This window comes from Pseudomonas panipatensis, assembly GCF_900099785.1.
In the GTDB taxonomy this organism is placed as follows: Bacteria; Pseudomonadota; Gammaproteobacteria; order Pseudomonadales; family Pseudomonadaceae; genus Pseudomonas; species Pseudomonas panipatensis.
On sequence record NZ_FNDS01000009.1, the window covers coordinates 226,024 to 271,524 of the forward strand.

At 59.9% G+C, this 45,501-nt stretch carries 37 protein-coding genes and 2 pseudogenes (1 of these 39 only partly in view); 24 read left to right on the forward strand and 15 right to left on the reverse strand.

Going from position 1 to position 45,501, the window contains the following annotated elements; translation table 11 throughout:
- The 3 genes from BLQ74_RS21010 to BLQ74_RS21020 all read left to right on the forward strand — a co-directional run.
- Positions 1–302, forward strand: the 3' portion of a protein-coding gene (locus BLQ74_RS21010) for an efflux RND transporter permease subunit (protein WP_090265933.1). Its footprint begins 2,830 nt before the window's first position; 302 of the gene's 3,132 nt are visible here — the last part of the coding sequence; the start codon falls outside the window, past its left edge; it ends in the stop codon at positions 300–302.
- Between the two features lie 5 nt (positions 303–307).
- A complete protein-coding gene (locus tag BLQ74_RS21015) occupies positions 308–1,744 on the forward strand; it encodes an efflux transporter outer membrane subunit (RefSeq protein ID WP_090265935.1) in 1,437 nt (478 codons plus the stop codon).
- A 114-nt stretch (positions 1,745–1,858) separates the two neighbouring features.
- Positions 1,859–2,929: a phosphotransferase family protein gene (locus BLQ74_RS21020; RefSeq protein WP_090265938.1), complete on the forward strand. Its 1,071-nt coding sequence runs from the start codon at positions 1,859–1,861 to the stop codon at positions 2,927–2,929.
- A gap of 80 nt (positions 2,930–3,009) precedes the next feature.
- Here the strand turns inward: BLQ74_RS21020 and BLQ74_RS21025 are convergent, their stop codons facing one another.
- Positions 3,010–3,627 (reverse strand): TetR/AcrR family transcriptional regulator, encoded by a 618-nt coding sequence (locus tag BLQ74_RS21025; RefSeq protein WP_170842830.1) that lies wholly within the window; start codon positions 3,625–3,627, stop codon positions 3,010–3,012.
- 451 nt (positions 3,628–4,078) lie between these two features.
- Here BLQ74_RS21025 and BLQ74_RS21030 point away from each other — a divergent pair, with 451 nt between their 5' ends.
- The 6 genes and pseudogenes from BLQ74_RS21030 to BLQ74_RS28210 all read left to right on the forward strand — a co-directional run.
- A complete protein-coding gene (locus tag BLQ74_RS21030) occupies positions 4,079–5,503 on the forward strand; it encodes a DUF1329 domain-containing protein (protein WP_090265941.1) in 1,425 nt (474 codons plus the stop codon).
- A 23-nt stretch (positions 5,504–5,526) separates the two neighbouring features.
- Entirely contained in the window at positions 5,527–7,170 is a 1,644-nt protein-coding gene (locus BLQ74_RS21035) for a DUF1302 domain-containing protein (protein ID WP_342028963.1), read from the forward strand.
- Positions 7,171–7,220: 50 nt separating this feature from the next.
- Positions 7,221–9,587: an efflux RND transporter permease subunit gene (locus tag BLQ74_RS21040; RefSeq protein WP_090265948.1), complete on the forward strand. Its 2,367-nt coding sequence runs from the start codon at positions 7,221–7,223 to the stop codon at positions 9,585–9,587.
- Positions 9,588–9,597: 10 nt separating this feature from the next.
- Positions 9,598–10,557, forward strand: a complete 960-nt coding sequence (locus BLQ74_RS21045) for a WD40/YVTN/BNR-like repeat-containing protein (RefSeq protein ID WP_090265950.1) — start codon at positions 9,598–9,600, stop codon at positions 10,555–10,557.
- A 185-nt stretch (positions 10,558–10,742) separates the two neighbouring features.
- Positions 10,743–11,450, forward strand: a pseudogene (locus tag BLQ74_RS21050) (PAS domain-containing protein); the annotation flags it as partial.
- Positions 11,451–11,558: 108 nt separating this feature from the next.
- Positions 11,559–11,726: pseudogene (locus BLQ74_RS28210) on the forward strand (methyl-accepting chemotaxis protein); the annotation flags it as partial.
- 55 nt (positions 11,727–11,781) lie between these two features.
- Here the strand turns inward: BLQ74_RS28210 and BLQ74_RS21055 are convergent.
- Both BLQ74_RS21055 and BLQ74_RS21060 read right to left on the reverse strand, forming a co-directional pair.
- Entirely contained in the window at positions 11,782–12,375 is a 594-nt protein-coding gene (locus tag BLQ74_RS21055; protein WP_090266034.1) for a TetR/AcrR family transcriptional regulator, read from the reverse strand.
- A 79-nt stretch (positions 12,376–12,454) separates the two neighbouring features.
- Complete coding sequence (locus BLQ74_RS21060; RefSeq protein WP_090265953.1) at positions 12,455–13,639, reverse strand: acetyl-CoA C-acyltransferase family protein; 1,185 nt, start codon at positions 13,637–13,639, stop codon at positions 12,455–12,457.
- 101 nt (positions 13,640–13,740) lie between these two features.
- On the opposite strand from BLQ74_RS21060, the gene BLQ74_RS21065 reads away from it, so the two are divergent.
- The 10 genes from BLQ74_RS21065 (at position 13,741) to BLQ74_RS21110 (ending at position 26,101) form a co-directional block, all read left to right on the forward strand.
- Positions 13,741–14,790: an AraC family transcriptional regulator gene (locus BLQ74_RS21065; protein ID WP_090265956.1), complete on the forward strand. Its 1,050-nt coding sequence runs from the start codon at positions 13,741–13,743 to the stop codon at positions 14,788–14,790.
- A 209-nt stretch (positions 14,791–14,999) separates the two neighbouring features.
- Entirely contained in the window at positions 15,000–15,860 is an 861-nt protein-coding gene (locus BLQ74_RS21070) for a phytanoyl-CoA dioxygenase family protein (protein WP_090265958.1), read from the forward strand.
- Between the two features lie 405 nt (positions 15,861–16,265).
- Complete coding sequence (locus BLQ74_RS21075; RefSeq protein WP_090265960.1) at positions 16,266–17,549, forward strand: acyl-CoA dehydrogenase family protein; 1,284 nt, start codon at positions 16,266–16,268, stop codon at positions 17,547–17,549.
- Between the two features lie 50 nt (positions 17,550–17,599).
- Positions 17,600–18,733 (forward strand): saccharopine dehydrogenase family protein, encoded by a 1,134-nt coding sequence (locus tag BLQ74_RS21080; protein ID WP_090265962.1) that lies wholly within the window; start codon positions 17,600–17,602, stop codon positions 18,731–18,733.
- Between the two features lie 10 nt (positions 18,734–18,743).
- The gene (locus BLQ74_RS21085) at positions 18,744–20,303 is read left to right on the forward strand and encodes an AMP-binding protein (RefSeq protein WP_090265965.1); all 1,560 of its coding nucleotides are present in this window, start codon (positions 18,744–18,746) and stop codon (positions 20,301–20,303) included.
- 17 nt (positions 20,304–20,320) lie between these two features.
- Positions 20,321–21,559 (forward strand): thiolase family protein, encoded by a 1,239-nt coding sequence (locus BLQ74_RS21090; RefSeq protein ID WP_090265967.1) that lies wholly within the window; start codon positions 20,321–20,323, stop codon positions 21,557–21,559.
- Positions 21,560–21,570: 11 nt separating this feature from the next.
- Positions 21,571–22,935 (forward strand): NAD(P)/FAD-dependent oxidoreductase, encoded by a 1,365-nt coding sequence (locus BLQ74_RS21095; RefSeq protein ID WP_090265969.1) that lies wholly within the window; start codon positions 21,571–21,573, stop codon positions 22,933–22,935.
- A 308-nt stretch (positions 22,936–23,243) separates the two neighbouring features.
- Positions 23,244–24,743 (forward strand): flavin monoamine oxidase family protein, encoded by a 1,500-nt coding sequence (locus BLQ74_RS21100; RefSeq protein ID WP_090265970.1) that lies wholly within the window; start codon positions 23,244–23,246, stop codon positions 24,741–24,743.
- Positions 24,744–24,753: 10 nt separating this feature from the next.
- Positions 24,754–25,410, forward strand: a complete 657-nt coding sequence (locus tag BLQ74_RS21105) for a c-type cytochrome (RefSeq protein WP_090265973.1) — start codon at positions 24,754–24,756, stop codon at positions 25,408–25,410.
- A 28-nt stretch (positions 25,411–25,438) separates the two neighbouring features.
- Complete coding sequence (locus BLQ74_RS21110; RefSeq protein ID WP_090265976.1) at positions 25,439–26,101, forward strand: hypothetical protein; 663 nt, start codon at positions 25,439–25,441, stop codon at positions 26,099–26,101.
- Between the two features lie 231 nt (positions 26,102–26,332).
- Here BLQ74_RS21110 and BLQ74_RS21115 read toward each other — a convergent pair whose 3' ends face one another.
- From BLQ74_RS21115 to BLQ74_RS21140, 6 genes are all read right to left on the reverse strand, one after another.
- Positions 26,333–26,998, reverse strand: a complete 666-nt coding sequence (locus BLQ74_RS21115) for a c-type cytochrome (protein WP_090265978.1) — start codon at positions 26,996–26,998, stop codon at positions 26,333–26,335.
- Positions 26,998–28,491: a flavin monoamine oxidase family protein gene (locus tag BLQ74_RS21120; protein ID WP_090265980.1), complete on the reverse strand. Its 1,494-nt coding sequence runs from the start codon at positions 28,489–28,491 to the stop codon at positions 26,998–27,000. The genes BLQ74_RS21115 and BLQ74_RS21120 overlap by 1 nt, the downstream gene beginning before the upstream one ends.
- A 205-nt stretch (positions 28,492–28,696) precedes the next feature.
- Entirely contained in the window at positions 28,697–29,398 is a 702-nt protein-coding gene (locus tag BLQ74_RS21125; protein ID WP_090265983.1) for a TetR/AcrR family transcriptional regulator, read from the reverse strand.
- A 156-nt stretch (positions 29,399–29,554) separates the two neighbouring features.
- Positions 29,555–29,851 (reverse strand): EthD family reductase, encoded by a 297-nt coding sequence (locus BLQ74_RS21130; RefSeq protein ID WP_090265985.1) that lies wholly within the window; start codon positions 29,849–29,851, stop codon positions 29,555–29,557.
- A 69-nt stretch (positions 29,852–29,920) separates the two neighbouring features.
- On the reverse strand, positions 29,921–30,337 hold the full coding sequence (locus BLQ74_RS21135; protein WP_090265987.1) for a RidA family protein: 417 nt from the start codon (positions 30,335–30,337) through the stop codon (positions 29,921–29,923).
- Positions 30,338–30,357: 20 nt separating this feature from the next.
- Positions 30,358–31,191, reverse strand: a complete 834-nt coding sequence (locus tag BLQ74_RS21140) for a phytanoyl-CoA dioxygenase family protein (protein WP_090265989.1) — start codon at positions 31,189–31,191, stop codon at positions 30,358–30,360.
- A gap of 386 nt (positions 31,192–31,577) precedes the next feature.
- Between BLQ74_RS21140 and BLQ74_RS21145 the strand changes: the two genes are divergently transcribed.
- The 5 genes from BLQ74_RS21145 (at position 31,578) to BLQ74_RS27165 (ending at position 37,162) form a co-directional block, all read left to right on the forward strand.
- The gene (locus BLQ74_RS21145; RefSeq protein WP_090266038.1) at positions 31,578–33,200 is read left to right on the forward strand and encodes a methyl-accepting chemotaxis protein; all 1,623 of its coding nucleotides are present in this window, start codon (positions 31,578–31,580) and stop codon (positions 33,198–33,200) included.
- A gap of 23 nt (positions 33,201–33,223) precedes the next feature.
- Positions 33,224–34,393 carry a hypothetical protein gene (locus BLQ74_RS21150; protein ID WP_090265990.1) on the forward strand — a complete coding sequence of 390 codons (1,170 nt, stop codon included), beginning with the start codon at positions 33,224–33,226 and terminating at the stop codon, positions 34,391–34,393.
- An 11-nt stretch (positions 34,394–34,404) separates the two neighbouring features.
- Entirely contained in the window at positions 34,405–34,809 is a 405-nt protein-coding gene (locus tag BLQ74_RS21155) for a type 2 periplasmic-binding domain-containing protein (protein WP_090265992.1), read from the forward strand.
- A gap of 93 nt (positions 34,810–34,902) precedes the next feature.
- Complete coding sequence (tatA, locus tag BLQ74_RS21160; RefSeq protein ID WP_090265995.1) at positions 34,903–35,097, forward strand: twin-arginine translocase TatA/TatE family subunit; 195 nt, start codon at positions 34,903–34,905, stop codon at positions 35,095–35,097.
- A gap of 1,216 nt (positions 35,098–36,313) precedes the next feature.
- The gene (locus BLQ74_RS27165) at positions 36,314–37,162 is read left to right on the forward strand and encodes a hypothetical protein (RefSeq protein ID WP_139199095.1); all 849 of its coding nucleotides are present in this window, start codon (positions 36,314–36,316) and stop codon (positions 37,160–37,162) included.
- A 115-nt stretch (positions 37,163–37,277) separates the two neighbouring features.
- Here the strand turns inward: BLQ74_RS27165 and BLQ74_RS21170 are convergent, their stop codons facing one another.
- From BLQ74_RS21170 to aqpZ, 6 genes are all read right to left on the reverse strand, one after another.
- Positions 37,278–38,180 carry a plasmid partitioning protein RepB C-terminal domain-containing protein gene (locus BLQ74_RS21170; RefSeq protein ID WP_090266001.1) on the reverse strand — a complete coding sequence of 301 codons (903 nt, stop codon included), beginning with the start codon at positions 38,178–38,180 and terminating at the stop codon, positions 37,278–37,280.
- Positions 38,180–39,094 (reverse strand): plasmid partitioning protein RepB C-terminal domain-containing protein, encoded by a 915-nt coding sequence (locus tag BLQ74_RS21175; protein ID WP_090266003.1) that lies wholly within the window; start codon positions 39,092–39,094, stop codon positions 38,180–38,182. Before BLQ74_RS21175 ends, BLQ74_RS21170 begins: the two co-directional genes overlap by 1 nt.
- On the reverse strand, positions 39,091–40,656 hold the full coding sequence (locus BLQ74_RS21180; RefSeq protein ID WP_090266005.1) for a recombinase family protein: 1,566 nt from the start codon (positions 40,654–40,656) through the stop codon (positions 39,091–39,093). The genes BLQ74_RS21175 and BLQ74_RS21180 overlap by 4 nt, the downstream gene beginning before the upstream one ends.
- A gap of 780 nt (positions 40,657–41,436) precedes the next feature.
- Positions 41,437–42,738: a type II toxin-antitoxin system HipA family toxin gene (locus BLQ74_RS21190; protein ID WP_244507231.1), complete on the reverse strand. Its 1,302-nt coding sequence runs from the start codon at positions 42,736–42,738 to the stop codon at positions 41,437–41,439.
- A gap of 628 nt (positions 42,739–43,366) precedes the next feature.
- The gene (locus tag BLQ74_RS21195; RefSeq protein WP_090266008.1) at positions 43,367–43,774 is read right to left on the reverse strand and encodes a DUF2501 domain-containing protein; all 408 of its coding nucleotides are present in this window, start codon (positions 43,772–43,774) and stop codon (positions 43,367–43,369) included.
- Positions 43,775–43,844: 70 nt separating this feature from the next.
- Positions 43,845–44,585, reverse strand: a complete 741-nt coding sequence (aqpZ, locus tag BLQ74_RS21200; RefSeq protein ID WP_090266009.1) for an aquaporin Z — start codon at positions 44,583–44,585, stop codon at positions 43,845–43,847.
- Positions 44,586–45,501 lie beyond the last annotated feature (916 nt).

Genomic DNA, 45,501 nt, shown 5'->3' on the forward strand with positions numbered 1-45,501 from the left:
TCGCCAAGGAACTCTGGGAAAAGGGCTACGGCCTGCGCGAGGCCGCCGTCGAGGCCGCGCGCCTGCGATTCCGCCCAATCGTGATGACTTCTGTGGCCTTCATCCTTGGTGTTGTGCCCCTGGCGATCGCTACCGGCGCCGGCGCGGCCAGCCAGCGCGCAATCGGTACCGGCGTCATAGGCGGGATGCTCAGCGCCACCTTGCTTGGCGTGGTCTTCGTGCCCGTCTGCTTCGTCTGGGTGTTGTCGCTGCTGCGGCGTAAGCCCGCCCCCGTGGAACAACCGGCGCTGCCCCAGGAGTGATCTGCATGCGTACTCAACTCTTCGCCATTCCCACCCTTCTACTGGCCGTAGCGCTGGGCGGCTGCTCCTTGGCCCCGACTTACGAGCGGCCCGAAGCGCCAGTGCCGGCTAACTGGAAGATAGGTGCCGCGCAATGTTGCCGCACGGTGAATGAACTGGATTGGCAGAGCTTCATTGTCGATCCCGACTTGCGCCGGCTGGCGGGTACTGCCCTTGAGAACAATCGCCCGTTGCGCCAGACCCTGCTCGACGTCGAACAGGCCCGCGCGCTGTATCGCATACAGCGCGCCGATCGCGTGCCCGGGTTGGACGGCAGCGCCACGGGTAATCGCCAGCGCCTGCCGGCCGATCTATCCACCAATGGCTCGGCGGTTTCCAGCAACTACCAGGTCGGCCTTGCGCTGCCGGAATATGAGCTGGACCTGTTCGGCCGAGTGAAGAGCCTAAGTGATTCGGCGCTGCAGCAATTCCTCGCTTCTGAGGAGAGCGCGCGTGGAGCGCGGCTGGCGCTGGTGGCCGAAGTCAGCCAGGCCTACCTGAGTTACGACAGTGCCCAACGACGCTTGGCGTTGACGCAGCAGACGCTGGCGAGTCGGGAGGACTCGCTGGCACTGATCGGTAAGCGGCGTACGGCTGGCGCGGCAACCGCGCTGGATTACCAGGAAGCACTGGGGCTGGTTGAGCAGTCGCGCGCCGAACAGGAGAGCAACCTGCGACAGAAGCAGCAAGCGTTCAACGCGCTGGTCCTGCTGCTTGGGACCAAGGATGCGGCGAAGCAGATTCCACAGACGCCACAGGCTAAGCTCATGTTGCTGCAGGACGTTGCCCCGGGCACCAGTTCGGAGCTGATCGAACGTCGGCCAGACATCCTCGCCGCCGAGCATTTGCTACAGGCACGCAATGCCGACATAGGCGCGGCTCGTGCGGCGTTCTTCCCGCGAATCAGTCTGACCGGCACCTTCGGTACTTCCAGCGCCGAGTTGTCCGGTCTGTTCGATGGCGGCTCGCGCTCCTGGAGCTTCGTGCCGAGCCTTTCGCTGCCGCTGTTCGATGCAGGGCGCAACCAGGCCTCCCTGGACCTGGCCGAAGTCCGCAAGGACTCGGCCGTGGCAGCGTACGAGGGCAGCATCCAGACCGCGTTCCGCGAAGTGGCGGATGCTCTTGCCGCTAGCGATACCTTGCGCCGCGAAGAAGTTGCCCGCCGGGCTCTGGCCGATACCAGTGGCGAGGCGCTGAAGTTGGCCAAAGCGCGTTACGAGGGCGGCGTCGACAGTCACCTGCGCTACCTAGACGCGCAGCGCAGCAGCTTCGTCAACGAGGCGGCGTACATCGAGACCAGCACTCAGCGGCAGATCGCTCTGGTCGACCTGTTCCGCGCGCTGGGCGGTGGTTGGCAGAAGGCAGATACCACTTCGTCAGCACTGCAGCAGGCAGCTCGCTGAATTGCAAATTACCGGGGTATTCAGAGCCCCTTCGCCAGATTTTGTGCAGTCTGGCGAGGGAAGCAGGCAGGTAATCGGCTTACCACCACAACCATGAACAGAAGGGGGAAAACCATGTCGCTGACAGATCAAACGATGGGCGTCCGCGAGGGCGAGGAGCTGGAGGTAGTTCTGATCGACCCGTACCTAAAGGCACACATTCCGGGGCTCGCCGGTACTCCGCGCATCAGCCAGTTCCCCGGTGGCGCCTCGAACCTGACCTACCTGTTGGAATACTTCAGTCACGAGCTAGTGTTGCGTCGACCGCCGTTCGGCCACAAGGCCAAGTCGGCACACGACATGGGCCGCGAATATCGGATCCTCAATCGGCTCAATTCCGGCTTCCCCTACTGCCCGAAGGCCTACGTGCACTGCACCGATGAGTCGGTGATCGGCGCCGAGTTCTACGTCATGGAGCGGGTCAAGGGCATCATCCTGCGCGCCGACCTGCCGCCGGAGTTTAAGCTCGACGAGCAACAGACCAATCAGCTGTGCAGGAACTTTGTCGACCGCCTGGTGGAACTGCACAACGTCGATTACGCCGCCTGCGGGCTGGCTGATCTGGGCAAAGCTGACGGTTATGTGAGACGCCAAATTGAAGGTTGGATCGACCGTTACGAGAAGGCCATCACCTCCGACGCGCCGAGCTGGGCGCCGGTCAAGGCCTGGCTGCGCGAGAAGATGCCGGCCGACCACCACAAGCCGGGTATCGTCCACAACGACTACCGCTTCGACAACGTCATCCTCGACCCGAACGACCCGATGCGCATCATCGGCGTGCTGGACTGGGAACTGACCACCATCGGCGACCCGCTGATGGACCTGGGCAACACCCTGGCCTACTGGGTCCAGGACGATGATCCCGATCCCATGCATCTGATCCGCCGCCAGCCCAGCCACCTGCCGGGCATGCTGACCCGCCAGCAGTTCGCCGACTACTACGCCGAGCGCGCCGGCCTGCCGCCGATCGACAACCTCGACTTCTACTACACCTACGGCCTGTTCCGCCTGGCCGGCATCGTGCAGCAGATCTACTACCGCTTCTTCCACGGCCAGACCCAGGACAAGCGCTTCGCCCAGTTCATCCAGATGAACCGGTTGTTGGAGCAGGCGAGCCTGCAGGTCATCGAGCGTTCATCTCTCTGACTGCGTAGGCAGTAGGAGCACGACGGGGACCCGTAGGTCCCTTCGTCGTCTTCAGGCTCGATCAGTGTCGACGAGGTTGGCTAGTTGGTGGCACGCAGCAGGGCAGCTTGGTGTGTGAGCTGGCTCGTAACGAGCATGGCCAGTGCTTCGCAGGCTGTCTCGGTTTCGATTCGTAGACGCGCATCGTCTCGATGGGCGCTCCAGGCGATAACCAGGCCATCGACCAATTGGACTAGCAGGCGGCTGATGACGCCAAGAGAGGCCTCGTCGAGCTGAACGCCAACGGAACGTTCTATGGCTTGTTTCGCCGCTTCGATGGCTTCGGCGTAGATCTTTGCCGCCATCTCGGGGGCGTTGCGATTGGCCCAGTTGAAGAGGTCGTACTGGGCCACGGCGGCATTGGGGTGGGTGATGAACCAGTGAATTAGATGGCGCAGCAGGCCTGTCGATGTCTCCACCACCGTGGTACCGGCCGGCACGTTCTCCAGGGCTTGCTGGGGCAGGGTGAAGAGCGTTTCGAAGACTGCGTAGAACAGGTCTTCCTTGGTATGAAACAGGTAGTGGAGCGAGGCCAGGGGGCAACCCGCAGCCGTAGCGATGCGCCGGGTAGTCGCATTGGCGACCCCATGCTCTGCGATCACTTTGATGGTGGCTTCGACGAAATCCTGTCTGCGCAGTTCCGCGCCCACTCTGGCCATAGCCAAGCTGTCTCCTTGATGTCAGCCCCGCGTTCGACGTGATCCTGCGCGTCAACGCTGGCGGATGCTACCTCATGCTCATTGGCGTCGTCATTCGGCAAAGGAGGGCACCAGGGACTGATCACAGAAGCGCCCTTCGCGCGGTGCGCACGAAGTTGAAACTGTTAGTGATTATTTCGGTAACATGTGTTCCGTAAATTCTCATGTTGGTGCACGCACGTGCTGCCTGTTGGTGCAATTCGGGTGAGGAAGTAGCGACACGCTCAGCTATGTAAATCCGCAAATAGTTGAAAATAAAGGAGATAACAAGTGTTCTGTAAAATGGCATGTGCCTTGCTTTGATCAAATGACTTGGTCAATTGATCAGGTCATTTGATTAGGTGGCGTGCCGCAGTCCGAAGTTCCCCTCGGGTAGAGCTAGCCACCGGTTGAGGCCCATGAGGAACTTCCGATGAAAGAAGTGATTGAGCGTCCATCCGCCGGTGAATCCAGTGGCAATGGAATCAGAAATCTGATCGCGGCCGTGGTGGCATCGGCTGCCATCTGTTCGGTTCACGCTGCGGAAAAGGACGCCGCATTGCTGGGTACCAAACTGACCCCTTTGGGCGGTGAAGTTGCGGCCAACGCTGATGGCAGCATTCCCGCCTGGACGCCGCCCGGTCCGCAGGGGGGCGACTGGAGCTACGGCCAGGTGCGCGGCCAGCATTGGAAGTTCAAGGGCGACAAGCCGCTGTACAGCATCACTGCCAGCAATGTCTCGCAGTACGAGAGCAAGCTTTCCCCTGGGCAGCTGGAGCTGTTCAAGAAGATTCCGGGTTACCGCATGGATGTTTACCCAACCCGCCGCAGCTGCGGCGTCCCGGACTTCGTGGCCCAGAACACGCGCAAGAACGTAGGCACCGCCACGCTGGATGGTTCCGGACTGGTCCTGCAGGAAGCCAGCCTGCCGGGCGTGCCGTTCCCCATGCCGACTACCGGCGCCGAAGTCATGTGGAACATGAAGATGCGCTATCGCGGCGTCGGGTTCTCCATGCCCAAGGATACGGCCGGCATCTCGCCGCGTCGGGGCAGTAACGACTGGCTGCACACTTCCCTCGACATGTTCATGTTCACCCCGTGGGGCGGCAAAGGTAGCTCTCCATTCTCCGCGGCAGATCGTGTGGAAGTGGGTACGTTCTTCTCTTACAACGAGCCGGCGTCGTTTGCCGGGCAGGCTGCGGTATCCATCAGCAAGGCCGGCGAGGAAGCGACCACGTACTACTACTTCCCGGGGCAGCGCCGAGTCCGCCGCATGCCGTCGTACTCCTACGACGCACCTCAGATCGGCCTCGACAATCAGTACACCGTCGATGAGACCAACATCTTCTACGGCCCGCTGGACCGCTTTGACTGGAAGCTGCTGGGCAAGAAGGAAATGCTGGTGCCCTACAACGCATTCGGTGCTTATGACACCTCGGCGAAACTCGAGGACGTAGCCAAGCGCGACTTCATTGCGCCCGAATATCGTCGCTACGAACTGCATCGCGTTTGGGTCGTCGAGGCCACTGTCCGTGAAGGCATGCGCCACCAGGAGCCGAAGCGGCTGTTCTACGTCGATGAAGACAGTTGGAACGGTCTGATGGCGGTCGACTACGACAAGCAGGGGCAGATCTGGAAGGTTCGCGAGGGCTTCACCATTCCGGTCTACGAGACTGGCAGCTGCGATATGGAAGCCTCCGTGCAATTCAACATGATCGATGGCCGTTACGCCTACGACATGACCTCCATCGGCGCCGGCAAGGACGACCACCGCTGGCTGACTGAGAGCGCTGGAAATCCGCGCCTGAAGCCTGACTTCTACACCTCCGACAACCTGCGCGCGATCAGCGAGCGCTAACCAGCAGTCGATCGAGAGCCAACATGAAAAAAATAATCACACAAGCATCAGGGCTGGCCCTTGCGTGCAGCGCTCCGCTGGCAATGGCATTCACCTTCGAAACGGAAAACATCCACGGATCCTTCGACTCCACCATCGCGGCGGGAATGGCCGTTCGTACCCAGTCGCAGGACTGTCACCTGATCACCGCTGGCGCCACCGGGCATCATCCGCCCAGTGGCTGCCAGTCGCCGGTCGCGGCCTTCGGTGACCAGGGAGACCTGAACTACGACAAAGGCGATTTGTTCACCAACTACATCAAGGGCACTCATGAACTGCTGCTGAAGCTTCCTGACGATTACAGCTTCATGGCGCGCGGTAGCTGGATTCGCGATTTCGCCGCTACCGACACCACAGGTGCCCTGAGCTATGGTTCGCCGCCTGACGTTCACAAGAACGGTCTCACCGACAACGCCCACGACGACCTGCGCTTCAAGGCGCGTCTGCTCGACCTATGGGTAAGCAAGAGCTTCGATGTCGGCGACCAGCGCGTCCGCGCTCGTCTGGGTAACCAGGTAATCAACTGGGGCGAGAGCATCTTCACCCTGGGTGGCATCAACAACACCAACGCCTACGACATCTCTGCCCTGATGCGCCCCGGCACTCAGCTTAAGGAAGCCGTACTGCCGGCGCCCATGCTCAGCCTCGCCTCAGGCTTGGGAAGTGGCGTAAACGTTGAAACCTACTACCAGTTCGACTGGAACAAGAGCGAAGTGCCTCCGGTGGGAAGCTACTGGTCTACCACCAACTCGCTGGGCGACGGCATGCAGGCCTATGGCGTGCACAGCAAGAACGCTCGGAACAGTGGCCAATGGGGCCTGGCTGTGCACTGGCAGCCGCGAGACAGCGATCTCAACCTCGGCGCGTACGTGATGCGCTATCACGACAAGCTGCCGGCCTTCAGCATTCAGTTCGATCCGAACACCGGTGCCGCACTTCAGGAATGGCAATACCCGGAAGACCGCATGATGTACGGCATCAGTGCCAACATGCCGGTTGGCGACTGGGCCGTTGGCACCGAGCTGTCCTACCGACCGAAAGACGCTGTCACGCTCAACCCGAACGTCGACTACTGCCAGGGCACTGGCGGCAAATGCTGGAAGGACGAGAAGAAGTTTCAGTGGCACCTGACAGGCTTGTACAGTCAGACGCCACAGAACTCGCCCCGTTGGCTTGAATTCACTGGCGCCAGCACCGGCACCCTGGTGAGCGAACTGGTGGTGGTGCACTACCCGGGCCTGAATGATGAGTACGATGGTGAGCCCACCGCGCCGGCTTCCTATAGCTGGATCAAGGACCCGAATACGCTGCCGACCTCCAAGGGCGACAAGACCTCGTCCGGCATCAGCCTGGACTACAGCCTGACCTACGAAAACACCCTGCTGGCGGGCTGGCAGGTCACCCCCGGAGTCTTCTATTCGCGCGGTCTTGGCGGACGTACGCCGAACCTCTCGCAAACCTGGACCGACGGCGCCAGCACCATGAACCTGTACCTGAACTTCGTGCGCAACCCGGCCAGTTGGCAAGTGTCGTTCAACTACGCGAAGTTCATGGGCGGCGCGACTCCCTATGACCAGATGCTGGGCGACCGCGATTACGTCGGCGTAGTCGTATCGCGCACCCTGTGAGGCCCGTTGTGAACGCATCTGTAGACAAGTCTGTAAAGCGGGAGCGCCGTATGCTCCCGCGCATTGAAAATGCGCTGTTCGGGCATCGCCGGCTGGTGCTGGCATGCCTGGCAGTGTTCACCCTGGTCATGGGGTGGTTTGCCGTGCAATTGCGCATGGACGCCGGGTTCGAGAAGCAGTTGCCGATTGGTCACGAGTACATCGAGACATTCAAGACCTATCGAAACGACCTTCTGGGAGCCAACCGCCTGACCGTGGTGGTGAAGTCGCGCAAGGGACAGATCTGGAGCAAGGCTGGTCTGCAGCGGTTGTACGACGTGACCCAGGCAGTGAACTTCCTGCCGAACGTCTCACGCAGCAGCGTGCGTTCGTTGTGGACGCCGAACGCCTTCGTCAACGAGATCACCGAGGAGGGTTTCCGTGCCGATCCGCTGATACCGGGCACGGTCACCCCCGAGAGGCTGGATGACGCGATCATCGGCAAGATTGCCAACTCGACTACCCAGGGTGGTTTCATCGGCACCCTGGTCTCGCGCGACCAGAGCAGCGCGATGATCACCGCCGATCTCGAAGAGTACGACGCCAAGGGCGCGCGCCTTGACTACGTGGCCTACAACGACGTGCTGGAAAAGCAGCTGCGCGAGAAGTTCGAAGACGGTGATTACGAGATCCAGATCATTGGCTTCGCCAAACAGATCGGCGACATTGCCAAGGGCGCTTCTTCGGTGCTGGAGTTCTGTCTGTTGGCGCTGCTGCTGACCGCTGCAGCGGTCTACTGGTACTGCCATTCCGTGCGCTTCACCCTCCTTGCACTGGGCTGCTCGCTGACTTCGCTGGTCTGGCAATTTGGCAGCCTGCGCCTACTGGGCTATGGCCTGGACCCGCTGGCAGTGCTGGTGCCGTTCCTGGTGTTCGCCATTGGCGTTTCCCACGGTGTACAGCAGATCAACTTCATCGTGCGCGAGATCGCCTGCGGCAAGACTGCCGACGAGGCGGCGCGTTCCAGCTTCAGCGGCTTGCTGATCCCAGGGACGCTGGCGCTGGTGACGGCTCTCGTCTCCTTCGTCACGTTGCTGCTGATCCCCATTCCCATGGTGCGTGAGCTGGCTATCACTGCCTCGCTTGGTGTCGGCTACAAGATCGTCACCAACCTGGTGATGTTGCCGCTGGTGGCATCGATGCTGCGCGTTGAGAGTGCATATGCCACCGCCGAGGAGCTCTCCCGCGAACGCCGTGCGCGTTGGCTGCATGGCCTGGCCCGGCTGGCTGAATGGCGCAATGCCAGGTGGGTGCTCTGCACTGCCGTGGTGGTTTTCGCGACAGCCGTCTGGCAGAGCCATGATCGCGTTGTTGGAACCTTGCAAGCGGGTGCACCGGAACTTCGCGCCGATGCACGCTTCAATCGCGACGCGGTATCTATAGCCTCCAACTACGATATCGGCCTCGACTGGTTCTCGGTGGTATTCGAGGACAAACCGAGCGAGGGGAGTGGTTCGACGGCCTGCGAGGACATCGCCCTTGGGCAGTATCAGGATCGCTTCGTCTGGGCGATGCAGGACGTCCCAGGGGTGCTTTCAGTGGCGTCTTTCTCCAATAGCATGCGCCAGTTCAACGAGGGCTATAACGAGGGCAATCCGAAAATGAATGCGGTGCCCATCGATCCGGCCAACTACTCGTCGATGGCGACCGAGATCGCCCGTGTCGCCGGACTGATGCGCTCCGACTGCAGCATGACCGCAGTGCACCTGTTCCTGGCCGACCACAAGGCCACCACGATCAATCGCGTGGTAGAGGCTGCCAAAGCGTTCCGCGCTCAATTCCCGCTGCCAGGCATCACGATACGTCTGGCATCGGGCAATGCGGGCCTGCTCGCGGCGATCAACGAGGAGGTCGAGAAGAGCGAGACACCGATGCTGCTCTACGTCTATGCCGCCATCGCATTGCTGGTCCTGGCCGTCTATCGCGACCTGCGGGCGGTGCTGGTGTGCTGTCTGCCGCTGACCATCGGTACCTTCATCGGCTATTGGTTCATGAAGGAGCTGCAGATCGGCCTGACCATCGCGACCCTGCCGGTGATGGTGTTGGCGGTGGGGATAGGCGTGGACTACGCGTTCTATATCTACAACCGCCTGCAGATGCACCAGGCCAGTGGCCAGCCAATCGTCAAGGCGGTTGAGCATGCGCTGCTCGAGGTAGGCGTGGCGACCATCTTCACCGCCATTACCCTGGCCGTGGGCGTCGCCACCTGGTCCTTCTCGCAGCTCAAGTTCCAGGCCGATATGGGCAAGCTGCTGGCGTTCATGTTCATCGTCAATATGGTCATGGCCATGACCGTACTGCCGGCATTCGCTGTCTGGCTCGAGCGGGTGTTCCCGCGCAAGCGCCCGGTACGCATGGTTGGCGCGCTGGTGCACTGAGGAGAAGTTGATGCGTTACGAGTTTGCATTCATCGGTGCCCTGTTCGCGGCGTTGCTACCGGTATCCGCTCCCCAGGCCGCAACCTTGCAACCTGTTCCTGCTGTCGTCGCGAGCAATGCGGCTGCCGCCGCCATGCTCAATGCGACCTGGGCACAGAGTCGCTTGGTTGCTGTGGGCGACCATGGTGTGGTGCTGCTGTCCGACGATCATGGACAGCATTTTCGCCAGGCCCGTTCGGTCCCCCTGTCCACTCCGCTCACAGGTGTGTCGTTCGTTGATGCTCGGCAAGGCTGGGCGGTCGGGCATTGGGGCGCGATCCTCAGCACCACCGACGGGGGAGAGTCGTGGCAACTGCAACGGATAGCAACTGACGTGGACCGCCCGCTATTCGCTGTGCACTTCTTCAATGCTCAGCAAGGGGTTGCCGTTGGGCTGTGGTCGCTGGTGCTGACCACCGATGATGGTGGCAAGAGTTGGAGCGAACAGAAGCTTGATCCTCCGCCTGGATCGAAGCGGGCCGACTTGAACCTGATGGGATTGTTCAGTGATGGGCAGGGTACCGTCTATGCCACAGCCGAACACGGGCAGCTACTGCGTTCGGGAGACCGTGGCAAGACTTGGAGTTACATCGACACCGGCTACAGCGGCACGCTTTGGTCGGGCGCCGTGTTGAGCGATGGCAGCCTTCTGGTCGGAGGTCAGCGCGGCACTCTGATGCGTGGGCTCTCCAATGGGCAGGGCTGGCAACGGATACCACTGCAAAGCAAGGGGTCGATCACTGCGATCGCTGTGTCCGACCAGCAGGTGCTGGTGGCGGGACTGGATGGCCTGATGGTGCGCAGCAGCAATGGAGGACAGAACCTACAGGAACAGCGGGTTCCAGAAAGTACGCCGTTTACCGCGGCCCTGCTTGATGGTGCTGGAAAGCCTGTGCTGTTTTCTCAGCGCGGCATAGTGCCTGTCCCCTAGAGGGAGGTCTCGCGGCGCCGAAAAGCCGCGTCCGTGAGTCCTGGGGTGGATTTGCCGACCCAGGCCTGGCTCCTGCATGTGTCCACTCTTTTAAGGGGCTTCATTGCTCGGCCCCTTCTTTTTGAAGTCGATGAGAGCGGAGCGGCGTTTGGCAGACCAGGTATCAGGTGCTCTATCGGGCAAGAATGGTGGAGTGGAGGGGTAAGTTGTTTAGACGGAAGCTAGATGAACTTGCTTGCCAGGTTAGTACCCGTATTCAAGCGCTTCTCAGTGATCAAGCTGCAGAAGATTTCAATAGCCAAATCATCAAGCGTTATCCCGCCTTGAGCCGGAGCCTCGATGCACTGGCAAGACGGCTAGACGCACACAAATGCTCTTCTCGAGACCCGGCGACAAGCGACGCCGAACGACAACGTTTCAGGGAACTCGAGATCTGTCTTCGGGCGACCCAGGCCGAAGTACTGACGTATCGACGCCAATCAGAGCGCAGCGCCATCCGGCTCTCCGAAACGGAGGCTCAGCTGGTCCTCCAGCGGGGCAGGGAGCAGGTGTGGGAACTTACCCAGCAGATCCTCACTGAAGGCTGTTGGGAGCTGACGGTCGTCGACGGCGATCTAGAGAGTCCGGCCAATCAACTGCGTTGGACGAAACAATTCCGCGACCTTATCGGTTACTCGGAACAGGAGCTTCCAGGCACCTGGGATAGCTACTTCGCCATCGTCAACCCAGCGGATCTAGAGCAGGTAGTAAGGGTGGTGACGGATTATGTCCAGGCCGATGACTTCAGTTTTCCCTACGTTGTCGAGTACCGGATGAGCCACAAGTCCAAGGGCGAGACCTGGTTCCGTGAAAGGGGAGTGGGTATGAAAGATGCCGGCGGAAAACTCTGCTGTCTGCTAGGGGCTGTCCGCGATATCACGGACGAAAAACTCGTAGCCACCCTTCACGCCCGGGAGCTTGCTGGCTTCCAATCGACCTACGAGCAGATCGCCCAGGTGGTGGCAGTGATCAAAGGTATTGCCGACCAGACGAATATGCTGGCGCTCAATGCCGCTATCGAGGCGGCGCGGGCAGGGGAGGCCGGCAGAGGTTTTTCCGTGGTGGCCGACGAGGTAAAGAAGCTCGCAGGTAGAACCCGCGATGCCACCCAACGAATCCAGGAAATGCTGTCGTCCCAGGCAGGGTGATCGCCAGCTACCGGGAGTGTTGCAGTCACTTCGCAGCTTAAGTGCCGCGGCTCAGTGGTGCCGTCAAAAGCTGCATGAGTCGCTCTACGCGTTGTTCCTCGTTCATTGCATGACTGGCTAGCCAGAGGGGCAGGTGCTCGAAGAGCTCGAGGATCGGTATTTCGGCTGGCACAGGATGGGCGAAACCCGCTGCGCCGAGCGAGGCATCCAGTCTTTGTCGCAGCTGCTCGCGAAGAAGGTCGATGTACTGCCGTTGCTCGGCGCTCAGGAAGACGATGTCGCGAGTGGCCAACTGGAAGTGCTGTGGATGCGCCGTATACCGAAAAACCAGCCCCTGGATGACGGCTTGCAAGGTCGCTCTGGGGCACTCTCGACGATAGCGTCGATCGAACAGCGACAACAGGGCCAGGTAGTGCTCCTCGATGAACTCCAGCAGAAGCTCCTCCTTGCTGGCGCAATGGCTGTAAAGCGAGCCGGCGGTCAGTTCCAGGTGCCGGGCCAGCTCGCGCAGACTGACCTGGGCGAAGCCGCGCTGGGCAAAGAGTTCGAGAGCCTTGGGGCGATTGCGGGCGAAGCGCGACCCGGCAGAGGATGAGGTGGGGATACTCGAGATGCACTTGGCTGTGTTCATGATGCGAACCTGTGCGTTGAGGCAGACCCGCAGCGCGATCCGCTGCGGGGGCATGCGATTTCGCAGGCGCCGGACCCGGTCAGGCGCGCTCGAAAATGACGGCGATGCCCTGTCCGCCACCGATGCACATGGTGGCCAGTGCATAACGGCCCTTGATACGGTGCAGTTCGTGGATCGCCTTGATCGCGATGATGGCGCCGGAAGCGCCGATCGGGTGACCCAGGGAAATGCCGGAGCCGTTCGGATTGACCTTCTCCGGATCGAAGCCCAGTTCGCGCGAGACGGCGCAGGCCTGCGCCGCGAAGGCTTCGTTGGACTCGATGACGTCAAGGTCATTCACGCTCAGACCGGCACGCTGCAGCGCCAGGCGGGTGGCGGGGATGGGGCCAAGGCCCATGACGGTTGGCTCCACGCCTGCATGGGCGTAGGCGACGATCCGTGCCATGGGTTGCAGGCCATCGCGTTTCACGGCATCGCCGCTGGCCAGCAGCAGAGCGCCGGCGCCGTCGTTCAGCCCCGAGGCGTTGCCGGCGGTGACCGAGCCACCCTCGATGAAGGCGGGCTTCATCTTCGCGAGTTGCTCGAGGTTCGCATCGGCGCGGACGTGCTCATCTATCGCGAACTGCGTAACGCCTTTGCGCGTCTGGATCTGCACCGGGACGATCTGGTCGGCGAAGCGCCCTTCGGCGATGGCACGCGCCGCGCGCTGCTGGCTCAACAGGGCCAGGGCGTCCTGGTCCTCGCGGTTGATGCCATGCAGCTTGGCAACGTTCTCGGCGGTGATGCCCATGTGGATGCCGTGCAGTGGGTCCTGCAGCGCACCAAGCATGTAGTCGAGCATCTTCACATCGCCCATGCGCGCGCCCCAGCGTGCGCTAGGTACCAGATAGCCCGCCTGGCTCATGCACTCGGCGCCGCCTGCAATGGCGATGCGCGAATCGTCCAGCAGCAAGCCCTGGGCGGCACTGACAATGGCCTGCAGGCCCGAGCCGCACAGACGGTTGACGGTGAATGCCGGGGCCTCCTTGGGAATGCCGGCCTGCAGCGCTGCGACGCGGCTAATGTAGGCGTCCTTGGGCGTAGTAGGAATGACGTGGCCGAACACCACGTGTTCTACCCGCTGCGGATCACAGTTGGCGCGCGACAGTGCGGCCTGAGTGACCAGCGTGGCCAGCTGCGCCGGCGGTGTGTCTTTCAGGGTGCCGCCGAAAGTGCCAATAGCGGTGCGAACCGCACTAACGACAAAGACTTCAGGTTTGTGCATGGGTATTGCTCCTCGCTGTATGGCGGGGAGTCTAGGGGGCACATTGGCAACCTCCTATGCCAGAATTGCGCAGCCGTCACTGACGAATTTGGACATTGCCCATGATCAATAACGGGGATGCCGATATGGGCGTGCTACGCCAGAGTGATTCGGTTGCCGCGTACTTCGTGAAGGCTGCGCTGCACCGCCTGGCTGATCGTCCGCAACGGGTGAACGAACTGCTGGATGAGGCGGGCATCGATCCGCAGGGGCTGTTCGACCCTTTGCAGCGTGTGCCCGCCGATGCGGTCACTCGTCTATGGCTGTCGCTTACAGAGGAGCTGGGCGACGAGTTTTTTGCGTTCGATTCGCGCGGCTTGCCGCGTGGCGCCTTTGCCATTATCTGCCGGAGCGTGCTCCACGAGCCCAATCTGGGGCGCGCGCTGACTCAGTGCCTGGCGGGGTTCAACCTGTTCCTTGCGGACATCCGCGCATGCCTGGAAACGCGCGGCAATCGCGCGGTAATAGTGCTGGAAAACCGTATTGACGAGCCGGCCATCCGGGGTGTCGCCGAGGAGGTCTATCTCAGCATGGTGATGGGCGTGGCCTGTTGGCTGGTAGGTAGGCAGATCAATCCGGAGCGGACCCAGTTCGGCCATTCGCGCCCGCCACACGGCGCCGATCCATTGCTCTGGGGGCACTGGATAGAGTTCGATGCCGAGCGCACCGAGGTGGAGTTCGACGCCTCCCGGCTCGCGCTGCCAGTCGTGCGCAATTTCGCCGGACTCAAGCAGTTCCTGCGGCATGCGCCGGAAGGGGTGGTGGTGCGATTCCGCAACCGCTCCGGCCTGTCCGCCAAGGTCTATCGGCGCCTGAAGGCCGGAAGTGAACGGGACTGGCTTTCTCAGAGCGACATGGCGCGCAGCCTGTCCATGAGCGAGTCCGCTTTTCGCCGCCAGCTTGAGCGCGAAGGATTCTCTTACCAGTTGCTTAAGCACGAGGTGCGCAAGGCGCTGGCCTTCGAGTTCCTCGACGATTCAGGTTTGAGCATCACGGAAATCGCCATTCGTTGCGGCTTCCAGGAGCCCAGTGCCTTTCACCGTGCCTTTCGGCAGTGGACCGGCATGAGCCCGGGTCGCTACCGGGCCGCGCGTAGCGGCAACAAGGGTTGACGCGCGCTTTCCGAACTGGCCATCGGTTACGCTATCAACAATTAAAATAACGTGTGTTGTTAAAAAATATCCAGATTGCTAGATTCCTTGCGGGGCTACGAAGTCGCTGCGTGCGCTTGTGGTTGCGAGCCTGCGTCGCGCCTGGTCCTCGCAGCATCGCTGCCAGGTCGGCCCCGTATTCAGACCAGCCCGCGAGCGAGGAGGAAGCAATGGATCACCCGGTGGGAACGACCGTCGTGGAAAGACTTCAGACGGTGCCGTGCGACACGTCGTTGGACGACGTGATCGATATCGTTCAACAGGATGGGGCTGTGGTCCTCGATCGGGTGCTGAGCGAGGTGCAGGTCGCCGCCATCAATGCAGAAATCGACGCGGCCATGACGGCGGATCAAGGGCCTGGCGAGGGTGCCTGCGACATTGGCTGTCGCGATGGCCGTACGGCGAATCTGGTGTCGTTGAGCAAAACCTTCCGGGATGCCTTTCTGGATGGCGACACCATGCACGGATTGGTACTGGGGCTGTTTGACGCTGGCTGCGAAGGCATGTGGCTGAGCCGCAGCGAGGCATTCGACAGCCGTCCGGGTGACGAAGCCTTGCCCCTGGGACGCAGTCTCTACCACTACCCGGTATTCCTACCATGCGGGCCGAGCGGTCCCGAGGTGACGTGCAGCATGTACGTCGCGCTGAGCGATTCGAGTCCAATTTCGGGCGCCGTTCGTGTGATTCCCGGCAGCCATGAATGGGACTTTTGCGAACCCTACGAGCAGGGAATGACGATTCCGGTGCCGATGACGGCCGGCTCGGTCCTGTTCTGCAGCGGCAAGCTCGTCCATGGCGTCGGCGCGAACTACACCCGAAATTTCCGCCAACGTCTCGCCGTGGCGTTATTCAACATCGCCCCCCTGGTACCGCTGGATGCCCACCCGTTCAGGGTGCCGGCCGAGGTTGCCCGGGACATGTCTGTCCGCGTGCGGCAGATGACTGGGTTTCACTCCTTCCGTCACCGGGGGCTGCAGGGCGGCCGCTTGTGGCAACTGGGCGAGCTGCCCGGCGAGCTTGCCAACGATTGATTTGAGGCTCGGCGCCAGTGGGCCAGGCTGGCGCTGATCTTCCGCCTTTGCTGCCCACATTCCGGCTGAATGAGCCAAATGCACCGGCTGTTCCTGATCTGCTGACCGTCGCAACGGAATGCGCTCCGCCCATGCCCTTCGACTAGCGGCCGTTCGTGCTGGCGAATATTTACGTAACGAGTGTTGCGTAAAATTAATGTCCTTGTTAGATTGACCTCAAACAACAACAGGCCGACCAGGAGGACGGGCGTCTGAGGGCCCGCAGCCGGACTGATGCGCAGGGGTATTCACTGCCTGCGCCCTGTCTTGCAACGGATCACCGACGTTCGCGTTCACCGGTCGCCTCTACTGCCTGCCCGGTCGCCAAGCGCCTACCTGTCAGGTGCCTTTCGAGGAGGTGTCGCCATGATTTCCCTGAAGCCCAACCTGACCTTGCCTGCCGTCGGCCTGAGCGGATTCGAGACCCCGCTGGCGGAAGAGGAGGCCGCGATTCAGGCCTCGGTACATCGCTTCGCCAAGGATGTCCTGCGGCCGATCGGGCGCGAGCTGGACCGCATGAGCGCAGAGGAGGTCATCGCCGCGGGATCGCCGTTCTATTCGGTATTTGGTGAGTTCGCCAAGCTCGGGCTCGACCCGGCGCTGCTGGCCGAACTTCCGCCGGAAATGGCGGTGCGCATCGAGTCGCTGATCGGCGAGGAGCTGGGCTGGGGCGACGCCGGCCTGGGCGTTTCTCTGGGCTGTGCTGGCTTTCCGCTGCAGATGGCGGCCGCCGCCGGTAACGCCGAACTGATCGAGCTGTGCCAGGGGCGTATCGGTTGCTGGATTGCCACCCAGCCGGATCGCGGCAGCGACAACCAGCTGCTGGATATCAAGCGCGACTGGCCCGCAGGCACGCCTGCCAACATCGGCAACCTGACCGCCAAGGTCGTCGGCGACGAGATCATCATCAACGGCCAGAGCTCCGCCTGGGTCTCCAATGGCGCGGTGGCGCAGGTCGCCTTCGGCCTGATGTGCGCCGACTATGGCGACGGTTTCTTCGCTGACGATGGCCTGCCCAATGGCATCGCCGTGATCGTGCCCTTGGACGTCAAGGGCGTCTCCAAGGGCAAGCCTCTGGCGAAAATTGGCCAGCGCTCGCTGCCCCAGGGCGAAATCTACTTCGATGACGTGCGTATCCCGCGGCGCTTTGCTATCGCCGAGAAGGACGGCTACTACGGTGCCGTGAGTTCCTCCTGGTCCTACGCAGGCACCCACATGAGCCAGGTGTTCACTGGTGTCGCCCGGGCCGCCTTCGAGCTGGCGCTGCAGTACTGCCATGAGCGTCGCCAGGGTGGCCGGATGCTGATCGATCACCAGATGACCCGCCTGCGCCTGGGCGAAATGCTCCGTCGCGTTGAGACGGCCCGCGCGGTCGCCCGTCGCTCACTGAGCTTCGCTCGCCTCTCGCCGCAGACCCATCCCTACGCCACGGCCTCTGCCAAGGTCACCGTAACCGAAGAGACGCTTGCGGTAGTGCAGGAAGCCTTCCGCCTCTTCGGCGGCAACGGCACCACCCTCGAGTACCCGATCGAGAAGCTGCTGCGCGACACCCAGTCCGCCCTGATCGAAGACGGCGAGAACCGCATCCTGACCATGCGCCTGGGGCTGCTTGCTCAGCAGCTCTACGCCGAAGGCTGGACCCAGAACTGATTCGACCACCCGCCAGATCCATCCAAGAACAAAAGCGAGGAATACCCCAAATGGCCAAATATCCTGTCGTTGTCTATGGTGCGAGCGGTTACACCGGCATGCTCACCATGGACTGGCTGATCGACCAGAAGATTCCGTTCACTGCCGTCGCGCGCAACGCCAAGCGTGCCCAGGAAATGATGGCGCAACGCGTCGTGGGACTGGAATCGGCCACCTATGAGATCGTCGAGTGTCCGCACGAAGTAGAAGCCCTGACGGCGGTATTCAAGGGCGCCAAAGTGGTCTGCAACACCGTCGGCCCGTTCGTCAACTTCGGTCTGACCACCGCCGAGGCCGCCCTGAAGGCCGGCTGCCACTACCTGGACCCGGCTGGTGAGCAAGAGCACATTCGCGCCCTGCGCGATCAGTTCGGCGAGCTGTACCGCCAGGCCGGCCTGCTGCTTTCGCCCTCGCTTGCCTACATGTACACCTTTGCCGAGATTGCCGCCGAGCTGGCCCTGGAAACCCCCGGCATTGATTCCCTGGAAACCGCGACCCTGACCCGTGGTCCTCGTGTGGGCGCCGCCGGCGTGACCGTGGGCTCCACCGCTACCATCTTCGAAGGCTTCCGCCACCCGGGCGGTTACCTGTGGGAGAAGGAGCTGGTGCCGTACGCCCCCAATACCAGCTTCAACGTCGTTTGCCCCAGCCTGCTCGAGTCGGTGTTCTGCCTACCGTGGGGTGGCACCTCGCTGCCGATCTACTTCCAGAACGACGGACGCGTGCGCAGCTGCATGTCCTGCGTCGGCTTCTACGACAACCCGGTGATGAGGACTGTCCACGCCCTGGGGCAGAAGTGGGAAGCCGAGTACAAGCACCTGCCGAAGGAGCAGCAGGACGCGGTAATCCAGAACCTGGTGGACTCCACTACGCCGAGCATGCCGCCGCGCGAGCGCAGCACCCTGCAGCGCACCGTGGACTTCGCCATTGGTCGCGGCCAGCTGTCGGCGGTGCGCGCCACCGTGCACGGCATCACCCCGTACATCGCCACTGGTGCGCTCCACGCGGCGGCCGCGGTCAAGCTGCTGGACAACGACGTTGCCAAGGTGGGCTTCGCCTCGTCCTCCAAGGCCTTCGGCCACCGCTACATGCTCGGCTTCCTTGAGCAGCGTGGCCTGGCTCGCGCAACCATCACCCAGCTGTGAAGTGACCACGATGGCAATCATTGATTTCTTCGACCGTGGCTGGCGGATCAATCCGCACGGCGCGGCCTATATCCAGGATGGCGCGGTCACGACCTTCACCGAAGCGGGTGAAATGTCCTGCCGCATCGCCAACGCGCTCCTGGCCAGGGGTTTCGCCTCTGGCGTAAAGGGCGCGGTCTGGGCGGCCAACGATGTGACTGCCTGGTTGTGCGCACTGGGGCTTTGGCGCGCCAACCAATGCTGGATTCCGGTGGGCGCGCGCAACGCGCCCGAGGAAAACCGCTATGTGCTGGATGCGTTCGACTGCGAGATCCTGTTCTTCCAGCGCGAGTTTGCCGAGGCCATCGCAGCCCTGCGGCCTCAGTTGCCTAAGATCCGCCTGTGGATTTGCGTCGACGGTGAGGTGGAGGGAGCCGAGTCGCTCGAGGCGTTTGTCGCGGGGCAACCGAGCACCGATCCGCAGGTGGTGGTCGATCCCGACGATGTGATCTGGGTCGGCCCCACGGGTGGTACGACCGGGCTGCCCAAGGGCGTCATGAACACGCACCGAAGCGTACAGACCAGCTTCGCGCATTTCATGATCAACACCCCTTATCCGGCAGGTATCAAGCCGGTGAACCTGGCCGCGGCGCCGATGACCCATACCGCCGGCATGCTGTCTTTCCCCTGCACGGCCAGGGGCGGCACCGTGGTGGTGATCACCAAGCCCGATCCGCAGCTGCTGCTCGCCGCCATTCCGCAGTACAAGGTCACGGAGTTCTTCCTGCCGCCGACGGTGATCTACCGGCTGCTCGATATTCCTGACCTGAACAAGAAGGTCGATTTCTCGTCGCTGCGCTATTTCCTGTACGGCGCAGCGCCGATGTCAGTGGAAAAGCTGCGTCAGGCAATCGAGGTCTTCGGGCCGGTGATGATGGAAGGCTACGGGCAGACCGAGGCACCCGGCGCCATTGCGCACCTGACGCCCGGTGAGCACTTCGTGGATGGCGCAATCGCCGGCAGCGAGCGGCTCTCTTCCGTCGGCAGGCCGAACCCGCTGATCCGGGTCGAGATCATGGGCGACGACAACCAGATCCTGCCTCAGGGCGAGACTGGCGAGATCTGCGTGCGTGGCGATCTGATCATGAAGGGTTACTACAAGGATCCGCAGAAGACCGCCGAGACCATCGTCGATGGCTGGCTGCATACCGGCGACATCGGCCACCTCGACGCCGATGGCTACCTTCACATCACCGACCGCAAGAAGGACATGATCATTTCGGGTGGCTTCAACGTGTACCCGAGCGAGGTCGAGCAGGTGCTCTGGGGGCACCCGGCGGTACAGGACTGCGCGGTGATTGGCGTGCCGGACGAGAAGTGGGGCGAGAGCGTGAAGGCGGTGATCGAGCTGAGCAGCGGACAGAGTGTCAGCGCCGAAGAGTTGATCGCACTGTGCAAGGAAAAGCTCGGTTCGGTGAAGTCGCCCAAGACCGTCGATTTCATCGACGCACTGCCACGCAGCCCCGTCGGCAAGGTCCTGAAGAAGGACCTGCGTGCCCGCTACTGGCAAGGCGCCAACCGGCAGATCTGAAGTCGAGGAATCTTCTGATGGAAGCAATCTATATCGCCGGTATCGCCATGACCGAATTCGGTCGCCATCCGGACCGCAGGCTCGAGGACCTAGCCTTGGAGGCGCTCAACGGCGCCTTGGCGGATTCCGGCGCGCAGCGCTCGGACATCGGTGCCGTTTTCTACGCCGGTATCACCAACGGCGCCTTGCAGGGCCAACTGTCCATTCCGGGGCAGGTGATCATGAGCAAGATCGGTATCGATGGGGTGCCTGCCTACAACGTCGAGAACGCCTGCGCATCGGGCAGCACCGCCGTCCATCTGGCGGTGCAGAGCTTGCGGGCTGGCGCCACTGACGTGGCGCTGGCCCTGGGCTGCGAGAAGATGGTGGTGGCCGACAAGGCGAAGTCCTTCGCCCTGTTCGAAGCGGGGTGGGACGTCGCCTGCGCCGAGGAGAACTTCGCCATCCTGTCGAAGATGGGGGATGGGGTCGTGCCGCCGCCTGGCTCGGAGTCCGATCGTCCATACAGCCGCTTTATGTCCATCTACGCCGGCTTTTGCCGTTGGCACATGAAGACCTATGGCACCACCCAGCGGCAGATCGCGGCGGTGTGCGCGAAGAACCACAATCACTCGGTACACAACCCGTACTCCCAGTTCCGCAAGCCCTTTACCATCGAGGAAGTGTTGGCTGCTCCGCCGATCACCTATCCGATCACGTTGCCAATGTGCGCGCCGATGACCGATGGCGCCGCTGCCGCGATTATCTGCACCGAGGCAGGACTGAAGCGAATCGGGGCCGATCCCAAGCGCTGTATCCGGATTTCCGCCAGTGTGATTCGAAGTTTCACCAAGCGAAGCATGGATGAGCCGGAGAAGCACGTCAGCCGTCTGGCGGCACTCCAGGCGTACGAGATTGCAGGTCTCGGCCCGCAGGACATGCATGTCGCTGAGGTTCACGACGCCTCTGCGATGGGGGAGATCATTCAGGCGGAGAACCTTGGCCTGGCCCCCCTGGGAGAAGGTGGGATCTGCGCCGAACGCGGAGACTTCACCGTTGGCGGGCGCATTCCGATCAACCCGTCGGGCGGCCTGGAATCCAAAGGGCACCCGCTCGGCGCCACCGGTATCGGCCAGCTCTATGAGCTGACGACCCAGTTGCGTGGTGAGGCCGGAGCACGTCAGGTCGAGGGCGCGCGCCATGCCATCCAGGAAAACGGTGGTGGTCTCATCGGTGTCGAGGAAGGCGCTGTCGCAATTCACATCCTGAGTCGATAGGAGGCTCCGCCATGCGTGGAAATCATCCAGACGAAAGTTCCGGCCGTACCGCCGGAGACCAGAAATTCCGCACTCTTGGAGGTTGGGTCGAGAAGCCGGACGACCTGCAGCCGGAGCTCGAAGGTCACGTTGCCGCCGATGTGATAGTGGTCGGGGCCGGTTTCGCTGGGCTCTCCACTGCCCTGGAACTCACCGCACTGGGCGCGAAGGTTGTGGTGCTGGAGAAGGATTTCGCCGGTTTTGGTGCCAGTGGTCGCAATGCGGGATACCTCGCCGGCGGTCAGGGGCTCGAGTACGAGTTGTTCCTCAAGCGCGTGGGCCATGAGCAGGCGAAGGAAATCGTTCGTTTCTACGACCAGGGCGTTTCCTATGTCGAGAAAAGGCTCGGCGAGCTCGGGATCGACTGCGACTACAACGCCTCGGGCATCATCCGTGCAGGGGTCCATCCCTCCCAGGAGAAGAAGCTTCGCGAGAGCATGCGCATAGGCGTGGAGCTGGGCTCTCCCGGAGAGTTCCTCGATGATGCCGCCATGCGGGCTCGCGGAATTCCGCCCGCATTCCTGTTTGGTTGCTATGTCCCTGGCGGCGGTACGCTGAATCCGGGCAAGTATGTGATGGGGCTGCGGCGTGCGGCCATTCAGGCAGGGGTGAAACTGTATGAAAACACCCCCCTGCTGTCCTACCAGGAAGGCCCGACCATTCAGTGCAAGACGGCTCGAGGCACGGCGAGTGCTCCATTCCTGGTGCTGGCAACCAACGCCTATACACCTCAACTGGGCTTGCTGCAGAACAAGGTGATGCCGCTGAAGGTTTCCGCGATCGAGACCGAGCCTCTCTCGTCCGCACAGCTGGATTCGCTGGGGTGGCCCAATCGCGAGGGGATTGTGACCTCGCACTTCACCATGGAGAGCCATCGTCTTACCGCCCGCAATACGCTTGTACTGACGACCAAACGGCTTCGCTACGTGTATGGCGCCCAGACGCCGAACGATCCGGATCACGCCGCCTATCGCGAACTGGCGCTGGCGCTGAGCGATCGTTTCCCGACCTTGCGTGGTCTTGGCATCCAGGCTTGCTGGAGCGGCTATATCAGCTTTGCCTACGACGCGTTGCCCGTGGTCGGTGAAACCGGTGCACAGCAGAACATCCTCTATACGGCCGGATGTTCCGGGCACGGGGTCGGTACCCAATCGCTTATCGGACATCTGCTCGCCGAGCGAATTGGTGGTATCGAGCATCCGCTTCTGGCGGCCTTGCGACACAAGACTCCGGCGATGCTCCCCGACCCGTTGCAATGGTGCGTGATGAATCTGGCGCTAGGTGCGGCTAATCGGCTCGATGACTACACCAACCGCAAGGCCCGTAGCGTTACCTGAGGTGACCTCCAGGTGTGAGCCGCTCGCCTGCGCGGTAGTAATGCGCCGTGCCGGATAACTAACGTTCCACAGACGAGGTTGCAAATCGGCATCGCTTGCTGGGTGCGCTTTCAGGCGTCACTTCGGCATTCGAAGCCCAAAACAAGAATCAATTGTTCGACCTGAGCCTTCCCGGGTTATTTCCGAAGTGCTCGGGTTCGGCAACGCATTGGTTTTAAAAAGGTTATCGAGATGCGAAGCCGATTTTTCATTGCCGTAAAGACGCTGATTTGTGGGTAATAAATCCAAGAATTCGTGAGGTATAAAGCATGACCAAGAAGTCCTCCTCGAATAGTTCTTTCGACTTACGGCGAAGGCAATTACTCAAGTTTGCAGGAGCTACGGCCGCCGTCGGAGGCCTGGGATTGAAGTTGGGCCTGGCAGATGCTGCCGAGTCTTCTGCCGGAACCTACGCGACGCCTGCAGGCGAGAAGGATGTTCTGGATGTCGCCATCATCGGTGCCGGTCTGGCAGGATTGACGGCTGCGCGGGACCTGCATTTGTCGGGATGTCGCTCCTTCGTTGTCCTGGAGGCGCGCGATCGAGTTGGTGGCCGCACACTCAACCATGATCTGGGGTCGGGATTCATCTCCGAAGCCGGTGGGCAGTGGATCGGGCCGGGCCAGACTGCGGTCGCCGATCTTGCGCGTGAGTTGGAGGTTGGGACCTTTCCGACCTATTACGATGGTCGGACCGTCGTTCTCGGCGGAGAGGGTCACCTGGAGATCGATCTCAAGGGCACCTTCGGCACCGATCCCGCGCTCGCTGCCAAGCTCAGTGAAATGTCACGGGACGTGCCTTCGGCAGCACCGTGGAAGTCTCCGAAGGTCGCTGAGCTGGACAAGATGTCTGCAGGCGACTGGCTGGCCGGGCAGAACATCAAGCCCGAGGACCGAGGCGGGTGGAACGCAAGCTTCCTGCTCAGCGGTGGCGTGGCACCGGCCAAGATGGGGCTGTTGCATTTCCTCTCGATGATCAACTCCGCCAGTTGTGAATACGAGAAGCTCGACTCGATTAAGGACAGCGCCCAGGGCACACGACTGGTCGGTGGCTCGCAGGTTCTCTGTCTGAAGATGGCCGAGCAGTTAGGTGACCGCGTGCGCATGTCGTGCCCGGTCCGCGGGGTATCCGGATGGGACAGCCCCGTAGTCACGCTGCACACCGACCAGGGAGAAGTCCGCGCCCGCCGCGTCATCGTGGCCATCCATCCCGCGCTATGCCATCAGGTCACGTTCGACCCGCCCTTGCCCGAAGGTCGCGCCGCGTTGCAGCAGGCCTGGCCGTCGCATTCCCCGGCGCGAAAGAGCGCCATGGTCTATTCCCGGCCGTTCTGGCGGGAGAAGGGCTTGAACGGTCACGTGTTGACCGTCGATGGCCCAGTCATCTGGGCCTGGGACAACTCGCCACCGGGTGGTGAGATCGGTGTCATCAATGCCTTCATCTCGAATGCGCGGGTTCCCTCCGATCTGCAGGCAGCACAGCGCATGCAGGCGGAGATCTATGCACAGGCGCTGGGTGAGCAGGCACTTCATCCGGTGTCGTATCACGAGCATGACTGGGGGCAAGCCGATCCCTGGACCATTACCTGTGTATCGGCGATTCCACCTGGTTTCTGGAGCTCCCATGGCGAGGCTCTGCGGCCTTCCTGCGGGAACCTGATCTGGTCGGGTACGGAAACGGCGGACATCTGGGCGGGGTATATGGACGGCGCGGTCCGCTCCGGCCATCAGAGCGCTCTGCAGGCCCTCAATGCATTGCGTCAGGCGTAGGAGGCGGACGATGAAGAAATTGTTATTGCTTGGCGTTGTGGCAGTGATGGCCGCGCTGGGGGCCTTCTATGGTCGCGATGTTCTCGGTCTCTACCATCTGCAGAACTACATCAGCGATTCGGCCCAGGCCTATGAGGCCGATGGAGGTCCATGGCCGCATCTGACGGATACCTGCGTCAACTGCCACGGTGTCAAAGGCAGTTCGCTCAACCAGCGCTATCCCAGTCTTGCAGGGCAGCCAGTGGCCTATCTGGCTGGTCAGCTCCAGCATTTTGCCAACGGACAGAGGACTTATCCGAACATGGGGCCGCTGGCGATGACGCTGAGTGCTCAGGAGATCGATCTGCTGGCGAATTATTACGCCAAGCAGCAAGCCCGGAAAAATAGCAGCTTCCAGGCGGATCCGGCATTGAGCAGCAAGGGAAAGCAACTGGTGGCGGCCGGCGGATGCATTGCTTGCCATGGCGAACACCTGATGGGGCATGAGCAGTTCCCACGTCTGGCCGGTCAGGGCGTCGACTATCTGATTGCCCAGCTCGATGCATTCGCCAGCGGCAAACGAAGCGAGCCCAGCGGAGCGATGAAAGCAGTCACTTCCACACTTTCTCCAGGCGATCGCCGGGCAATTGCCCACTACCTTGCGGCACTAGCGCCGCAAGCCAATTGATCAGCCATTCATTTTCGAGGTTGCCGTTATGGACGCCAGGACTTTGGTGTTGTGCCTTGCTTGTTTCCTGTTGGTTCTTTCCGGAGTGGTATACGGATTTAAGTTTCTCAAAAAGCGGAATTATCTTCTGGGCGTCGAATGCCTGGTGATTGCCTTTTCAGCATCCAATGCATTGATCTTCTTCCTGACCAATTCGGGCATCGCTTACGAGATTTCGCATTTTCTCGATGCTTTCTCCCGAGGGTTCGGCGTTCCGATCATCAGCATCATTGGCCTGATGGCTGTCACGCATGGGTATAAGCCATCGAAGTCCAAGGATTTCCTGATGTTCGTGGTTGCCTTCGCGGCCACGTTCGTACTCATTCTGGCGAGCTTCATGGTCAAGCCTCTGCCTTACTTCTATGTGGCCATGTGGTCGATCTTCTCGGTCTACCTGCTCTACTTCGCCTCTCGCCTGGTCGGTGTCGGAGCCTATCTTCAGGCACTTGGCATTTTCATTGCGATGCTTGCCGGCCAGGCGATCGCAAGCATCTACGACTTCTACAAGATTCCAGGCGACGAGACGAATGTGGTTCTCAATTTCTATGTTCTTGCTCTCAGCACCTGGGCCTTCATGCTGAGCCAGTTCTACTACGGCTATGGGGTCCTGGAGCGGCTGAAAAGCTCGTCGGCGCTGCTACCGGCCCGTTGACTGTGGCGTCCGGTGCAGGGGAGCACTACCTGCACCGGCAACACCTAAACGAAAGCCGCCTGACAAGGCGGCTTTCGTTTATCTGATGATTGGCTACTTGCTAGTGCGCTAGCGATGCGAGGAAAGAGTGGCCCGTTCAGGCAGGTGGTTTGGCAATCGCAGCAGAGGAGAGGCTGAATCACTGCGCAGAAAAAGCGGTGGGCTTCCCTGCCCACCGACACGAGAAAGGGACTACTCGGTGGTTGGAGCTAGGGTGCCCAGGTAATGCGCGATAGCCTGGATGTCGTCGTCCGACAGCGAGCTGGCCATTGCGTTCATGGCTTGGCTTGGGTCTTTGCGATCACCTCGTTTGAAGGCGGTAAGCTGATCGATCAGGTAGAACTCTCCCTGACCCGCGATGCGCGGCGCAATTGGCCCGCCGGAAAGGCCTTTGCCGTGGCAGGCAGTACAAGCTTTGGTGGCGACCAGATCCTGGCCACGCTGCTCGAGCGGCTTGTTGCTGGCGCCAGGCTCGGTCCATTCCGCTTTCTGTTGCGAAAAATAGCCAGCCAGAAGCTTGATCTGTTCCCCGTTCAGGTTTGCCGCCAGAGGGCTCATCTGCGGGCTGTGCCGATGTCCGTCGGCGAAGGCATGCAACTGCGCCTCGATGTAGGCGGCGCTCTGACCGGCCAGAGAAGCGTACTGTGCATCCCGCGGTTGGCCATGTGCTCCATGGCATAGCGCACAGGTGTCCTGCAGTTGCGGCCAAGCGCCGCCATTGGCCTGATATTGGGCATCATGTTCGTCCAGGGCGCTCATAAAGCGGTATCCGGCGTACATCTCCGGGCCGTAGATGGCGCCTGCCGCTACCAGGGCAGTCGCCGCCGTGAGGGCGCTGATTACAAGTGCTCGTTTCATCATGCGCTCCTCCGATCCTGAATGAGTCCTTGCAACGCTTCCAATGCGGCGCGGTGTCCGGAGCGGACTGCGCCATCCATCGAACCGGCCCAGATGTCTGCGGTTTCGGTGCCAGACCAGATCAACCGACCCACCGACGGGGTCAGGTACTCGCCCCATTTCGTCCAGAAGCCGGGCGGCATCGGCGAGATGCAGGTCAGGCTCCACGGGTCGACCTTGCCCCAGTCGTGATCGTGGAACTGCAGGGGGTGCAGCGCCTCTTCACCCATGGCCTGGGCGAAGATGGCGGACAGCGTCTCTTGTGCTGCCTTGGGATCGCGGGGCAACTGTCCGGTCTTGACGAAGGCGCTGAGGACGCCGAGGCTGCCGTCCGGCGGCGAGTTGTCGTACGAGAGGATCAGAGGTCCTTCGACCTGCACAATCTGGCCGTTGAGCCCCTTGTCTCGCCAGAACGGGCGTTTGTAGACGTGAACGGTCTTGCGCATGGGGGCATGGGCTGGCCAGTGCCGTTGCAGTTCGGCGCGGCCTCCAGGCAGCGGCGGATCGAAGGTGATCTGCTCGCATAATGCCGGGTTCAGGGCCAGGATGACCTGGCGAGCGCGGACGATGCCCTTGTCGGTATGCAGTTCCACGAACTCGCGGTTCCAGCCGACGATTCGCCGAACAGGGCTGGATAGACTGACCTTGTCGCCAAGTGCTTGCGCCATCTTGATGCTAAGGACCTGCGAGCCACCGACGAAGCGAGTTTCCTGCGCGCCGCCCTTGAAGCCTTCGAGTTTCTCCAGGCTGCAGTCGGATGAGTTGATCATCGACAAGTAATGCAGCAGACCCATACCAGCGGGTGGGCTGCCAAAGGTCAGGCTCACCGACATGTTGAAGCCGAACTTATCGACGTTGCTCACGCCTTGCTGCACCAGCCACTGGCCGACCGACAGCTGGTCCAGTGTGGCTGCATCGGCTGCTTTCCAGGGCGCCTTGCTGGGAACCTTGCGCGCCAACTCGTTGAGCTTCTCGACGATCGCTGGGTTGCTCTTCGCGCCGTTAGTGGTGTCTTCCTCGTACTTGGCGTCCCCCATGAGGTAGGCTGCCTTGCCCTGATAATAGGTAGGGAAGGTGTCGACCTCGAGCTCGCGAGCAAGATCGGCGATGGCGGTCTGGCCGGGACCGATCCATTGGCCACCTGCTTCGGATATCACGCCGTTGCCCAGATCGTGGTTGTAGGTACGTCCGCCAACTCGGTCGCGAGCTTCGAGCACGACAAACGACTGGCTACCGGCACGCAGCAGGTCACGCGCTGCCGTCAATCCCGCCAGGCCGCCGCCGATGATGGCCACGTCGAGCACGTCGTCGCGCTCGCCCTTCAACACCTCTGCACCGGCACGCCCACTGAGCGCGAGCCCACCAAGCAACGCCGCACTTCCAATCGCCTGCATCAGTGCGCGCCGCTGGCGAGCTTCCTGCGACAGCTCATTGTTGTCGTTATCTGAGTCCATCTTTACACCTGTGAACGTGGTTTATTTATTATCACAACTGTTATGTAAATATACCGCACAAAGCTGGCGCAGCAAAGCGGATAAGGGCGAGGCCCATGCGAATGGTCGGTTGGATGCGGAGCTGGAGGCATTCGACGGGCAGGCGAAAGACAAGGGCAAGGCCGGAATGACCGACCTTGCTCCACAGCTGAATAAGGGAATGCGATTAGCGGGTGGCGGAGCGCTTGGCCTTGGCGGTTGCCTTGGTCTTTTTCGCCTGGGGAGGGGAGATCAGGACAATGACTGCATCCAGCAGTGCCTGCTTGCGCTCGGGGGTGAAGCGATCAGGTTCGATGGGCATGGCCAGCATCCATCCGTCGCCCATGGCGCTGATCTGGTCGGCCAGCAGGTCGGCGTCGATATCATCGCGAATGATGCCTTCCTCCTGCCCCCTGGCCAGGATTGCTGTGAACACTTTGCGAAAGCGGAAATAACGCTGCTGTATGACGTCGGCGAAGGCGCGCTCGTGTCTGGCATGGGCCAGCAGCTGGAACAGCGCGAGCAAGGAGTCAGGCTCGTCTGCCTTGGTCCAATTGAGCCATTCCTCGATGATCGCTCGCACATCGACCTGCTCCTTGCTGAAGTCCAGCAAGGTATCGAACTCGTCGAAAAGACCCTGGGCCGCAGCCGTTACCATCTCCTCCTTGTTGGCGAAGTAGTAGGTCACCGCACCCGTAGTGCAGCCGGCGTGCTGAGCCACCCGACGCATCGAGGTGCCGGCGTAGCCTTCTTTGGCGATCACTTCGATCACCGCTTTCAGAAGCTCGGTACGCTTCTCCTCGTGATTGCCCACGGGGCGTCCGCGACGGGCTGGTTGCCCGGGCGTGTCGTCTGCATCGGTGGCGGGAGGAAGTTGAGATTCATGCATGGAAATGGACGACTTTTCGGCTGGCTGGACGGAATTGCATTTATCGGGAAGCCAGTAGGGCATTCCGGTTGCCACCCAGCATAGGGATTTTGTTGGGCGAAAGCATCTGCGACCGCCAGTGGGTTGATGGCCTAGTGGCAAAGTATCCCGTGGCCGTCAGTCGTTCGCGCGGAAGATGACCGGGGCCAGGTTGGTGAAGTTTGTGACATCAGCCACCACCTCGGCGGTTCCAGGGGAGGCGAGAGCGTCGTCGATGTTCGCCTGGTCGGCAAAGCGCATGATCACCATGGCGGCGAGAGGTTGTTGTCCCGCTGCAGGGAACAGGACCTCCGCGGCTTGCAGGCCGAACTGGCCCCACGCGGACTGAGCCAGTGGGATGTGCCTCGACAGGTAGTAGTCGCGGTCGAACGTTGCGCCTTCGCTGACCGGGTAGCTCACGATGAGAGTTGCCATTGGAGGAGTCCTTCTGTTGGTCAATGGCGCCTCGACAACGAGGCGCCTTTTGCTTGCGATGCCGTTGAGTCAGGCCTTGCCGCTACCGATCACAGCTACCGCCCGGACTTCTACGCGCAGTTGTGGCAGGCTCAGCTGGGTGACGCCCACGGCGCTCCAGGCAGGGTAACGGTCGGGGAAATACTCGTCCTTGACCTGACCGAAGGCATGCACCTCGCCCTGCAGGTCGGTGTGGAAGGTAATCAGCTCGACCACATCAGCCAGACTGCCGCCTGCTTCTTCGAGAATGTTGCGCAGGGCCTGGAAGGCCAGGTGCGACTGCTCGGTGATATCTGCGCCGGGAGCGAAGTTGGCGTCGATCCCCACCTGGCCGGAAACCCAGACGATGTTGCCGACGCGGTTGGCTTGGGAGAAATGATAGGTGTCGTACAGCACCTGGGTTTGGGGCGGGTTGATCAGCTGCCGCTTCAGATCCTGGTTGCTCATGGGAGGTGTCCTCTTGTTCGTTATACGAGTTGGCGGAAGGTCGGGTGGCGGAAGGCATCGCCCGGTTTGAGGGACGCCAGCTCTTCGGTGAAGAGGATGCCCTGCTCGGGGTAGCCCGAAGCGCTTTGGCTCGGCAGCGGGTGGAAGGTCGCGTCGTCACCGAAGAAGCGGAAGACGAATGTGTGGCGGTTAGGGAAGGCGTCATCGACCGGCGCACCGCCGTGCAGCGAGCCAGGATGCAGTACCACTATGTCGCCCGGCTCTGTGGCAAAGGACAGCACGTCGTAGACATTCGGGTTCTGCTGGCGATGCGCTTCGATGTCAGGCAGGCGGGGAAGTGCGTCGCCTCCATGCAGGGGCTGGGTCGGGTCGCTCGGGTCGAGGAAAGTGGTGCCATCGTAGCGTGGCCCCAGGTGCGAGCCGCGGATGATCTCCAGGGCGTTCTGCTTGGGCACCGACTCGAAACTGATCCAGGCATTGGCCCAGTGTCTTCCGGCCCACGGCAGGTAGGACGTGTCTTGGTGCCAAAGCGTACGCGAGCCATGTCCACCCGCCTTGAGGAAGACCTCCTCGGCGAAATACCAGACGTTCTCGGATCCCCAGAGCTCGGCAAACAGCTGGCCGAAGGGCAGGGATGACACCAGGGCTTCCAGTCGGGCCTTGGCGATCGGGTTGGCATTGTCGACGTGCGATTGCTGCTCAGTGCCGTCGAACATTCGGAAGGCATTGGGACCATGATTTTCCACGGCCCAGTCGTAAGCCTCGCGGCATTGCGCCAATTGATCCTTGTTCAGGAAACCTTTGACGAGGACGGCTCCGTCTTCCAGGAACGACTTGCTCAGGGAAGTGCTCATGGTGCTTTTCTCCTGCGGTACGCCAGTGGGTGTCTCGGAGACTAGCAAGTCGTCTTTATTAGCGCAACAAGTGTTATTTTAATTTTAGACAACCGGGCAATCCGGATAGAGAGAGGCCAGCAGCCCTCATTTCAAAGCCATGTCCTGAGGCGCGGCATCTCGCCTCTTGCTGCCTCGTCGTTCCTGCTCCAGAGCCGTCCTGGCAACCGATCCTGAGCACATCCCAGCATCCCGCACGGCCCTTATTGTCAAAGGGCGGAGGCTACTGTAATTTAGCGTAACAAGTGTTTTAATAAAATTGAGCGAGAGGCTGAGGTAAGCCGGCATTCGCTCCCACCTCCAAGAAGTTGCCTGCAGGGACATTGCAGGCCCTAAGGGACGCCGCAGTGCTTAAGAAATTGTCGCTGAGCGTGAAGCTCTCCCTGTCGCCCGTTGTCGCTCTGCTGGGTCTGCTTCTGTTTGTCGTCTACACATCGGTGCAATTGGCGGGCAATGACCGCCGCCTGGACACGCTGGAGCGAAACAGCCTTCCTGCCCTGGAGAAGGCTGATGCAGCGAACTTCCAGTTTTCCCGCCTACCTGGTCTGTTCAACAGCGCGGTAGCGTCCGGTGAGCTGGCGACGCTGGACGAGGTGCGCAAGGTGCTGGCGGATGTCGCCAGCTTGCAGCAGCAATTGCAGGCGTTGACGCGCGATAATCCAGAGCGCGCTGGCGAGTTGGAGAGCTGGCGCCAGGCAATTAGTCACTACGCCGACAACGCCTTGTCGGCGTCCGAAAAATTGATCAAGGGAAGTGCGAGCTTCGAGGACCTTCGCCCTAACCTCGACCGCATGGCCAGCGACTTGGCCGCTACTCAAAGGCTTGGCGAAGCCTTCCGTAGCCACGCCTACGAGGACTTCCAGAACACTCTGGGCCAGGCGCGTTCCGACAATGTCGCCACCACTCGCATGGGTTACCTGCTCAGCGCCTTGCTGGTGGTTCTGGTCGGTCTCGGCGCCTGGGCCATCATTCGCGGCATCATGGGAAACGTGCATGGAGTGATCGAGTCACTGCAGGCCATAGCTCGTGGGGACGGAGATCTCACTCGCCGCGTCGATGTCGACTCGCACGATGAGATCGGCGAAATGATCCGGTTGTTCAACGGCTTTCTCGGCAAATTGCAAGGCACCATTTGCCAGGTCGTAGATGCGGCCAGTCCGCTGGGCAGCATGTCCCAGGAACTGTATCGGCTGACTCGCGAGGCCGAGGACAGCGCCAAGTCTCAGCAGGGGCATACGGACTCGATCAACTGCGATATCCAGACCATCACCAGCAGCATCCACGAAGTCGCCCAGCGTTCGCAGCAGGCGTCGGACGGTGCCGGCGCCGCGTTGCGCCAGGCCGTCGACGCACGCAGTCGCATCAGTGCGCTGTCCGGCAGCATCAGTGACCTCGGTAGCAGCGTGTTAGGTGCCGTACAGGCCATGCGGCAACTGGAAGAGGAAACCCAGCAGGTGGGCTCGGTGCTGACGGTTATCCGCAGCATCGCAGAGCAGACCAACCTGCTTGCCCTCAACGCTGCCATCGAGGCCGCCCGCGCCGGCGACATGGGCCGCGGCTTTGCGGTCGTGGCTGACGAGGTGCGCAACCTGGCACAGAAGACCGCCGTCTCCACGGCTGAGATCCAGCAGATTATCCAGCGCCTGCAGACCAGCGCCAATGGCGTGTTGATGGTGATGACCGCCAATGGCGACAAGGCGGAGCACAGCATCGAGTGCTCTGTCGAGGCGACCCGCACGCTCGAATCCATTGCCGCTGCGGTTGGTCAGATCGACGCGCTCAATGCCGGTATCGCCCAGCTCACTCAAGAGCAGATCGGCCTCTCGACGGCGATCCAGCAACGAACCCAGGTCCTGCAACAGGACGCTCAGGCCACAGCCAGCGGCGCCGAGGCCACCGCCCGTTTGGGCGAGCAACTGATCGGCACGGGTGATCACCTGCGCTCGGCGACATCGCAATTCCGCGTTTAATCCACCCAACGGAGCATCACCGCATGACAACCGCTCGTGCCCTCGGCCTGGCTATCTGCTTGGCCGGCTCACCCGCGTTCGCGCTGGAGCAGGGCGAATACCGCCTCAACGGCTTTGGCACCGCCGGCCTGACCCACCTGGGAGGGGAGGACCATGGCCGCAGCTATGGCATCACTGGCCAGACCACTGATGCGTGGCGCGGCGATCAGTTGAGCAAGCTCGGTGGGCAGTTCAGCTATGGCCTGACCAACACCCTGGGTGTCACCGTCCAGGCCATTGCGAAGGCCGACCAGGATCAGTGGAAGGGCAGCCTGGAGTGGGCCTACCTGTCGTGGCAGAGCACCGACAACCTGATGTTCCGCATCGGTCGGCTGCGTACCCCGATGTACATGTATTCCGAAAGCCTCGACGTGGGTTTCAGCTATCCCTGGCTGCGACTCCCGGACGAGGTCTACAGCCAGGTCCAGCTGTCCAACTATGAAGGCGGGGATCTCACCTACACCCTGCCGCTGGCGTTCGGCTCGGTCATCTTCCAGGTCGTTGGCGGGCAGGCGAAAAATCACAAGGAGTTCGCGCTGGACGACAAGTTCGACATCGATTACAGCAAGATTTTCGGTGCCAACGTCAGCCTCGCCAGCAACGACTTCGGCACCCTCCGCCTGGGCTACGTCGAGGCTGATGTCGATACCGACGTCACCGCCGATGTGGTCAGCGTGATCCCGCCGGATGTCGGCACAGTCCAGCCGCAGCGCTTTCTGAAACTGGACGGCAACAAGGCTCGGTTCACGTCGCTGGGCTATCAGTACGACAACGGCACCTGGCTGACCGCCGATGAGTGGACGAACCTCAAGATCGAGGGCGACGGCAGCGGCGGCACCGACGCTTTCTACCTGATGGGCGGGCGCCGCTTCGGCGATTTCCTGACTCACCTGACCTACGCCCAGTTGGACCAGGGGGGCGGCCGGCAGAGTTCGTGGACGCTGGGGCTGAACTACAACCTTTTGCCGACGGTGGTGCTGAAGTCTGAGTACAAGCGCGTCGACACTACGGGCGGCTACCAGGGCGTGTTCGTGCGCAATGCCCAGGAGACATACGAGAACGCCGCCTACGATGCCACCGGGGGAGCATTCGGGTCGCCCAGCCGCAACTATGACGGCGACATCATCAGTGTCGGCGTTGACTTCGTCTTCTAAGGGGCGCAGCCATGAAGCAGCTCATTCGTACCGTTCTTGTGGTCGGCAGCCTGGGCGTTCTTTGCTCGGCCCGTGCCGAGGTGGCCGTCATCGCCAACCCGGCGGCTAATGCCAGCCTGTCGCAAGCCGACGTCGCCAACATTTTCCTGGGCAAGAGCAAGGCGCTGAAAGGCATCGACCAGAAGGACTGGAACCCGACCAAGGAGAAGTTCTACGCCGCCGTCGCCAACAAGAGCGAGGCTCAGCTGAAGTCATACTGGTCGGGCCTGGTGTTCACCGGCAAGGGGCAACCGCTGCCCAGCGTTGCAGATGATGCCGAGGTGATCGCCAAGGTAGCGTCCGATGCCGATGCCATCGGCTATGTGGATAAGGCCAAGGTGACCGACCAGGTCAAGGTGCTGTTCACGCTGCCCTGACCTCAGCCTCTATACCAAGCCTTCGGTCTGCCCGGGGGCTTTTTTCATTCGCGATCCCGTATGTGCTGAACACGCTCGCTACCGGAGGAACCTATGGGAATGCTGGACTGGAAGCACTGGATGGTGCTGTTGCTGGTCGTGTTGGTTTTGTTTGGCGGTAAACGCTTGCGCTACATCGGCAGCGACTTGGGCGAGGCGATCAAGGGCTTTCGTAAGTCGATCGCCGATCAATCGGAGGATCCGGTGGGAGAAAGCAAGCGTGCAGGCGGTCCCGAACGTCCGCATTGAAAGTCGCTCGGCGGAGCGTGGGCCCTGACCATGTTCTTCGAGAGCGCACTTGGGATTTCGGCTATCGGCAGAGTGGATTTCTCGACTAGCAATGGCGATGTCGGTGCGGGATTAGTTACTTCAAACGTGATCCGATAGTCATCGGTTTGACTCCGGGACTTCGGCTACGTCCTGCGTCGGATATCTGTATCGATTTGGCTGAAGCATCAATGCTAACCCTGTGCTGCCTGGCTCTGAATTCAGCCGGAATCGTTTGAACCTCGAGCCAGGTTGCGTTTTGACTTGGAGAGACAGGGGACCATGGTTCGTTTGCTAAGGACGAGCCTTGGTCATGACCACCAAGATTGCAATCGGCTGAAAGCGGATGGCCCCTCCCAAGGGCGTTCGCCTAGGCTGAGCAAGTGCAGCTGGTACAGATGCATCCATTTCGTGATTTTGCCAGCATGAGGTTCCTATCAAGCCAAGGAACCGCTATGCGAAGAAAGTCCTTTCTCCCTTCCTTCTGGAACTCCCCAACCTCACAGTCCGGCTACCTGGCCCTCATTGCTTGGATCCCGTGCCAGGTGCTTCTGAACCTGTGGTACCAAGGCCTTCTCAATCTGGCCACCTTCACATTGACGATCTTTTTGTCGGGATGCTTTTGCGCTGCTGTGCCGTACCTCCAGAGACCTAGTGTACTGAGATGGATTGAGCGCGAGTTCCACAGGTACGACAGCAAAATAGTCAGTGCATTAGGGAGTTCTTTTCTCAGTGCAGACGAGCGAAGCGAGCTTCTACGCCAACGGGAGGTATTGTGGGAGCGGTACCACTTAATTACGAAACTGGACGATACACACCGCAAGGTGCGTGAGGTCGGAAGGTTGCTTTTCTTTGTAGCGAAGGTGGCGCGGATGGTGGGCGGATTGAGTCGCTCACTGAAGGGGTAAGGCAAAGCGTAAGGAGGGCATAAGCCCTCCTTACGCTGGGCGTGATGTCGGTTGCTCGCAGCCCTCGTTAACCGTGCACTGTTTCGCTTGTCGCTTGTCGCTTGTCGCTTGTCGCTTGTCGCTTGTCGCTTGTCGCTTGCGGAGCCTCTTCGCCGCTTGGGCTACTAGCTGACATGCATCGCGATGGCCGGTTATCAGTTGTCAGCCAGCTAGTGCGTTTGGACGCTCCTTCCAAACCGAGTAGGCTATGGCAAATTCGCCTGCCCAACTACCTGGAGTACAGAGCTTCCATGGATGACAGCTACGAAATTGGCCACAGATTGATTGTCGTGGTGCCGGATAAAACTGCTGAAGCAATGCGTGAAGCGCAGGCGGCGTCAGAGGCTTCTGACGAGAGCTTCGCAGCAAAAATTGCCAAGTCGGTGTTCTCATTTTATACGGAGCCCTTTGCTATAACTTTAGGGAAACAGGCGATAGAGCTCATAAAAACAATTATGGATGCTCTTGATAAAGGAGCTGACCTTACTACTCTTAGTTATTCTGAATCCAAGAGTCTTAAGTTAGAATTCCCGCCAGGCCATCCGCGAGAAAATGTTGTTTATGCTCAGCATCCTGCGAATCCTTTGGTGTACTACACCGCGAGTTCGTTTCACCGTCAGGCGTTCGAGCATAAATTTGCAGAGGTGATCACGCTTCTATCGAGCCTTGGTGCTAATGAAATCAAGGTTGAGCATGTGAGCGGTTGGGATCAAGACTTCTCAGCAAGCCTTGGTATTTCGGCGCCAACTCAAGATTCTGCTTCGGCTGGTGTCGGGAAGAAGGGGGCTGAAAAGTCTTCAGTTCTTTTTGAAGCAAAACTGACAGGGCATGACTCTCCTTCAATTCCGGAGAATCTAACTTGGTATCCACATGAGTCCCTTTGGCAAGCAGTTGCTACCGCTCGCGTAAATAATGGGCTAAAGAATTTCAATCTTTCACTCACGTATTCGGATGATTACGGGTTGAATGCTAGTTTTAAGGCGACTGTAAAGGGGACTGGGTTAGATTTGGGGGGGAAGTTTGAGGAACACCAAGCTACTGTTTGGAAAATTACTGGTACCTTTGGGCCTGCGAGCATACAGGGAGTCGCAGACGTCTGACGCACTGCGAGTTTTCTGTATGGTCCCCAATCTCTACTTCTATCTGGTAGCGGACCATGGTTCGTCTTGCTAAGACGAACCATGGTCACTCAGTTCTCGATTTTCTGCAGTGTTGCTACTCTCGCTCTAGATGTCGTGCATCAGCGCTGATTGCTTCCATTATGGAGACCAGCTCTTCCAGCAGGTCTGCATGATGTTGATGAAGGTAACAAGCAACCGCTTCATTACGCAGCACTCGCATTAGATAACCCTTAGCAACCACCAGCACGAGCATGGTTTCACCGAGCGTGTCTTCGACCTGTCGGTAGTCGTGATGGAGATTCTCCATCTCTCGTTCCATACGAGCTATGTCGGCTGGATTGATATCTGTAGGTTGTTTTTTCTTCGTGACCAAGAACTCGGGGCGAGTTGCTGCCAAAACCATCCGTGCATAATTATGCGTAAAGCAGTTTGCGCTGATCATCATTTCTACGGCTTCGATCTGGCGGATAGGCTTCATTCTGCGCAATTCTGTGAAAACCTCGTGAGCGACCATGCGGACTTTGAGCATGTCGATCACTTCAGGGGCGATTCCCTTCAGGAGGTTGGCTCTAACCTTTACGCGATCTACGTTTATTCCAAGAACTTGAGCAATGCGCTCGGCTGCGACGCCACGCTTTAATGTTGCAAGGATCATCTTGTGTTCTTGAATAGGTGTTAGACGATTTATTTGGCGGTTATAAGTGAAACCCTCATCGTCAGTTGAGATAAGACAAAGTGCTTCGGTTCCCCCCAGATCCTTGAGCGCTTGAAGGCGCATGTGGCCGTCTAGCAGTATGTACGAGGTTGTCCCACCCTCGACTACTGGTTTTGGGTGTACCGCCAAGGGTTCAACAACACCAAGCTCGCGAATTGAGCTAAGAATGCTTAAATACTTCTTGCTCGTATAAATTGACTTGTCTAATTTTCGAGTTGGCAAGATTCGCTCAAGCGGTACAGCAATTACTCTTTGCTCAAAGGCTTGCTTGACGTTGCCCATTATGAGTTTTCCCCCTGAATTCGATCCGCGAGGGGCTTTGGCATGTCTTGCATTCCCTCATTGCGCAGCAGAGTGCAGAAATACTCGTCTGTGAATAACTTGCGTAGAGCTGTCACAATTATGAGTAATCGTTGTTCGTTAATATCGGCCTTTTTAATCATGACCTTTTGTCGGCGAACCTCTGCTTGGTACGCGTTGAGCAGCTTTTGCGGCGTATTTAGGCGTTCGGTTCCTGATGTCGGGCTGTATCGCTTTCCTAATACCTTTCTACGATCAATCAAGCGGCGAACTCGCATTAATTGATCGCCTTTAAGTACCCCTGTTTCGTATGCCTCGAGCATGGCTAGTTGGATTTCGCTATCGCTGGTTCTAGCAATTTCGGTTGCGAATTTAATGGGCAGCCAGCCTCTCTCGACAGCCGAAATTAATCTTTCTTCGCCATTCCGCAATAGGGCCAGGATGCCAGTGATATAACCGGCGTCTAGGCAAGTTTTTCCGGCGATTTCTGTTGCGGAATAGCCCCGTTCGGAGAGCACCTGAATGGAACTCAGTAGGTCTCGATTTGAGTGTTTCCGACGGGCCAAGTTCTCGACGAGGCTGATAAGAAAGCGATCTGCTTCGCGCGCACTAACAACCATGCAAGGGATGCTAGTCTCTCCAAGTGCTTGAAACGCTTCGAACCGACCCTGCCCACAGACAATCTCAAAGCAGTCCTCTGCGGAGTCGGTAGCCGGTGTGACTGTGATGGGACGCTTCAGGCCGAGGGCCGAGATGTTCTCGACCAACTTGGCGAATACCCGACGGTTGCGCACTCTCGGGTTGAGCACGCGTATTTGATCGAGCGGAATCAAACGAATGGGGGCCTCTTCGGCGACATGCAGGGATGCCTTGCGATTGCGCGGGATAGCCGTCATGCAACTCTCCTATAAACTGAGCGGCGCGATAGCTCTGCCAGGATTTGAAGGTTGTCGAAGCGATAGATCTCAATGTCGGACTCATTGCCATCCGCAAGTCGCAGATTCGGTGAGGCCATATCGATAGTCGGCAGGATGTAGTAGTCCAGGGGCGACTCTTCACCTTCAGTCATTCGGACGGCTATGGTGATGTCAGGGGCTAAGCCGAGATCGAACCGAATCTTCCAGCGTTTACTGCCTCTGGCCGATAGATGGCATCGACATAGAACCAGGGAAATGAGTAGCTCCTCGTTGAGCTGTAGTAGGTCATTCTCCGGATCCATCACGATGTTTCCGCCGACCGTAGCAATCTCTTCGATGACGCGCTGAAGTAAGACAGGATGCATGCGGCGGAGGCGGCGGTTTGCCTCGACATACTGGTAATCGCGCTCCGGGGTGTAGCCAATCAGGGCATATGAGCGAATGAGGCTACCGAATCTGTGTTGGTATGCGCTGCTTGAAGGACAGTTTTCGGATTCGTCGATTAGAAGCCCTGAAAGGTAGCCATGCCGCGTGTAGATGCCGCGAAGCTTTTCCAGCATTTCCTCATCCGGCATCCGATATGACCGGGCCTGGATGATTTCTTGGGCAGCCCGAAATAAGAGCGAATTGACGATTGGCGTGAAGGCACCATCTGCCCTGACCCACTCATCAGGCTTGTTGCGAATACGCTGTTCTTTAAGCTTAAAGGAGCAGCGGTTCCAAACGTTGTTGCCTATGTATTTCTCGTTGATCAAAACTTGATGAACAGTGCCGCGCGTCCAGGGTTTGCCTCGGTCATTCATCACGCCTCGGGAATTTAACCAGGAGGCAATTTCCCCTTCACGTCGTCCCTCCTCGACAAAAAATCGATAAATTAACTGAATAGCCTCGATCTCGTCGTCAGGACCTGGAATTAAAACTATACGATCAGTCTGGATGCTTTTGTGCTTACCCTGTTCTAGAACTTCCTTTGGAATGCCGCTGGCGTCGACCAACTGGCGCCTGAGGCCATAACCGGCCGGTCCACCTTGCCGATACCCAAGCGCAATCAAGCGAGATTGCCCAGCAAAAACCTTTACAGAAAGCTCGCGACTGTACTCGCCCGCCATCATCCGTTTCACGCTTTTAACAATGTTGGAAATCGGTGACCCATCATTGCTAAATTGTTCAGCGCAATACTGAACAGAGACTCCTGCCTGCCGGCAGCGTACTTCATAGCTTGCGCTTACATCCGGGTCCTGAAAACGTCCCCACCGGCTAACGTCGTAAACGAGAATGGTTGAGTAGTCGGCACGTCCGCCTTCAACGTCATCGAACAACTGCTTAAGAGCATCTCTGCCTTCGAGCCGCAGACCGCTCTTTCCTGCATCAGTGTAAATTTGAACAATTTGCAACCCGTGATCGGATGCAAATAGACGAATGGTGTCGAGCTGGTTTTCGGTCGAGTATTGCTGGTGCTCGGTAGACATCCGCACATAAGCCGCTGCTCTGCGCAGTCTTGCCGTTTTTTCGTCTTCGGCGGAGCCAATGGAGATTTTCATCGGCGAAGCCCTAATCCTGGTCAGCCTGTAACCAATACTTTTCAAGCGGGTGCGCCAGTGACTGGCGTAGATCAACAAAAGGTAGAAGACGAGGGAAGGAAAAATGTTTACGAAAATGGGCAGTGTTTTTTCGGGTTCGGAGCACTATGCGAAACAGATTTCAAGCGCTTTACACTCTGAGCTTGGCACTACGCATCAAGCGATTAAGACTCTAATGCGCTGGACCAATGCAAACGAGCGAACAGTCAAGAATTGGCTGGCTGGCACCTCTGGCCCGCGAGGGGAGCACCTGATTGCATTGGTTACGCATTCGGACGCAGCCCTAAACGCATTTCTGAGCATGGCATGTCGCCCTCAGGCCATTCTGACTATGGAGCTACATAGCTTCAGGTCCAGTCTTCTTGCTGTGCTTGAGCGAGTCGATAGTTTGACTCAGCTGGGAGCATCAGAGTCGTAACTTGGGGGGCCATTAGCCATGTACCCTTGCTTCAGTGGAGGCTAGGGTACCTCTGCGATCCCTTGGTCTTACGGACAAAGCCTGTCTTCAGCATGGCTAGGGCAATGAAATGAAGAGCCATATAAATGCAGCAGAAGCCGATCTCGCGCTTGATGCGTTTTTGGCCAAGGATCTCGCCGGTTCTCCTGATCGCGTAAAGGTATCGATGTAGAGCTAAGGAACCGTGCTCAATCCTTGATCGAGGGTATCGATATTGACCTTGACTCTTCCCTTGCAGAGCTGCCTGAGTGAGTCAAAGCAATCGGGTGTATTGTGGATTGTGGTTACAGCAGGCTTCGAAAACTGCTTCGCTGACTCATTTTTGCCAATCCAATAGCCGGGTGGTTGCTTACGGAAGCGGGAAGCCCAATTTCGCTAAGCAGATCAGGTAATGCCATCAATCGGAGTGCTTCGCATCGTAGTTGCTCAAACAACTGGTCTGGGGGAGCCCACCGAGACACAGCCGCGCATGCCTGTCGCCACTCGACAACTCCGCCTTTCTCAATCGCCGGTGACCAGCGCGTCGCTCGGCTGATGCCTTCTTCGTCCATGACCATTGGCGCTAGGTCGTAAATCGGAGCAAGACGTAGAGTTGGGGCACGAATCACTGAAGTGTTGCGGCCATGGTTGTCGCTGTTGCCCAAAACGAGGTTAATCAGGTCGCGTCGCAGGTACTCGACGACGAGCCCCGGAATTTGCGCCGATTGCCCTGCAGCAAGCCAGAGCTCCGCTAGCGAATCGAGCACTGCGACATGATCCAGACGGGTGCCTGGGGTCGTCACGCCCATGACGGAATAGATTGACTCGACTGGGTGCCTGAGAACTTGCCCCGCTGTCGCATTTCGATCGAAGCGCCTCATCCACAGGCTGGGCTCCGGGCCTTCCTCTAGGCGCATGTCGTCTGTGTATACCGTTTCTATTCCGAGCTGATGCAGGGCTTTGTAGTAGCAGTACTCCGCTCGAAGAATGTCCCGATCTGTTGCCGTTTTGCGGTTGCGAGCAAATTTGATGAGCCAGTGGTTTTGCGCGTCTGCATCGTTAACCAGGCCATCCGTACTGAGTTGATCGTCGGAAACCTCCGTCAGTAGTAGCTTAGGCGCTTCACCATTTGCCCCTAGACCGTATGCGAGGACGCTTTCTGGCAGCTGCCACGGAGTACCCCATTCGATGATCTCTTCACGCCGATACGTCGGCTGTGGCAACCCTGGGTTTGGCTCAGAAGGTTTCACCCGAAGGTGGCCTATCGAGTGAGCTGCAAAATGTTGCAGTAGGAATGCGTCTGTTGACTGTATCTGCCGCGCTACCTGGTGCGACAGGTTGAGCAGCGTTCTGCGCGACGCTCCAGATGGAATCAGGTCGTGAAGGAACGCTGGGGCGCTTCTTTCAAAATGGACATCCCAGCCCAAGGGGAGGTTGGCGCTGACCGCCGCAGCAGGGTGCCTGGCATCGCTCGCGAACTCGATGAGGTATTCGGGCAGATAGTGAAAGCTGCATGGCCCCATCAATCCTCGCTGCGAGTCCAGCGTGATTTTCATGGCGTCATGCCAATCGCCGTTCAGATATGTCTGCAAGGTTAGGTGGCTCACCAGCTCTTCCTCGCGATTTGCTGAGTGCAGTTCATCGTTCGGATATGGCGCCAACGCAGACTCGTTGAGAATTGCTGCATTTGCTCCTCGGCCCCGGCTGCAAATTTTCCCTGTCGTGGGGCTAGACTATATCTGGATTTCAGATATTCTGGCGCAGTGGCTGAGCTAGTCAGCTCCTGATAACCTCCGCATCCATATTTCGTGGGATAGGCGGTTATTACGGGGGAAGCGAGAAATGGCTCCATTTCCCTTCGCCCGCTCCAGAACACCCTGCCAAGCCCCTGAAATGCCTAGCGTTTCGGGGGCTTTGCTTTTTCGGGGTCGGAAAGGTGTCGAAGCATCTGTCTGACTTTCGCCTTGGCGTAACCGTCTCTGCCGTTTCGTTCTGCGTGTCATTCAGCTACGCCTGGCGCGACGACGACTACGACCTGGGCTAGCGGGCTCACACCGTGGGCCAGGCCGAGCGGCCGCCGGATGATCACCGGGGTCTGGGTAACAGCGCTTCACTGCGCAGCGCCGCCAAGACGAGGCGCCCAGTCACGTGCTGCTTTACCTGCGCTACAGCATCGATCCCTGGCAGGTACCCTGCTCAAGCCCTGCGCCGATTCCTGCTGAGCGCGGTCCGTGCTTAAAGCAGCGACTTGCTCTGGCTGAGGATCATCTCGCAGACCTGCTTGGTGGCCTTGTCCTTCAGGTTGCTGCCGCTGAGGTTGAGCGTCTGTCCACCCGGGCTGTGCAGGATGCCCTTGGCGCCGTCGCTGTAGTCGCTGTCGGAGCCGGAGGACCCGCCGGGAACCTTCTTCAGCAGAGCGTTCTTCATCGAGGACACGCTGTCGCCGCTCAGGTAGTTGTTCTTCACGCAGAACTCGAGAATGCCGGCTGCGTTGCCGGCACTGCTGGAGCTGAGCGAGCCCAGCGGCAGGCTACCGGTCAGTCCGCTCAAGGCATTGGCGGCCTGGACGGGCAGGGGAACCAGGTGGCACAGGGTGGTGATCGCCAGCCCTCCGGCAAGGGCGAGTGGACGGGATATCTTCATGGGCTGGTTGCTCCTCGATAGCGACTGAGTAGGGGCCTGGATGCTCATGGACGCGCGGTGACGGCCCGGTTCAATCACCCAGCGGCGTGGATGCTGCAGGAGGCGCGTCGACCGATTCCTTGGCGGCCCGGCCGCGAATCAGTCGGTAGGTCAGTGCGCCGATGGCACCGCCGGCCAGCGGGGCGATCCAGAACAACCAGAGTTGCTGCAGTGCCCAGGGGCCGGCGAAGAGGGCGACGCCGAGGCTGCGCGCTGGGTTCACCGAAGTGTTGCTGACTGGGATGCTGATCAGGTGGATCAGGGTCAACGCCAGGCCGATGGCCAATGGGGCGAAGCCGGCAGGAGCGCTGGAATCGGTGGCACCCATGATGATGAAGAGGAACATGGCGGTCATCAGCACCTCGCAGAAGAACACCGAGGGCAGGCTGAACCCGCCGGGCGAGTGCTCGCCATAGCCGTTGGCGGCGAAGCCATTGGCTGGATCGAAGCCATCCACGCCGCTGGCGATCACATAGAGCGCTGCGCCGGCCAGCACACCGCCGATGACCTGCGCGATCACATAGGGAATCAGCTCGCGGACGGGAAAGCGGCCGCCTATGCAGAGCCCGAAGCTCACGGCTGGATTCAGGTGGCAGCCGGAGATGGGAGCGATGGCGAAGGCCATGGTCACCACCGTCAGGCCGAATGCCAGTGCCACGCCGAGCAGGCCGATGCCGACCTCGGGGAAGTGCGCGGCCAGTACGGCACTGCCACAACCGCCCAGGACCAGCCAGAAGGTTCCTATCAGTTCTGCACCGAGTTTTCCGAACATGTTGCCTCCGCTGCGAAGTAGCGATCTTCCTGAATGGACGGCTCGATACCCGCAGGTCGAGCCAGGGCTTCCAGAGGACGGCAGGCGAACCCGGCCACAGCGATGGTCACCGGCAGACAACGTGCTCAGCAACCCGTGGGCCAGGGCCTCTCCCGGGAGGAGTGCTTGAGCCTAGCAGTTGGTGCCGAGACCGCGAGGCGCGTGCCGCGTGCGCCGACGGAAAGCACAGCGGTCGTCCGCGGCAAGGCAAAATGATTCAGCCAAGGCCGCGTTACCGGCGTTGCGGTTGGATGGCTGCTGCCCGGCCGGCGTCGTGGCGGTCCCACCCTATAGTTGAAAAGGATGTCGCCCGGATCTCAGACGCCGCGAGGACCTGTTCGTCTGGCTACCTGCTGAAAGCCTCGCCATTTTGGTGGCTTTGCGCTTCTGGCAACGGCCGAGAGTCGCCCCTTGGTTTCCGTGGGAGCAGACGAATGAGCTGCGCCACTCATATCCGTCTTTATATAGACGGACGTACCAACTGCTGTTCGAAAGAGCCTCCTGCTGCTGGTTATACAAATTCTGCTGGGCTTTTGTTTTTTAGCTGTTGACAGCATTTTTAAAGGCTGTAATATACGCCACCTCGCTGCGGCGCTCCTGGAGTCCGCAACGACGCAAGTGATTGAGTAGAAAAGAAAATTTTCGAAAATAGCGCTTGACGGAACGAGAGGTTGCTGTAGAATGCGCGGCCTCGGTTGAGACGAAAGCCTTAACCAACTGCTCTTTAACAAGTTGAATCAAGCAATTCGTGTGGGTGCTTGTGAGTTAAGACTGGTGATCGCAAGATTATCAGCATCACAAGTAACACTCGTGAATTCGAGAGTTTTTTGCGATTGCTGAGCCAAGTTTAGGGTTTTCTCAAAACCCGATCAGTATT

Bases quoted from the DNA above. Each gene is read 5' to 3' on its own strand.
- BLQ74_RS21180 (WP_090266005.1), bottom strand. From the start codon at position 40,656: ATGAAAATCTCCATTGGCTCCGCCGAAGACGAAAAAACGGCAAGACTG.
- BLQ74_RS21170 (WP_090266001.1), bottom strand. From the start codon at position 38,180: ATGGGCAACGTCAAGCAAGCCTTTGAGCAAAGAGTAATTGCTGTACCG.
- BLQ74_RS21150 (WP_090265990.1), top strand. From the start codon at position 33,224: ATGACAACCGCTCGTGCCCTCGGCCTGGCTATCTGCTTGGCCGGCTCA.
- BLQ74_RS21105 (WP_090265973.1), top strand. From the start codon at position 24,754: ATGAAGAAATTGTTATTGCTTGGCGTTGTGGCAGTGATGGCCGCGCTG.
- BLQ74_RS21060 (WP_090265953.1), bottom strand. From the start codon at position 13,639: ATGCACAAACCTGAAGTCTTTGTCGTTAGTGCGGTTCGCACCGCTATT.
- BLQ74_RS21040 (WP_090265948.1), top strand. From the start codon at position 7,221: ATGCTCCCGCGCATTGAAAATGCGCTGTTCGGGCATCGCCGGCTGGTG.
- BLQ74_RS21030 (WP_090265941.1), top strand. From the start codon at position 4,079: ATGAAAGAAGTGATTGAGCGTCCATCCGCCGGTGAATCCAGTGGCAAT.
- BLQ74_RS21130 (WP_090265985.1), bottom strand. From the start codon at position 29,851: ATGGCAACTCTCATCGTGAGCTACCCGGTCAGCGAAGGCGCAACGTTC.
- BLQ74_RS21155 (WP_090265992.1), top strand. From the start codon at position 34,405: ATGAAGCAGCTCATTCGTACCGTTCTTGTGGTCGGCAGCCTGGGCGTT.
- BLQ74_RS21045 (WP_090265950.1), top strand. From the start codon at position 9,598: ATGCGTTACGAGTTTGCATTCATCGGTGCCCTGTTCGCGGCGTTGCTA.
- BLQ74_RS21015 (WP_090265935.1), top strand. From the start codon at position 308: ATGCGTACTCAACTCTTCGCCATTCCCACCCTTCTACTGGCCGTAGCG.
- aqpZ (WP_090266009.1), bottom strand. From the start codon at position 44,585: ATGTTCGGAAAACTCGGTGCAGAACTGATAGGAACCTTCTGGCTGGTC.
- BLQ74_RS21110 (WP_090265976.1), top strand. From the start codon at position 25,439: ATGGACGCCAGGACTTTGGTGTTGTGCCTTGCTTGTTTCCTGTTGGTT.
- BLQ74_RS21025 (WP_170842830.1), bottom strand. From the start codon at position 3,627: ATGGCCAGAGTGGGCGCGGAACTGCGCAGACAGGATTTCGTCGAAGCC.
- BLQ74_RS21100 (WP_090265970.1), top strand. From the start codon at position 23,244: ATGACCAAGAAGTCCTCCTCGAATAGTTCTTTCGACTTACGGCGAAGG.
- BLQ74_RS21020 (WP_090265938.1), top strand. From the start codon at position 1,859: ATGTCGCTGACAGATCAAACGATGGGCGTCCGCGAGGGCGAGGAGCTG.
- BLQ74_RS21065 (WP_090265956.1), top strand. From the start codon at position 13,741: ATGATCAATAACGGGGATGCCGATATGGGCGTGCTACGCCAGAGTGAT.
- tatA (WP_090265995.1), top strand. From the start codon at position 34,903: ATGGGAATGCTGGACTGGAAGCACTGGATGGTGCTGTTGCTGGTCGTG.
- BLQ74_RS27165 (WP_139199095.1), top strand. From the start codon at position 36,314: ATGGATGACAGCTACGAAATTGGCCACAGATTGATTGTCGTGGTGCCG.
- BLQ74_RS21085 (WP_090265965.1), top strand. From the start codon at position 18,744: ATGGCAATCATTGATTTCTTCGACCGTGGCTGGCGGATCAATCCGCAC.
- BLQ74_RS21175 (WP_090266003.1), bottom strand. From the start codon at position 39,094: ATGACGGCTATCCCGCGCAATCGCAAGGCATCCCTGCATGTCGCCGAA.
- BLQ74_RS21055 (WP_090266034.1), bottom strand. From the start codon at position 12,375: ATGAACACAGCCAAGTGCATCTCGAGTATCCCCACCTCATCCTCTGCC.
- BLQ74_RS21135 (WP_090265987.1), bottom strand. From the start codon at position 30,337: ATGAGCAACCAGGATCTGAAGCGGCAGCTGATCAACCCGCCCCAAACC.
- BLQ74_RS21090 (WP_090265967.1), top strand. From the start codon at position 20,321: ATGGAAGCAATCTATATCGCCGGTATCGCCATGACCGAATTCGGTCGC.
- BLQ74_RS21070 (WP_090265958.1), top strand. From the start codon at position 15,000: ATGGATCACCCGGTGGGAACGACCGTCGTGGAAAGACTTCAGACGGTG.
- BLQ74_RS21115 (WP_090265978.1), bottom strand. From the start codon at position 26,998: ATGAAACGAGCACTTGTAATCAGCGCCCTCACGGCGGCGACTGCCCTG.
- BLQ74_RS21035 (WP_342028963.1), top strand. From the start codon at position 5,527: ATGAAAAAAATAATCACACAAGCATCAGGGCTGGCCCTTGCGTGCAGC.
- BLQ74_RS21195 (WP_090266008.1), bottom strand. From the start codon at position 43,774: ATGAAGATATCCCGTCCACTCGCCCTTGCCGGAGGGCTGGCGATCACC.
- BLQ74_RS21080 (WP_090265962.1), top strand. From the start codon at position 17,600: ATGGCCAAATATCCTGTCGTTGTCTATGGTGCGAGCGGTTACACCGGC.
- BLQ74_RS21095 (WP_090265969.1), top strand. From the start codon at position 21,571: ATGCGTGGAAATCATCCAGACGAAAGTTCCGGCCGTACCGCCGGAGAC.
- BLQ74_RS21125 (WP_090265983.1), bottom strand. From the start codon at position 29,398: ATGCATGAATCTCAACTTCCTCCCGCCACCGATGCAGACGACACGCCC.
- BLQ74_RS21140 (WP_090265989.1), bottom strand. From the start codon at position 31,191: ATGAGCACTTCCCTGAGCAAGTCGTTCCTGGAAGACGGAGCCGTCCTC.
- BLQ74_RS21075 (WP_090265960.1), top strand. From the start codon at position 16,266: ATGATTTCCCTGAAGCCCAACCTGACCTTGCCTGCCGTCGGCCTGAGC.
- BLQ74_RS21120 (WP_090265980.1), bottom strand. From the start codon at position 28,491: ATGGACTCAGATAACGACAACAATGAGCTGTCGCAGGAAGCTCGCCAG.